The organism is Dokdonella sp. (assembly GCF_019634845.1).
In the GTDB taxonomy this organism is placed as follows: Bacteria; Pseudomonadota; Gammaproteobacteria; order Xanthomonadales; family Rhodanobacteraceae; genus Dokdonella_A.
Genome location: NZ_JAHCAQ010000004.1, coordinates 172,115 through 228,587 on the forward strand (window position 1 = coordinate 172,115; position 56,473 = coordinate 228,587).

Genomic DNA, 56,473 nt, shown 5'->3' on the forward strand with positions numbered 1-56,473 from the left:
CGACCAGCGCGCGCACGCGCAAGGGCGAAGGAGACATTGGCGGATTCCCCAGATGGATGAAATGGGCCGGAACGGCATTGCCGAGCCTACCGCCGCCGAACGCCGTGCTCAACGCCACGGCGAGGCCGCGCCGCCGCGAGCGGCGCCGTGATCTGTTAGGTTTTCGTGAATCGCGCTATGATTGCAGCCCAGTCGATGGGGTTTGTTTGGAACTCTCCCCAGCGTCACCATCTCTGAGTGCCATCGTCCACCTGAGCGTTGCCGCCGCGTCCGATGAAGCCGTACTTCGCCACGTTGATGCTGTCCCTGCTGCCGCTTGCGGCGCTGGCGCAGCAGCCCGTGGCGTCGCCGTCGGCAACGCCGCTGGTCGATCGCCTGCTCGCCACCGATCTCGGCGGCGATGCCGCTGCCCCCGTCTTGCCGATCTGGTCCGGTGTCGACGGCCAGCTGCTCGCCGTGGTGGCGCTGCCACCCGGTTGGGTGGCGCCAGGGCAGGCGGCGCTGCCCAATCGCTTCGGCGCCAGCGCCTGGAATCCGGCCGGCCTGACCTCAACGGGGGGTGGCCTGAGTCTGCAGTTCAGCAACGGTCTGCGCCTGGATGCATTGCTGAGCCAATACACGCCGGTGCTGGCACCGTGCGCTCTCGGCAACTGCCTGGCTGCGACCGAGCCAGCCGCAGGCGCGGCCGGCGGCATGCTCGGCATGGGCTGGACCTCGGTGCAGGGCACGGTCGATCTCAGCTATGGCCTGTCGTGGCTCAGGTCCACGTTGCCGCTCGGCGTCACCAATGTCGGCTTCGATCCGCTGCCGACGCTTGATGCCGGTGGCGGTCTTGGCCTGCTGCCGCGCCTGGCCGACGAGGAATCGGCGCTGTTCGCACGTGGCCGTTGGCGCTTCGATCAGGATCGCGCGCTCGACCTCACCGCCAGCTATGCGCGCCTGCATGGCTCGCGGCTGGCCGGCGCGGCATTGCCTGCCGTCGATCTGGATCAGTTGTCACTGAGCCTCGGACTCGATGTCGGCTCGCTGCGCGGCGCCATCGTCGGCCATGTCCTGCGCAGTGACGACCCGCTGCTGGCGGGCAAGCGCTGGACCACGCTCGACCTCGGCATTTCCTGGCGTACGCCGTGGGCAGGCGAGCTCAGCGTCGGCGCCCAGAACATCCTGTCTGCCCCGTCGGGATCGCCGCGCGACAGCGACGGCCAGGCCCGCACCCCCTACATCCAGTACCGTCAGGATCTGTGACAGGCAGCGGCCGCAGGCCGCGTGCGCCGACCCTCGCGATCCTTCCGGCGCCGCTCAGGGCCGGCGCCTCACATCCCTTCGCGTCATCGTGCGCCAGCCTTATGGCCGCCGTGCCAGGTCAGCGCCGGCCCCGTCGTGGACGGCTGCCGCTTCCGGCATGCGTCGGCCACATGCCATGGCCGGGTCGAACCCCGTAGCCGCCGTCGACGTTGCGCAGGCAGATCCGTTGCCTGCGCGCAAGTGCCGTCGGTGCCCGGGCCACGACGGCGCGTATAGCGTAACACGTTGATTAAAAACAACATTATCCAACCGTTCCGGCGTTGCTGCGGGATTCCAAAATCGTAAGAATCTTGTTAGTATCCCAAACTGCCGAGGAATTTGGTGGGCCATATGTGGCCGTTCCAGGATGGAAGAGCACTTGTCCCGAGCTGTGACAACTCTGACGTTGGAGAGTGAAATGAAATTAATGAGCAACGAGCTTTTCAAAGCCGTGCGTTATGCTCTGTATGCGGGCGCAACCGCCGCGATCGGCCTGTCGGCCGCGCCGGTGTTCGCGCAGGATACGGGGTCCGATCAGGACAGCCAGAAACTCGAAACGATCACCGTGACGGGTTCGCGCATCCGCAAGGCGGATGTGGAAACGGCCCAGCCGATCGTGGTCATGGATCGCGCGGCCATCGAGAAGCAGGGCTTCAACTCGGTCGCCGACATCCTGCAGAACATGCCGGAAGCCGGCACCCCGCCGATCAGCCGCTCCGAGGTTCTGGCCTCCGGCGAGAACGTCGGTGGCTACTACATTGATCTGCGCAACCTCGGTGCCAACCGCACCCTCGTGCTGATCAACGGCAAGCGCCTGGGTACCACCACCGATGGCCTGCAGGATCTGTCGCAGATCCCGATGGCGGCGATCGACCGCATCGAAGTCCTCAAGGACGGTGCCTCGGCGATCTATGGTTCGGACGCGATCGCGGGCGTGGTCAACATCATCACCCGTCGCAACTTCGATGGTGCCGAGGCCAGCGGTTTCGTCGGCCAGTACGATCAGGACGACGGCGTCAAGCAGAACTACAGCATGGTGCTCGGTGCACACAGCGATCGTGGTTCGGTGACGATGACGGCCGAGTACACCAAGGAAGAGCCGGTGTGGGCCAAGGACCGCTGGTTCAGCGCGTTCCCCGACACCACGCGTCATCCCAATGCCGGCTGGTCGATCGTGTCGCAGTACGGCAACTTCTTCATGCCGCCGGGCTACTGCTCATCGGGCCTGTGCGCGCTCAACCCGGGCGGCAATCCGGGCAATCCGGCCGACTGGCACAACACGGGTGCTGGCGGCGCGCCGAACGACCGCTCCAACCCGAACTACCAGATGATGCTCAACACCGGTGTCGAGCGCCACTCGCTGTTCACGAGCGGCAACTACGACATCACCGACCATGTCCGCTTCACGGGCGACTTCCTGTACAACAAGCGTCGCGCCACGCAGCAGGTGGCCGGCTATCCGTTCCAGCCCGCCTTCACGATTCCGGGTGACACCGCCGCGCATCCGTACATCGGTCTGTCGCCGGACAGCTACTTCAACCCGACGGGTGAGCAGATCTACTTCTACCGTCGTGGCTGGGAGATGCCGCGCACGACCGTCAGCGATCTGCAGACCTATCGAGTCTCGGGTACGCTCGAAGGTGATTTCCAGATCGGCGACCACACTTGGAACTGGGATGTTGGCGCCTACGTCAACAACAACGACCTGCTCAAGACCGGTCGCGGCGACTTCGCCCTGCTGGCGACGCGCAATGCGCTGGGTCCGTCGTTCTACGATCCGGCCACTGGTCGCGTGACCTGCGGTACGGCGAGTGCGCCGATTCCGTACGGCACCGCGCCGGGCTCGTGCGTGCCGTGGAACCCGTTCCTGACGCCAAGCCAGGGCGGCGCCTACTCGCTGTCGGATCCGGCAGTGCAGTCCTACCTGTTCCCGTTCTCGCACGACACGGGCAATACACGCACGGTCGACTACAGCGCCAACATCACGGGCAGCATCTTCACGCTGCCGGCCGGCGATCTCGCGCTGGCAGGTGGCTACGAGCATCGCAACGAGTCGGGTAGTTTCATTCCCGACGCGATGAAGCAGTCGGCGATGAGTACCGATCTGGCCAGCGGTCCGACCGGCGGCAAGTACAAGGTCGACGAGTACTACCTCGAAGTGGACGTGCCGGTTCTGCGCGACATGTTCCTCGCGCGTGAGCTGTCGTTCAACGTTGCGGGTCGCTACTCGAAGTACAGCTCGTTCGGTGACACCACCAACGGCAAGTTCAGCCTGACCTGGCGCCCGATCGACGACCTGCTCGTGCGTGCCAACTACGCGCAGGGTTTCCGCGCGCCGACCATCGGCGACCTGTACGGCGGCATCAGCGGCACGTTCGACTACTACACCGATCCGTGCGACGTCACGCTCGGTGCGGCGGCGAGCAACTCCGCGGTCATGCAGCGCTGCGTCAGCGGTTTTGGTGGTCAGCCTGGCGTGGGCGCCAACTTCCATCAGCCGGGTCAGGGTGGTACGCCTTGCGCGACCGTACCCTGCCAGACGGGCGTGCAGTTCTTCTCGGGCAGCAACCCGTTCCTGCAGCCGGAAACGGCAACGAGCAAGACGGCCGGCCTCGTCTACAGCCCGCACTGGGTCGATGGCCTTGACGTCGCCGTCGACTGGTTCCGCGTGCGCATCAACAATGCGATTGGCGGCGACTCGGTGTCCGGCATGCTGGATGACTGCTATGTGCTCGGCGTGGCATCGCGTTGCTCGAACCTGCTGTTCCAGCGCAGCCCGACCAACGGCATGGTTGTCTACGCACTCCGCGGCGGTCTGAACTCCGGTTGGGTCGAGACGGAAGGTTGGGATTTCGGCGTCAACTACCGTCTGCCCGAGTTCTCGTTTGGCCGCTTCATGGTGCGCTGGAACACGACCTACATGTCCAAGCAGGACGGCAAGGCCGACGACGCCCCGACGACTCCGGTCACGCACGCCAACGGCTACGGCTCGAACTTCCGCACGCGTTCGGTCGGCAGTGTCGACTGGAGCTGGGGTGATTTCGGCGCGACGTTCACCTCGCGCTACTTCTCCTCGATCCGCGAGAAGTGCTCGTACGACGTCAATGGCGGCCAGGGTGGCCCTGAGTGCAACATGCCCGGTCACTGGGCCAATGGCACCAAGGGCAACTGGAACCGTACCGGTGCCAACACCTTCCACGACCTCCAGGTCCGCTGGAATGCGCCGTGGAATGGCACGATCTCGGTCGGTGCGAACAACGTGTTCGACCACGAAGGTCCGGTGCTGTATTCGGATCCGAACTCGCAGTACGACTACTACGGCGGCTTCGATATCGGTCGTTTCTACTACGTCCGTTATCAGCAGAAGTTCTAAGCCGAACGAGTCTGTCTGTTTTTGTAACGGCCCCGGAAACGGGGCCGTTTTTTTTGCTTGCGCAGGTCGACAGGCGGCGCGTCGCGCCAACGATGCGCGCGCTTTCAGCCGGTCGTGCCCGCCGTGGCCAGCGACAGGGCGCAGCGCACCGCATGCGGCGCCTCCGCGAGCCGTCTATCCTGTCGCAGCGGCAGCGCGTACGCGAACAGCGGGCCGTCGTGCACGCAGGTGTGGAACTCGCCGCGCTCCCCGCACGGATCGCAGCTCGCCGGCAGGTCGGCGAGCAGGTGCGCATCGTAGGCGCGACCGCAGTAGTGTGCAGCGAGCTGACTCGTGTCGACGCGACACAGCACGGCGCGATGGCCGCCAGCGATGAACTCATGCGCGAGCGCTTGCGGCGCCGTGCCCCACAGCGGAAACACACCGCTCCAGGCCAATGGCTGCAGCACGCCTTCGCGCCAGGCCCGCACATCGGCCAGGTGGAGGTCACCGTAGGCAATATGCCGCAACGCGCGCTCGTGCGCGGCGCGCGCCGCGGCGAGACTCTCGGCCAGCGCCGCTACGTAGCAGGCATTGTCTGGCATCGATGGCAAGCGCATGACCTGCAGCGGCAGGCCGAGCGCGGCCGCCTGGGCCTCGACAATCGCCAGTGGAATGCCTTGCGCCTGCACGCAGGCGTCCGGTCCGACCACGCTCGTCAGCAGGCCGACGACGCGCCAGGCCGGATCGCTGCGCAGGCGCGCCAGGGCCAGCGCGGCATCCTTGCCGCCGCTCCACGAAACCAGCACCGGCGTGGCCATTGCACGCTCCGTTTGACCCGGTCGGCCACCTTGACGTCATGTCGCGCCCGGCGCAAGGCCAATGCCGCGACGCAGGCAGCCCGTGACGGTAGGCAGCCCGACCGCGATCCGCGATCATGCGCCCATGCTCAACCGGCTCTGGCTCGGCTTCTTCGTGGTTGCGACGCTCGCGGCGCTCGCGCGCTGGGTCGGTGCGGGCGATGCGGGCGTGTTTGCGGCGATGATCGCGGCGCTGTTCGACATGGCGCGATTGTCGGTCGAGGTCATGATCCTGCTGTTCGGCACGCTCACGCTGTGGCTCGGCTTCCTGCGCATCGCCGAGCGTGCCGGCCTGGTCGAGTGGCTGGCGCGCGCGCTCGGCCCGCTGTTTGCGCGCGTCATGCCCGAGGTGCCACGCGATCATCCCGCGATCGGTCTCATCACGCTCAACTTCGCCGCCAATGCGCTGGGCCTGGACAACGCCGCCACGCCGATCGGACTGCGCGCGATGCGTGAACTGCAGACACTCAATCCGAGTACGGACACGGCCAGCAACGCCCAGATCCTGTTTCTCGTGCTCAATGCGTCGTCGCTTACGCTGCTGCCGGTATCGATCTTCATGTACCGCGTGCAGCAGGGCGCACCTGACCCGGCGCTCGTGTTCGTGCCGATCCTGCTCGCCACCAGCGCGTCGACGCTGGCCGGCTTCCTCGCGGTCGCGCTGGTGCAGCGGATCCGCCTGCGCGATCCGCTGCTGCTGGTTGCGCTGCTGGCGGCGGCCACCCTGCTCAGCGCATTCATCACCGTCCTGCTGCGCCTGCCTGCGACCTCGCTCGCCTCGTTGTCGTCGTTGCTCGGCAACCTCACGCTGTTCGGCATCATCCTGGCTTTCCTCGCGGTCGGCGCATGGCGCAAGGTGCCGGTCTACGACAGCTTCGTCGACGGCGCCCGGCAGGGTTTCGAGGTGGCGCGCGACCTGCTGCCGTATCTGGTGGCGATGCTGTGTGCAATCGGCGTGTTGCGCGCCTCGGGCGCCCTCGAGTTCGCGCTTGACGGCGTGCGCTGGCTCGCGCAGACGCTGCATCTCGATACACGCTTCATCGACGCGTTGCCGACCGCGCTGGTCAAGCCGTTCTCGGGCAGTGCCGCGCGCGCGATGCTCATCGACACCATGCAGGCGCATGGCGTGGACAGCTTCCAGGCCTTGCTGGCGGCAACGATCCAGGGCAGCACCGAAACGACGTTCTATGTCGTCGCGGTGTACTTCGGCGCAGTCGGCATCCGCCGCGTGCGCCACGCGGTCGGCTGCGCCCTGTTCGCCGACCTGGCCGGCGTGCTCGCGGCGATTGCGGTGTGCTACTGGTTCTTCGGCTGAGCGCAACGACGCGCGGCCGGTCTGCTCAGCCGCGCGGACGACCGCGCAGGACCCGCGCCGGCAGCAGGATCACGCCGCGCACGAGTTCGAGCACACCTTCCACCGCGATGCCGAGCAGGCGGAACGGCAGCAGGATGAGCCAGACCAGCGGATACAGCAGCAGCGCCAGCAGGGCCAGCGGCCAGCACAGCACGAGCAGCAGCAGCCAGAGCAGGAAGGTCAGCATGGTCGGGTCTCCTCGGTCACGCGGCGATGGTGCGCTGCGTACAGCAGATGGGGCAGCCAATCGATGATTGCAACGGGCCGTGTTCAAGCCTGTTCGGGCACGCCGCTCGGCGCGGCGGCATGGATGTGGCGCGGCTGGCCCGCGGTGACGCGCCAGGCGACGAACCAGCCGAACACGAGCAGGGCCGTGGCCAGAAGGTACGGCGCGCCGGGCAGCACGGACGGCGCGCGGGCGCCGATGAACAACGCGAACACCTGCGTGAACAAGGCGGGTCCGAAGATGCCGGCGACGCTGCTGAGGCTGCTGACGGCGCCCTGCACACGACCCTGCTCGTGCTCATCGACCCGGTGCGTGATCAGCGCCTGCGTGGCCGGTCCGGCCAGACCCCACAGCGCCAGCAGCGGGATCGCGGCGAGGAAGGTCGCGCCGTTCGGCGCCAGTCCCATCACCGCGAAACCGCTGGCGCCGAACAGCACGCCGGCAAGCAACGTGCGGCGCTCGCCGAGCACGGGCACGAGCCGGCGCACGAGCCCGGCCTGCACGATCGCGTTGCACAGGCCGACCAGCGCGAGCGTATAACCGACCTTCTGTTCGCCCCAACCATACCGATAGTCGGCGTACAGCACGAACACGCTCTGCAACGCATAGTGGGCGAGGTTGGCCACGAACACCACGCCGGCCAGTCCCAGCACCGACTGATAGCGCTTGAGCAGCATGATCGATCCCAGCGGGTTGGCGTGCGACCAGTCGAAGCGCGCGCTGCGCCGTTCGCGCGGCAACGACTCGGGCAGGATGAACCAGCCGTAGCAGAAGTTGGTGAGCGCGAGCAGCGCCGCGGCGTAGAACGGCCAGCGCAGGTCGTGGTGGCCGAGGAAGCCGCCCAGCGCCGGGCCGATGATGAAGCCGATGCCGAAGGCCGAACCGAGCAGACCATAGCTCGCGGCGCGCTTGGCGGGTGGCGTCACGTCGGCGATGTAGGCGTTGGCCGTGGTGAAGCTGGCGGCGAACATGCCCGACACGAAGCGACCCACCAGCAGCATCGGCACACTGTTGACGAGCGCCATGAACAGGAAGTCGACGCCGATGCCGAGGTTGGACAGCAGGATCACGCTGCGCCGCCCGAAACGATCCGACAGCGCGCCCTGAATCGGTGCGCAGATGAACTGGATCGTCGCGAACAGCGTACCGAATATGCCCACCCACATCGCGGCGCGGGCAATGCCGCCGCCGCCGAGGCGTTCGATCAGATGCGGCAGCACCGGGATGATGATGCCGAACGACAGGATGTCGATCAGCACCGTCACGAAGATGAAGATCACCGCGGCGCGGCGCGGCGTGTCAGGCGTGGTGTTCAAACGGATGTCCGGCTTGCGGTTGGCCCGGGTGACGATGGCGACGAGCAGCCCGGGCAGGTGGATGTGCGGCGGCGCGCGGCGCCGCCGCGTGCGTCATTGGTGGGCGTGACTGTCGATGTCGATGAAGCGCAGGAACTCGGCGCGCGTGCGCGCGTCGTCGCGGAATGCGCCGAGCATCTGGCTGGTCACCATCGACACCCCGCGCTTGTGCACCCCGCGCGTGGTCATGCACTGGTGCGAGGCATCGATCACCACGCCGACGCCACGTGGCTTGAGCACGCGGTCGATGCAGTGGGCAATCTGCGCCGTGAGCTTTTCCTGCACCTGGAAGCGCCGCGCGTACGCGTCGACCACGCGGGCGAGCTTGGAGATGCCCACCACCTTGTCGGCGGGCAGGTAGCCCACATGGGCGCGACCGATGATCGGCGCCATGTGATGCTCGCAGAACGATTCGAAACGGATGTCGCGCAGCACCACCAGCTCGTCGTAGCCATCGACCTCTTCGAACGTGCGTTCGAGGTACTCCGCCGGATCGACCGCGTAGCCCGAAAACCAGTCGCGGTAGGCGTCGACCACGCGGCGCGGCGTGTCGAGCAGGCCCTCGCGGGAAGGATCGTCGCCGGCCCAGCGCAGCAGGGTGCGCACGGCCGCCTCGGCCTGCTCGCGGCTGATGTTCGTCTCGGGTCCGTCGTTCATCGCATGCTCCGGCCTGCACAAGCCGACAGTTTAGCCCGCGTTGGCCGGCATCGGCGCGTCGCGGTCGATGGCGTTCAGCGCGGCGTGCGGCGCGCGCGACGCGGCTTGGCGGCCGTTTCGGGCGCCAGCTGCAATGGTGCCAGCACCCACGACAAGGCCACCAGGCGCCCGCTGCGCTTGCCCTGCGAGCGATGCAACAGCGCACCCAGTCGCGCCAGCAGCGCGTTGATCTCGGCCAGTTCCGCGCGGTTGACCCAGCCGGTGACGCGGCCGGCCCACAGCTCGCGCCGGGGCCCCTCGACCACACAGTCCGGATCGGCGAGGGCGGCGCTGAAGTCGCGTTGCGCGACCCGCAACAGGCTCGCCACCGCGCGCGCCACGGCGTCGGCGTTGGCCGTCGCGCCCGGTTGGTAGCCGATGCGCAGGCGCTTGCCGCGCGGCGTGGCGGCGCGATAGCTGCGCCCGGCCGCAGCGCGCTGTTCCACCACCAGCCCGGCCGCCACGAGCTGGCGCAGGTGGTAATACAGACCGTCGGCCGGCCGGCCGAGCTGGGTGGCCAGCGCGGCGACGCTCATCGCGGCGCGGGCTGCCTCCAGCGCATCGATGATCTCCATCCGCGCCGGCGATGCCAGCAGGTCGATCCGTGCCACGTCGGCGACGACGTGGCCATTGCACCGTGCCATTGGTTGGCTTGTTTGGTTTGAAATTATCATCAATTATTCAAACAACGGCCGCCCATCGCAAGCGCCGCCTGCAACGAGGAGAACCGCCATGTGCCGCCATCTGCTGCTCGCGCTGCTGGGTCTGTTGGCGTGGTCGCCCGCACCCGCCCATGCGATCGATGTCGACGCCGTGCTGCAGGCCGACAAGGATGCCAGCGGCGGCGCGCGCTGGGACGCGGTGCGAAGTCTCGCGCTCGAAGGCGAACTCCACGCCGGTGGCCTGCACGGCAGCTTCCGCACGCTGCTGGATCTGTCCGCCGCACGCAGCGTGACCCACTATCGGCTGGGGCCGATCGAGGGGGCCGATGGCTACGATGGCGAGCATGGCTGGTCGCGTGATCCAGGCGGCGAAGTGGCCAGGCTCGATGCGTCCGCGGCCAGGCGTCGCGCGCGCAGCCAGGCCTGGGTCGACGCCCATGGCTACTGGTATCGGCAACGCATGCCGGCGAGCTTTGGCGCGCTGCGCACGCAGACCCTCGATGGCCATGCCTACGCCGTGGTCGAAGCCACGCCTGCCGCTGGCGAGCCGGTCACGCTGTACTTCGATATGGCCAGCCATCGCCTGACCCGCATCGTGCAGGCACAGGGGCAGGACATCGCCACCACGCTGCTGGCGGACTGGCGCGAGCAGGATGGCCTGGAACTGCCGCGCCACAGCGTGACCGAGCTCACCGACGCTGCCGGACGCACCGACCCGCGGCGCCGCACCGAGCTGCGCATCGAGCGCGTGGCCGTCAACGTGGCGGTCACCGATGCCGACTTCGCGGTGCCGGAGATGACCGCCACGGCGCGCATCGACAACGCCGCGGGCGTCACCCGCATCCCGTTCGAGCTCGTCAACAACCACATCTACGTCGATGGCGCGATCGACGGCAAGCCGGCCCGCTTCCTCGTCGATACCGGTGGCGTGAATCTGCTGACGCCCGCCGCGGCGCGCAAGTTCGGCCTGTCGGCACAGGGCAAGCTCGCCGCGCGCGGCGTGGGCGAGCAGGAGGTTGATCTCAGCCTCGCCCATGCGCGGCAGGTGCGCGTGGGCGAGGCGGTGCTGGAGCAGCCCGTGTTCTACGTCGTCGATCTGGGCGACCTCGATGCGGTCGAGGGCGTGGTGGCCGATGGCCTGGTCGGGTACGAGATGTTTCGCCGCTTCGGCGTGACGATCGACTATGCGGGCGGCGTACTGAGCCTGGCCGCGCCGGAACGGTTCGTGCCACCGGCCGGCGCCCATCGGCTCGCCTTCGAACAGGGCGAACGCATGCCGATCGTGAGCGGCATGCTCGACGGGCTGCCGATCCGCGCCAGCATCGACACCGGCTCGCGAGCATCGCTGACCCTGCATTCGCCGTTCGTGCGCGAGCATGGCCTCGTGGCGAAATACCACGCCGATACCGAAGCCGTGGTCGGCTGGGGTGTCGGTGGCCCCAATCGCGGCCGCCCCGCGCGACTGGGTCGCCTGCAGTTGGCCGGTCTCGACATCGACGGCATCGCCGGTGACCTCTACACCGGTGACAAGGGTTCGTTCGCCAGTCCCGACGTCGCGGCCAACCTCGGCGGCGGCGTGTTCAAGCGCTTCACGCTTGCGATCGACTACGCCACGCGCGCGCTGTACCTGGCGCCCAATGCCGCGTTCGAGCAAGCCGATCCATTCGATCGCAGTGGCCTGTGGCTGCTCGGTGAAGGCGCCAGCTTGCGCGTGGCCGATGTCGCGTCCGGCAGCGCCGCCGCCCGCGCCGGGTTCAAGCCCGGCGATCGGATCCGGGCCATCGGCGGCGAGGCGGTCACCACGCGCTCACTGGGCGACTGGCGCCGGCGCCTGCGCGAGCTGCCGGTCGGCACGCGGCTGGCAATCGCCTATGAGCGGGCCGGGCAGGCCGCCACCGCGCGGCTCGTGCTGGCCGACCGCATCGCCGCGCGCTGGCTGCCGTCGCGTTCCGCGCCCGCGGCGCGCTGAGCCGGGCCTAGTCGACGCGGCAGAATGCGGCCTTGAGATAGCGCGACTCGGGCACGTGGGCGAGCCAGGGATGGTCCGCCCCGGCGCCGCTGACCTTGAGCACCTGCACGCTGCGGCCGGCATAGAACGCCGCGCGGCGCAGCATGTCGAGGAACTGTTCCTCGCTGACGAGGCCGGTGCACGAGCAGCTCAGCAACAGTCCGCCCGGCTTGACCGCGCCGAGCGCGAGCTTGTTCATGTCGAGGTATTTCTTCAGCGCTGGGATGACCTGTTCGCGGTCGCGCGTCATCTTGGCCGGGTCGAGGATCACGACGTCGTAGGCGTCCTGCTGGCGATCGCGCAGCCAGTGGAAGATGTCGGCCTGCACGAAACGCACGCGCACCTTGTTGAGGCGCGCATTGCGCTCGGCGACGGCGAGGATGTCTTCGTCCAGGTCGACGCCGGTGACTTCGGTCGCGCCGCCGATCGTGCTGGCGTAGATGCCGAAACCACCTGAATTGCAGCACAGATCGAGCACGCGCTTGCCTGCGCACAGGCTCGCCAGGAACTGGCGATTGTCGCGCTGGTCGGCGAAGAAGCCGGTCTTGTGCTTGCTGCCGGGCGCAGCGTGGAACTGCACCCCGTGCTCGTGGATCACTTCCGGTTCGGGTGCCGGTGGCGTCGCGCAGTCGAAGCTCTCCTGCTTCTGCACGTGCTCCTCGGCGAAGCGGTACAGCCTGGCGCCCGGAAAATGCTCGAGCAGGCAGTGCTGGATCAGTTCGCGCTGGCGGAACATGCCGGCCGAGAAGTACTCGACGACGAGCAGGTCGGCGAAGCGATCGACCACGAGTCCCGACAGCCCGTCGCCTTCGGAATGGATCACGCGGTAGGCGTTGGTGACGGCATCGAGCTTGAGCACATCGCGGCGCAAGGCCACGGCCGCGGCAATGCGGCGCGCGAAGAAGGCTTCGTCGATCGCCTCGGCGGGGTCGGTGCTGAGCACGCGCAACGAGATGCGCGAGTGACCGTTGTAGAAGCCGCGCCCGGCGAACTGACCCTCGCGGTCGACGATTTCGACGATGCTGCCGGGCTTGGGCTTGACCGCCGGTTTCTCCACCATCTTCTGGAAGATCCACGGATGGTTGGAGCGGCGTTCGGTCTTGAGCTGGATGACGGGCAGGCCGTCGCTGGCTGGGGCATTCATCGGCCGATTATAGATGGCCGCCGGCGACGGTCCGTCGCGGCCGCGACCGAGACGAAATGTCACGCCGCTTGCCCTTGCGCGCCCGCGCGAGCCACGCTAGGGTAGCCGCCAGCAGAAGGGGAGTAGCTCTCCCGTCGCCCTGATCGTCAGCACGAACCGCAAGGTTCCGGTCGGGCGGGCGGCAACCGGTCCGGTTGCCGCGAGCGAGACCTTCGCCGTCGACGGCGAAGGTGTGTCCGCAACAAGCGCATCCCACGCGATCGACCCGTGAAGTCCCGCTTTCGCGAGGTTGTGCATGCATACGATGGGTACACCGGGTCTGTGGATCGCTTTCATCGCGATCGTCTGCGTGGCGCTGGTCGTTGATTTCTGGGTGCTGGGTCGGCATGGGGCGCATCGCGTGTCGCTGCGCGAAGCGGCGTGGTGGAGCCTGGCCTGGATCGCGCTGGCGTTGGCCTTCAATGCGGCACTGTGGTGGTGGACCGACGGCCATGGCGGCCGCGCCGCCGCCAACGAGGTCGGTCTCGAGTTCCTTACCGGCTACCTGCTCGAAAAGGCCTTGTCGGTCGACAACATCTTCGTGTTCCTGCTCGTGCTCAACACGTTCGCGGTGCCTGCCGAGCTGCGCCAGCGCGCGCTCATGCTCGGCGTGCTCGGCGCGATCGCGCTGCGCGCGCTGATGATCCTGGTCGGTGCGGCGCTGATCGCGCGCTTCCACTGGATCCTGTACCTGTTCGGCGTGTTCCTCGTGGTGACCGGCGCCAAGATGCTGCTGACGCCGCCCAGCGAACCCGATCTGGACCACAACCCGGTGCTGCGCTGGATGCGTGGTCATCTGCGCATCACGCGCGGCTTCCACGGCCAGCAACTGCGCGTGGTCGAGGATGGCCGCACGGCGTTCACGCCGCTGTTCCTCGTGCTCGTGCTGCTGGCCGTGGTCGACGTGGTGTTCGCGGTGGATTCCATTCCGGCCATCTTTGCGGTGACGCTCGATCCGTTCGTGGTGCTGACCTCGAACGTGTTCGCGGTACTGGGTTTGCGCGCGCTGTTCTTCCTGCTCGCGGGCATGGCCGATCGATTCCATCTGCTCGGCTATGGCCTGGCGGCCGTTCTCGTGTTCATCGGCGCCAAGATGCTGGTCGCGCCCTGGTACAAGATGCCGATCGGCCTGGCGCTGGGCGTGGTCGCCGCGCTCATCGTCGCATCGATGCTCGCCAGTCTCGTCGTGGCGCCGCGGCGCAGCGGCTGAGGCGGTCGGCGGCGTGGTGGCGTGGCATCGGGCGCGGCGCGCGCCTTGACGCCGCCGCGCGCGCCCCCATCCTTGGCCCATGGACATCCGCCCACTGCCCGATCCGACCGCGCTCAGCGTCGTGCGCGATCGCCAGCGCATTCGCTACGCGGCGCTCGGCGCGCTGGCGCTGACGTCGGGCCTGTGGCTGCTGTGGTTGGCCACCTGGCTGCTCGGTTGGCCGCTCGACGACCTCGGCATCCGGCCGCGCCAGCTCGGCGGCCTCAGCGGCATCCTCACCGCGCCGCTCGCACATGCCTCGTTCGCGCACCTGATGTCCAACACGCTGCCGATCACGCTGTTGACGACGCTGACCCTGTATTCCTATCCGCGCGCCACGCGGCTGGCCCTGCCGATGATCTGGCTGCTGTCGGGTTTGGGCGTGTGGCTGTTCGCGCGCGATTCGGTGCACGTGGGCGCCAGTGGCGTCGCCAACGGCCTGATGATGTTCCTGTTCCTTGCCGGGCTGCTGCGCCGCGATCGGCTTGCGGTGGTGATCTCGCTGGTGGTGTTCTTCATGTACGGAAGCATGCTCGCGTCGGTGATGCCGACCGAGCAGCACGTCAGTTTCGAGTATCACCTGGCGGGTGCGATTGCCGGGTCGCTGGCGGCCGTACTGTTCTTCCGCCGTGATCCACTGCCTCCGCGCAAGCACTACAGCTGGGAAGACGAGGTGGAAGAACCGGCGCCCGATGCGGAACTGGAGTTGCCGCGTGCGCAGCAGGTACCGGTGTTGTGGCAGCGCCAGGCGCCGCCGCAGGGGGCGCAGATCATCGTGTTCCGGCAGCGCCCGCCGGCGCCACCGCAACAACCCTCCTGAGCGGTTGCGGCCGGGCCGATCGGCGCCAGTCGTCTCGCCGCGCCGTGGTCGGCGATCGGCACCGCGCCGACCGCGCGCCGCATCGGTTCGGAACGCAGCGCCGCATGCAGCCGTGCAGCGCAGGCGCTAAAGTGGCGGTCTCGCTTCCCCAAGGGCAGTGCCATGTCACCGCAAGCGCGCCGCGTCGAAAGCCTGCACACCGACAAGGGGTATGTCCCGGTCTACACGACCGCCGTCGTCGAGCAGCCCTGGGCCGAATACACGCCGGTCGAGCACGCCACCTGGGCGCGGCTGTTCGAGCGCCAGCGCGAGGTGCTGCAGGGGCGCTCGTGCAGCGAGTTCGTCGCCAACCAGCAGCGTTTCGGCATGAGCGCCGATGCGATTCCGCGCTTCGACGACATCAACGAGGTGCTGGCCCGCAGCACGGGCTGGCAGATCGTCGGCGTCGAGGGGCTGCTGCCGGAACTCACGTTCTTCGAGCACTTGGCCAACCGGCGTTTTCCGGTCACTTGGTGGATCCGCAAACCCGAGCAGATCGACTACATCGCCGAGCCCGATTTGTTCCACGACCTGTATGGCCACGTGCCGCTGCTGCTCGATCCGGCGTTCGCCGACTACATGCAGGCCTATGGTCGTGGCGGCGTGAAGGCGCATGGCATCGGCGCCGATGCGCTCATGTATCTGACGCGCCTGTACTGGTACACGGTCGAGTTCGGCTTGATCCGGCAACCTGACGGCTTGCGCATCTATGGCGCGGGCATCCTCAGCTCGAAGGGCGAGTCGATCCACTGCCTGGAATCGGCCGCACCCAACCGCATCGGCTTCGACCTCATGCGCATCATGCGCACGCGCTACCGCATCGACAGCTACCAGAAGACCTACTTCGTCATCGACAGCTTCGAGCAGCTCATGCATGCAACGCAGCCTGACTTCACGCCGTACTACCGCGAGCTGGCGAGCCTGCCGACGATCGCTGCGGGTGACGTGCTTGCCGGCGACGCGGTGTTCAACCGCGGCAGCGGTGAAGGCTGGAGCGCCGACGGCGACGTGTGATGCCTTGAAGAATCGCTTCCGCGTGTGGAGGCGTGTCGTCGTGGCAGGCACGAACGGCTTGATGTGAAATGCGTGGCGCAGCTCCACCGCGACCGCTGCCATGCAATGGCAGCTCGTTGTCCGGCTTTGCCAGCTGTTCCGCAGCGCCCGCACGGTTCAGGCACGCTGGACTGCCGTCACCTCCAGCACAGCCGCGATGCGTCGACCATCCCAACGGTAGATGAGGTGTTGCACCTGCACGCACGGCGCGGCGAGGTCCGGGTAGAACAGTGCGACGCACTCGCCGCCGGCATGGCGCACGCTGTCGTAGACGAGGCCGTTCGAACCCTGCGCGCGCAGTGCGCGCGCGAGCGTCTGGCTCGCGACATAGCTGTCTCGCGCGTGCTCGGCCTTCCAGTCGCCGCGCAGGTCGTGCAGGCGCCCTTGCACGGCGCTGCGATAGCAACGCATCTCGAGATCCAGCGGTGCCTCGTTCGTCGCGCGCAGGAAACGCTCGCGATGCCAGACCGTTTCCTCGATCGCGGTCGCGACCGCATGCGCGGCGTAGAACACGCCCCAGCTGCCGTCTGAGAAGCGGCTGCCTTCCGGGTTCAGGTGCGTGAAGGCAGCCATGACCGGCGTCGTGCCGGGGCCGCTGATACGGCGCTCCTTGGGCACCATCGCGAGGCTGCCGACATCCTCGCGCAGGCGCGGGTTCGTCAATGCCTCGATCTCGTACAGCGCGTCGAGGTCGGCCGGGTCGGCGATGCGGTCGAACACGCCGACCGGCGGGAAGCGGCTCGGCACGATGCGGTAGGCGCGCGTCCAGCGGATGCGCTTCAACGGCGGCACGGCCACGTCAGCCCCAGCCGCGCTGCGCGTCGAGGTACTGGCGCACGACGTAGAGGTCGGCGACGTTGCCCGACAGCATGCGCTCGAGCGCGGAGCGGCCGCCGAAGGTTGGCGCCGCGTTCGGCGCGCGCACCCAGGCATCCGCGCGCGCCGGCTCCGGGAACAGGATCGCGAGGTCCTTGAAGATGCCGAGCACGTAGCTGATGCGTTCGAGCACGTCGCGCGACAACGCGCCGTCGCGCTCGCGCTTCCACTTGTAGAAGGTCGATTCCGGCGGGTCGCCGAGCAGGCGGCGCTGCTCGGCCACGCGCAGGCCCCAACGCTCGGCGATCGCGAAGAACGCGCGCAGGCCGGCACCTCCGAGCCTCGCCTGCGGGCCGCTGCGCGACGATGCGGCGGTTTCCATGGCGTTTCTCCATTGATGTAGTTTAGTTACATATTACTTCGTACGTGAAGTTCTCGCCAGACAGCGGCGCTTCGCGGAAACTATCGCTGCGGCCGCGCGTTCGAAGAAGGCCGCATGGATTCCAGGAGCGTCCGATGAAACTGCTGCGTGCCGGCGCCTGTCTCGCCCTCGCCCTGCCGGCCACATCCGTGCTGGCCGAGGTACGGCAGGCTGCGCCCGACGGCTTCTTCCTCGCATTCACGCAGTCGACGACGGTATCGCCCGCGCGCGCCTATGCCGCGGTGGCCGCACTGCCGCGGTGGTGGAGCGACGAACACACCTGGTCCGGCAAGGCGGCCAATCTCAGCCTCAAGGCCGAGGCCGGCGGTTGCTTCTGCGAGCGCTGGGCCGACGGCAGCGCCGAGCACGGCCGCGTGCTCATGGCCATCCCGGGCAAGTTGCTGCGACTCGAGACCGCACTCGGCCCGCTGCAGGAATTCGCGCTGACCGGCGTGCTGACGTTCTGGGTCCGCTACAACGAGGACGGCACCGCGCGCATCGACGTTGAATACCGCGTCAACGGCAGCTCGGCGAGCGCGCTCGATCAGTGGGCGCCGCAGGTCGATGACATGCTTGGCGCACAGTTCGCGCGCCTCGTGCGCTACATCGGCACGGGCGATCCCGAGGACCACGCCAAGTCAGGCGCGGCCGACGGCGATACGCCTCGCGGCGCTGCCGCGCGGGCCGCGGTCCTCGAGGAATGGAAGCAGCAGATCGAGCGCGACGCGGCCGCGCGCAAGGCGACCGCGCCCGCGTCGCCGGCTGCGGCCCACCCGGCAGCGGGCGGCAAACCCTGAGCCTGGCACCCGCGCCACGACCCGTGGCGCGGGTGGCTGCAGTCAGGCCTTGGGGGCGCCCGCTGCGGGCGCGTTCTTCACGTTCGCGATCCATGCATCGATCTGCTGCTCGAGCACCGGCAGCGGCACCGAGCCGAGCGCGAGCACGCGATCGTGGAATGCGCGCAGATCGAACTTCGCTCCCAGTGCCTGTTCGGCGCGCGCGCGCAGCTCGACGAGCTTGATCTCGCCGAGCTTGTAGCTGAGCGCCTGCGCCGGCCAGGAAATGTAGCGGTCGACTTCGGTCTCGACCTCATGCAGCGACAAGGCCGTGTGCGAGGCGAGGTAGTCGATGGCCTGCTGCCGCGTCCAGCCCTTGTGGTGGATGCCGGTGTCTATGACCAGCCGTGCGGCGCGCCACATCTCGTAGGTCTGGCGGCCGAACTCCTCGTAGGGCGTGTGGTAGATGCCCATCTCCTGGCCCAGCTTCTCGCAGTAGAGCGCCCAGCCTTCGCCATAGGCCGAGATGTAGCTGTTGCTGCGGAAGGCCGGGTAGCCGGTCTGCTCCTCGGCCAGCTCGCCCTGCAAGGCATGGCCGGGCGCGGACTCGTGCAGCGTCAGTGCCGGCAGGTTGTACAACGGCCGTGACGGCAGGTCGTAGGTATTGACCCAGTAGGTGTGCGCGCTGCCGCGCCCGGCGGTCCAGAACGGCGCGATCGCGGCAGGTACCGGCTCGATGCCGAAGCGGCCGCGCGGCAGCAGACCGAAATAGCGCGACAGCTTGGCGTCGACCTGCTTGGCGATCCAGGCCGCGCGCATCAGCAGTTCCTCGGGGGTCTTGGCATAGAACTGCGGGTCGCTGCGCAGGAAGGCGAGAAACGCCGGGAAGTCGCCCTTGAAGCCGGTCTCCCGCATCGTCGCCTGCATCTGCGCATCGATGCGCGCGACTTCGCGCAGACCGATCTGGTGGATCGCCTCCGGGTCGAGATCGAGCGTGGTGTATTCGCGGATCTGCTGCCGATACCAGGCCTTGCCGTTGGGCATCGCCTCGGCGGCGAGCGTCTTGCGCGCGTGCGGCACGTAGTCATCGCGGAAGAACTTGAGGAGCTTGGCGTAGGCCGGGATCACGCGCTCGCGGATCGCTCGCTGGGCGTCGCTGCGCAGGCGGGCCTGCAGCTCTGGTGACATCGAGGTCGGCAGGTCCCTGAGCGGCTGGTAGAACTCGCTGTCCTCGGCCGACTTGACCTCGGCGTAGCTGGCAATCGACACGTCGCGTCCGTCGAGTACCGCGCGCGGGACCGAGAAGCCACGCTTGAGGCCGGCGCGCATGTTGGCGATCTGCTCGTCGAAGTAGCGCGGCACGTCGTCGAGCTTGCCGATGTAGGCGCGCGCGGCCGCTTCGTCGCGCAATGGGCGCCGCGTCATGAAGCCAAGGTTGGACCAGAACTGCGAGTCGCTGTTGAACGGCATTTCGTAATCGCGGAAGCGGATCGCCGCTGCCAGGTTCTCGATCTGCGGCCGGTACACCGCGTAGTTGACCTGGTTGTCGGCCGACAGATCCTTGACCGCGATGGCGTCGAGCTGCGCCAGCACGTCGTTCCAGTAGGCCAGCCGGGCGGCCTGCGCCTTGGCGCCGACTTCGGGCAGGTGCGCGGCCTGGGGACTCGATGCGCTGTCCTCGTCCTCATAGCCGCCCAATTGCTGCTGGCGCCAGGTCCATTCCTTGCCGTAGATGGCCTGGAATTGGTCGTCGGCCGGGCTGGCGTGGGCCAGTGGCGTCAGTGCCAGGCACAACAGCAGGGCAAGGCAGGCATGCTTCATGGCATTTCTCCCAGGGCAAAGCACGCATGATGGCACCGCACCGGCGCCGGTCCAGTGCCGGAGGATGGGGTCGGCACGCGGCGGGCGGTGGCTTCCCCGCGCCTGCGCCGCGACAATAGGCCGATTCCTGTCGCGGAAGCCCTGCCCATGTCGTCCCCGTCCAAGGTGTCCCTGTCGCGTTTCCTGATCGAGCAGCAGCGCCAGCATGGCCATATCAATGCCGACCTGCGCCTGCTGATCGAAGTCGTCGCGCGCGCGTGCAAGCGCATCTCGATCGCCGTCGGCAAGGGCGCGCTCGGTGGCGTGCTCGGTAGTGCCGGCACCGAGAACGTGCAGGGCGAGACCCAGAAGAAGCTCGACGTGCTGTCCAACGAGATCCTGCTCGAAGCCAACGAGTGGGGCGGCCATCTGGCCGCGCTCGCCTCGGAGGAGATGGACGACCCGCATCCGATCCCCAACCGCTACCCGAAGGGCGAATACCTGCTCGTGTTCGATCCGCTCGACGGTTCGTCCAACATCGATGTCAACATCTCGGTGGGCACGATCTTTTCGGTGCTGCGCTGCCCCGACGGCGTCAAGGATCCCGGCGAGACCGCCTTCCTGCAACGCGGTACGCGCCAGGTCGCGGCCGGCTACGCCGTGTACGGGTCGAGCACGGTGCTCGTGCTCACGCTTGGCGACGGCGTGCACAGCTTCACGCTCGACCGTGAGCAGGGCAGTTTCATCCTGACCGGCTCGAACCTGCAGATCCCGGCCGACACCGGCGAGTTCGCGATCAACATGTCGAACCTGCGCCACTGGGAAGCGCCGATGAGGCGCTACATCGAGGAGCTGCTGGCCGGCAAGACCGGCCCGCGTGGGCGTGACTTCAACATGCGCTGGGTGGCCTCGATGGTGGCCGACGTGCATCGCATCCTCACCCGCGGCGGCATCTTCATCTACCCGCGCGACCTCAAGGACCCAGCCAAGCCAGGCAAGTTGCGTCTCATGTACGAAGCCAACCCGATGGCCTTCATCGTCGAACAGGCTGGCGGGGCGGCGACCACCGGGCGCGAACGCATCCTCGACCTGCAACCGACGACGCTGCACCAGCGCGTGCCGGTGTTCCTCGGCTCGCGCAACGAGGTCGAGCGCGTCACCGCGTATCACCGCGAGGCCGATGCTTGAGGGCGGGCCACGCATTCGCGCGCGGCATCTCGATCGTCGGCCACCCGCTGCTGGTGTTGCCGCTGGCGGCAATGCTCGGCGCGCTGTCGCGCGGTGCCGACGTCGCGGCTGTGCGCAACCTTGGCCTGGGGCTCGGCGCGCTGTCGCTGTCGGTGCTCGGCTACAGCCTGTGGCGGGTTCGCAGTGGCCGCTGGTCGCATCTCGATGCGAGCGCGCGCGGCGAACGGCGCGACCTCAATCGGCTGCTGCTGATCGTGTTGGCAGTGGCCGCCGCCGGTTGCGGATGGCTGCAGGGGCCGACCCTGCTCACACGTGCGCTCGCACTGTCGGCCGCCCTCGTCGGCGTGGCCATGCTGCTGGCGCATCGATTCAAGTTGTCGCTGCACGCGGCATTCACCACGCTCGCCGCATTCCTGCCAGTGTGGCTGCCGGCGATCGCCGCCCTGCTGGTGCTCGCGCTGGCGGTGGCCTGGTCACGGCTCGTGCTCGAGCGGCATCGACCGGTCGAGGTGGTGGCGGGTGTGCTGGCCGGCATCGCTGCTGGCGGCGTGCTGCAGATCGCGTAGCATCGCCGCCATCGACCTGAGGACCGCATCGTGGACGATTTCATCGAGATTTACCCCAGCGCACTGCAGGCCGAGACCTGCCGCCAGATCATCGCGGCGTTCGAAGACAGCGGCAAGGCGACACGCGGCGCCACCGCCGGCGGCGTCAACACCCAGCTCAAGGACAGTTGGGACCTGTCGATCAACAAGCACGCGGAGTGGCGCGAGGTGGTGGGATTGTTCAACGCCACCATGTTGCAGTGCCTGATGCAGTACGTGCGCAAGTACACCTATCTCGCGCTGGCACCGACAGCGCTGTACCGCAAGGCCCCCGATGGCCGCATGACCCAGCTCGGCGCCGACGACATCCGCGGCATGGATGACGCCGGCCTGCGGCGCCTGATCACCCACGTATTCCGTCCCGGCGACATCAACGTGCAGCGCTACTTCGCCAACGAAGGTGGCTACCCGTACTGGCACAGCGAGACATCGCCCAAGCTGGGTGACATGGACAACCTGCACCGCGTGCTGCTGTGGACCTGCTACCTCAACGATGATTTCGACGAGGGCGAAACCGAATTCATGTACCAGCAGCGCAAGGTGACGCCCAAGGTCGGTTCGCTGTTGATCGCGCCGGCCGGCTTCACCCACACGCATCGCGGCAATCAGCCCAAGCGCGGCAACAAGTACATCGCCACTTCGTGGATCCTGTTCCAGCCTGCCGAGCAGCTCTACGCGGCGCCGGGCGCACCGTCCTGAACGGCCGGCCGCCACCCACTTCCCCAGTCACTGCACGAGTCTACCCTGCATGCGTCCAGGCAATTCCCCGATCCCCAATCTTGCGCCGATGCCGGCACTGATCTTCTCGGCGCGCTGGCTGCAGTTGCCGCTGTATCTGGGCCTGATCCTGGCCCAGGGCGTCTACGTGTTCCTGTTCCTCAAGGAGCTGTGGCATCTGCTGCACGATGCATTCAAGCTCAGCGAACAGTCGATCATGCTGATCGTGCTCGGCCTGATCGACGTGGTGATGATTTCCAACCTGCTCATCATGGTCATCGTCGGCGGTTACGAGACCTTCGTCTCGCGCCTGCGCCTGGAGCAACATCCCGATCAGCCCGAATGGCTCAGCCACGTCAACGCCTCGGTGCTCAAGGTCAAGTTGGCGATGGCGATCATCGGCATCAGCTCGATCCACCTGCTCAAGACCTTCATCGAGGTTGGCGCGCTCGGCGGCCTGCCGTTCTGTGAGCCCGCACTGCTCGCCCAGTTGGCCAACGAGGCCGCCGTCGGCACCGGCAAGCAGTGCACCACCCTGACCACGCAAGGCGTGATGTGGCAGACGATCATCCACTGCGTATTCATTCTGTCCGCGGCCGGCATTGCCTGGACCGATCGGCTCATGTCGGGGTTGGCGGCGCGCCATCAGCAGACGGCCGAGGCGCACTGAAGCGCGGCGCCACCTGCTGCGCACACGGGCGCTGATGCGCCCGTGTGCGTGTCGCGATCGAGATCCGGGCGGCGTGGCCGCCGACCGTCGTGGATCAGAAGTTGTTCATGTCGAAGGTCTCGGCCATCGGCGATTCGCCGCCCTCGGCCAGACGCACCTTGAGCGCGAGGCCATCGCGCGAGTCGGCGTGATTGAGCGCTTCCTCGAGCTCGATCTTGCCTTCCTTGTACAGCGCATACAGCGACTGGTCGAAGGTCTGCATGCCTTCCTGCAGGCTGCGGTCCATCGCCTCCTTGACCTCGTGGACCTGGCCGCGACGCAGCAGGTCGCGGATGTGCGGCGTGTTGAGCAGCACCTCGACCGCCGGCAGGCGATGGCCGTCCTTGCCCATGACCAGGCGCTGGCTGATGACCGCACGCAGGTTGAGCGCGACGTTCATCAGGATGTTCTTGTGCGCCGACTCGGGGAAGAAGTTGAGGATGCGCTCGATGGTCTGGTCGGCGTTGTTGGAGTGCAGCGTGGCCAGACACAGATGGCCGGTCTCCGAGAACGTGATCGCGGCTTCCATCGTGGTCGCGTCGCGGATCTCGCCGATGAGGATCACGTCGGGCGCTTCGCGCATCGCATTCTTGAGCGCTTCGTGGAAGCTGTGGGTGTCGAGGCCCACTTCGCGCTGGTTGACCACCGACTTCTTGTGCCGGTACAGGTATTCGATCGGGTCCTCGATGGTGAGGATGTGACCCGACGTGTTGGAGTTGCGGTGGTCGATCATCGAGGCGAGCGTGGTCGACTTGCCCGAGCCGGTGGCGCCGACCAGCAGCACGAGCCCGCGCGGCTCCATGATGATGTTCTTGAACAGCTGCGGCAGGCGCAGTTGCTCGATGCTCGGGATTTCGCTCTTGATCGCGCGGATCACCATGCCCACTTCGCCGCGCTGCTTGAACACGTTGACGCGAAAGCGTCCCGCGTCCTTGACCGCGATCGCCATGTTGAGCTCGAGGTTCTTCTCGAACTGTGGCACTTGGCCTTCGTCCATGAGCGAATAGGCGATCTTCTTGACCATGCCGTTGGGCAGGCCCGTGTTGCCGAGCGGGTACAGCTTGCCCTCGACCTTGATGTTGACCGGCGCGCCGGTGGTCAAGAACATGTCCGAGGCGCCCTTCTCGGTCATCAATTTCAGGAAGTAGCCGATATCCATTGCGGTTCTCGCGAACGTGGTGGGGTCGGAGGCCGTCGTGGGCCAGGGTGGCGATTGCCAAACCTCGGCAAGCCTTCCCACAATAGCCATCCGTCTTTCAAGCGAGCGGCTACGTTATGACACCAGATCGCGGAAAAATCCATGCGTCATTCGTCGTTCTGGCGATGATGACGCTGTTTGCACTGGGCGCCTGCGAGCCGACCCGGCCTCCGCTCGACCAGCTCAACGCCGCCGCCCATGGTCTGGAGAACGCGCGAGCGCTCGGCGCAGGCGAGTTTGCCAGCGCCGATCTCGACGCGGCGGCGCGTGAATACGAAGCCGCGCAAGCGGCGCGGGCGCAGGGCGATTTCGACGCGGCTGCCGCGCTCGCGTTGCAATCACAGGCCGACAGCGAACTGGCGGCCGCGCGCGCGCGCCGCGCCCAGGCGCAACACGCGGTCGACAAGCTCGAGCGCGGCAATGCTGCGTTGCAAGAAGAACTGTCGCGCCAACCTGCCGACGCTGCGGAGGCCCAGCCATGAAGTCACCCGTGAACAAGCTGGCCCGACTGGGTCTCGTGGTACTGGCGGGTTTCGCCACGACCGCACTGGCGCGCAACGACGAATACCAGCGTCTGCTCGATCGCTTCAACGCCGTCGCCACCGATGCGCGGTTGGCCAATCATGCGCCGGTGGCGATGGATCGCGCCCGCGAGTCGCTGGCCGCACTCAAGGAGGCGCGGCGCAGCGAGCGTGAACTGTGGGCCTACATCGCCGAGCGGCGCATCGATGCGGCGCAGGCCGCCGCCGAGGCCGAATTGCTCGAAGGGCAACGCACCCAACTGCAGCGCGAAAACGATCGCCTGCAGGTGGCCGTGGCGCGACGCGATGCCGAGCAGGCGCGCGCCGAGCTGGAACGCGCACGCCTGCAGGCACAGATCCGCGCCGAAGAGGCCGAGCGCGCCCAGCGTGAGGCCGAGGCCGCGCGCGCCGAGGGCGAGCAGGCCCAGCAAGCCGCCGAAGCGGCGCGCGCCGAGGCCAACCAGGCCAAGCGCATGGCCGCCGCGCAGGCCAAGGCAGCTGCCCTGGCCAAGAAGGAAGCCGAGCTCGAGGCGGCCCTCAGCGACAAACCCGCCAAGGCCGCTCCGACCCAGTCGGCCCCTGCCAAGCCGCAGGCCAAGCCAGCCGCCAAGAAGAAAAGCCAGCCACCGGCCACGCGCTGAACCGCTGCATGCCCGTAGCGCGCGCTGCGATGGGTGGCCGGCCCGCCGCCCGGCGCCGTGTCATTCGGGTGTCGTCGCAGACCCGCCCCGGGCGCGGCCGGAGCCGCCGTCGCGCTGCACGCCGCATCGCGCGCTGTTTTATTATCTATTTGATTACAAACCAATTTAACGCAATAGAAACGGATCGCCGCGAGCCCGCTCATGCCGCCATCGGCGGTTGCCAAGCTCGTGGTGAGGGAGTAGGGTCTAGCTCCCAAGTGCACCGGGCTTCCGGCACCCACTTGGGCAAACAGCTTGGCCCATGAGTGCAACGATCGCGACAGAGGATTCTTCAACCTCAGCCCCACGATTCACGGGGCCCGCGTTCCGGTGTTTCTTGGCAGTGGCACCGGGCGCGAAGTCCCCACGCTTCGTGTGCGATCGCACCGCATCCCTGGGTCAGGCCGGCTCATCACGAGCCGTATCGCAAACTGGTGTCACTCGTCGCGCAACGCGGCGGCACGTCATGGTCGGCGTGCCGTCGCGTTTGCTTTTCCAATCCGAGGAGGCTGTCTGATGTTCGAACAGAGCCAGAAAGAAGAAGTCGAGGCATTGATGCAGGCAAACCCTGAATTCCGCAGCCTGTATTACCGACACCAGGAGCTGGACAGCAAGGTGCGCGACGCGGAAATCGGCGTATTGCCGGTCGACGATGTGACCCTGCACAAGATGAAAAAGGAAAAGCTGCAGGCCAAGGACAAGCTCACCACGATGTGGGGGCAGCTGACCGCGACCTCCTGATTCCACGCCCGTCCGGCACGCGCGCAGACGCGCGATGTGCCGGATGGGTACCGCGCTCCGCTATCATTCGGCGACGGCCTCCCGACGGGGGCATTTTCCGATCCGCGGCGCCCTCCGGTCGCCGCCCGTCTCGCGGAGACCGCATGACCATCCACCAGAGCATTCTCCAGCTCATCGGCAACACGCCGATGGTCAAGGCACAGCGCCTCGACACCGGCGTCTGCGAACTGTTCTTCAAGCTCGAAAGCGCCAATCCGGGCGGCTCGATCAAGGACCGCATCGGGCTGTCGATGATCGAAGGCGCCGAGCAGGCCGGCAAGCTCAAGCCTGGCGCCACCATCGTCGAAGGCACGGCCGGCAACACGGGCCTGGGCCTGGCCCTCGTCGCGCAGGCCAAGGGCTACAAGCTCATCCTTGTCGTGCCCGACAAGATGAGCCGCGAGAAGATCTTCAACCTCAAGGCGATGGGGGCCGAGGTCGTGCTGACGCGCTCGGACGTGGCCAAGGGCCATCCCGAGTACTACCAGGACCTGGCCGCCCGCATCGCGCAGGAAACGCCCGGCGCGTACTTCATCAACCAGTTCGGCAACCCCGACAATCCGCTGGCCCACGAGCAGGCCACTGGGCCCGAGATCCTCGCCCAGATGGACGGTCGCCTCGACGCCATCGTGTTCGGCTGTGGCTCCTCGGGCACGATGACGGGCCTGTCGCGTTACCTTGCGCAGGCCTCGCCGCAGACCGAGCTCGTGCTGGCCGATCCGGTCGGCTCGATCCTCACCCAGTACATCAACGAAGGCACGCTTGCGACCAAGTCGGGCAGTTGGCTTGTCGAAGGCATCGGCGAGGACTTCCTGCCGTCGATCAGTGACTTCTCGCGTGTGAAGAAGGCCTACGCGATCAGCGACCGCGAGAGTTTCCTCGCCGCGCGCGAACTGCTGGCCAAGGAAGGCGTGTTCGGTGGTTCCTCGACCGGTACGTTGCTGGCCGCCGCGCTCAAGTACTGCCGCGAACAGACCACGCCCAAGCGGGTGGTCACGCTGGTCTGCGACACCGGCAACAAATACCTGTCGAAGATGTACAACGACTACTGGATGCTCGACAACGGCTTCCTCGAGCGCCAGCCGACCGGTGACCTGCGTGACCTCATCCTGCGCCCGTATGCGCAGCGCGACACCGTGGTGGTCGGCCCCAACGAGATGCTCATCACCGCCTACAACCGCATGAAGCTGTACGACGTCTCGCAGTTGCCGGTGATGGACGGCGAGAAGATCGTCGGCATCCTCGACGAGTCGGACCTGCTGCTGCACGTGCACGCCGACGAGACGAAGTTCCGCGACACGGTGTCGACGGCGATGGTCGAGAAACTCCACGTGCTCGACGTGAAGGCGCCGATCGAGGCGTTGATGCCGGTGTTCGAAGTCGGTCACGTCGCGATCGTGATGGACGGCGCGAAGTTCGTCGGCCTCATCACGCGGATCGACCTGTTGAACTACCTGCGTCGCAGGGCGGGTTGAGCGTCCGATGCATGGGACTCAGGACACGGCTGGTTGCATTCCGAGTCACCGTGCATGACGGTCGCAAGTGCGCTCGCGTGCTCGTACCACCTCAACCAGGGAGCCATTCGATCCATGCGGAGTATGCAAGGTAATCCGGATTCCGTTACGGCCGAGGACATCCGTCACGCCTACCGGCTCCTGCTCGGCAGGGAGCCGGATCCGGCAGGCTACGCCAATCACACGAAGGCGGCTATTGGGCGACTGCGCCCGACGGACTTCGCACGTTCGATCATGGCGTCCGACGAGTATCGTTCGAAGCATGCTCATTCGGAAATGCTGCCTGTCGACCTGGGCGACTATTCGCTGTATGTGAGCGCGCACGACAACGATGTCAGCGCTGAAATCAGTCAACGACGCGCTTACGAGCCGTATGTGGAGAAGATGCTGCGCAGCGTGACGAGGAAGGGTGATACTTTCGTCGACATCGGCGCCAATATCGGATATTTCACTGCTTTGGCAGCGCATCTGGTAGGGGCCGACGGTCGAGTGATCGCGTGGGAGCCGCTCGACAAGAATGTGCAACTCATCTATGCAACGGTTTGGGAAAACGGATTCGGCAACGTGACGGTGTATCCGTTCGCTGCCTCATCTGAGGTGCGTCTGGTGCCGATGATCTCCAGCCCGCTGTCGTCGAATGCCGGCATCCGGCGTGGTGAAATCGGCAGTCAACGAACCCGCGTCATCGCGCAATCGCAGCGCCTCGACGACCAGCTCGCGCACCTCGATCGACTCGACGTTATCAAGTTCGATATCGAAGGTCACGAAATCCATGCGTGGCGTGGCGCCGAGCGCTTGCTGTCTAGGCACCGGCCTCACGTCCTGACGGAATTCCACCCGCGCTGCATCCGCTCGAACACTGATATCGAACCCGTCGACTACCTGCGCGTGTTGTTCGACTACGCGCCTCGCGTCGAAGTCCTGCACCGCAACCGCAACAACGTCGTCTGCGCCACGCCCGACGAAATCATGCGTGAGTGGCAGTGCGCCGACGAGGAATTTGCAATGGACGGCGGTATGCACATCGACTTGTACATCAACCCCGGCAGCAGAACATGACCAATAGGACATCGAACCACGGTCTCGGTACGAGAGCCATCCACGCCGGCCAGCATCCCGATCCGGCCACCGGCGCAATCATGACGCCAATCTACGCGACCTCGACCTACGTCCAGAAGAGCCCCGGTGTGCACCAGGGCTACGAGTACTCGCGCACGCAGAATCCAACGCGCATGGCCTACGAGCGCTGCGTCGCCGACCTCGAAGGGGGCCGTCAGGGTTATGCGTTCGCGTCCGGCTTGGCCGCCGCGGGCACCGTGCTCGAACTGCTCGACTCGGGCAGCCACGTGATCGCGATGGACGATCTCTACGGCGGTACGTATCGCTTGTTCGAGCGCGTGCGCCGACGCAGTGCGGGGCTCGACTTCAGCTTTGTCGACCTCAACGACGCGGCAGCGCTCAAGGCCGCGCTCAAGCCCACTACGCGCATGATCTGGGCCGAGACGCCGACCAATCCGATGCTCAAGCTGGTCGATCTGGCCAAGGTTGGCGCATTCGCGAAGAAGCATGGCCTCATGTTCGTGGTCGACAACACGTTCTCGTCGCCGATGCTGCAGCGGCCGATCGAACATGGCGCCGACATCGTCGTGCATTCAGCCACCAAGTACATCAATGGCCATTCGGACATGGTCGGCGGGATCGCGGTCGTTGGCAGCAGTGCGCGGCTGGCCGAAGAAATGGCCTTCCTGCACAACTCGGTCGGCTCGGTCGCGGGCCCATTCGATGCCTTCCTCGCCATGCGCGGACTCAAGACGCTGCACCTGCGCATGCGCGCCCATTGCGCCCATGCGCTGGAACTTGCGCAGTGGCTGGAGAAGCATCCGGCCATCGAGCGCGTGATCTATCCGGGCCTGAAGTCGCACCCGCAGCATGCGCTGGCCAAGCGCCAGATGGACGGCTTCGGTGGCATCGTCACCATCGAAGTGAAGGGCGGTCTGCGCAAGGCGCGGCGCACGCTCGAGCGCTGCCGGCTGTTCTCGCTGGCCGAATCGCTCGGTGGCGTGGAAAGCCTCATCGAGCATCCGGCGATCATGACCCACGCCTCGATTCCGCCGGCGCAACGCAAGCGCCTTGGCATCAGCGATGGACTGATCCGGCTGTCGGTCGGTGTCGAGGACATTGCGGATCTGCGCAGCGAACTCGCCGGCGCGTTGACATGAGCGGAGGACATCGAGCATGAACATGAAGGCCACCGAAGCGGACATCCGACACGCATACCGCCTGCTGCTCGGTCGCGAACCTGACCCGTCAGGGCTCGCGTGTTACACCCGGCTGCTCGTCGAGCAGCGGCTATCGGCACTCGATATTGCCGCGATCATCGAGTCGTCCGATGAATACAAGGCGCGTCGTACCGCGGAGCCTGCATTGATCGAGATCGACTTCCATGGGCTGCGACTGTTCCCATGGCGGGGCGATTCGTTGATCGGAGACCACGTGCGGGCCAGCGGAGAGTACGAGCCGCACGTGCTGCCGGCGTTCGTCGAGAGGATTCCCAGTGGTGGAACCGTGCTCGACGTCGGGGCGAACATCGGCACGTTCACGCTGTCGGCGGCGAGGAAAGTTGGCCCGTCGGGTTCGGTTCACGCGATCGAACCGATCGCGCGCAATGTGCAGTCGCTGTGCGCTGGCGTCTGGCACAACGGCTTCCGCAACGTGAGCGTGTTGCCGGTGGCCGCCTCATCGACGGTCGGCGTGGTGCCGATGCTCAGGAACGCAAACTCATCCAACGGCATCGTCGACGTGCATGTGGTAGCCGCCATGGCCGATGCTTTCGTGCCGTGCCAGCCGCTGCACGTCCTGCTGAGTCACCTTGAACGGCTGGATGTCGTCAAGATCGACATCGAGGGGCATGAGCCGGTCGCGTGGCCGAGCCTGTCGGAGCTCGTTCGCAAGCACCGGCCGGCGATTTTCACCGAATTCAATCCAGTGGCGATCCGCAACCATTCGCGTGTCGAACCCGAGATCTACCTGTCGGCGCTGTTTGATGTCACCCGCCAGATCGAAACGATCGAGTTCGATGGCGTCCGCCGACGCTGCTCAAGCGTCGCCGAGGTGATGGATCGATGGAAGGCGTGCAATGTGCGCGCGGGGACCGATGGCACGTGCCATCTCGATCTCTATTGTGAGACCGGGCCGGCCTGAGCGGCGCGCCACCAGGTCGATGGACAGCGCTGCGCGAGCAGCCGCTCTTGGCGACATGGTCGATGCAACGCGCCATAATCGCGCCGTTCAAGCCGGATGCCAGAGGGGGGCGGGGATGAACAGAATCGGGTGGTTTGCGGCGCTATCGCTTGCTATTTCGTCGACTCCCGTGCTGGCGGCGTCGTTCGCCTGCATGCCCAACAACAATCCGCCGTGCATGGCGCCATTCCCGATCGAGTTCTCGGGCAGCGGCATTCCCTCGGACATCGGATTCGTCCTGTTTTCCAGTCCCGCCGTCGCTCGACTGGGCCTGATCGCCGACAACGTCAAGGACATCGTGGTCGGCACCACCACCGGATACGTCGTTGCGTATCACGGCGATGGCACGTTCCTGTGGGCCCGCAAGACCGGTGCGGTTGGAATCAGCGGCAAACCGGCGATTGCCGACATTGACGGTGATGGCATCCCGGAGATCGTCGTCGGCACCACCGATCTGGCCCACAGTGGCGGCGGCGTACATGTCCTGCGCCGCGACGGGACCATCAAGTGCTCGTTCACGGCACTCGATGAACCGGCGCCCGGAGCTCCCAACGGGATATTCAGCTCGCCGGCTCTCGGGCGACTCGATGCGACGCGTCCGAACGAGAGGCAGATCGTGTTCGGCGGTTGGGACCACAAGATCCGTGCGCTGCGCGCCGATTGCTCACTGTGGTGGAGCAAGGGGGCGGCCGAGGACGTCATCGATACGGTCTGGTCGTCGCCCGCGCTGTACGACCTCGATCGCGACGGGCAGGTCGACGTCATCATCGGGCAGGACAGCGGGCAGGGCACGTTGCCGAACGGTCGCCAGGTCGGCGGGCAGGTCCGTGCATTCAGGGGCCACGGCGTGGGCGAACTGCCCGGTTTTCCGATCAAGCTCGACGACGTCGTCTATTCGTCGCCCGCCATCGGCGACATCGCCGGCAATGGCGGCATGTCGATCGTGACGGGGTTCGGACGCTGCTGGGACATGCCGAGCTGTGCGCCGGATGGCGTCGCGCATCAGGTATCGACGTTTGTGTACGGCTGGAAGGCGAATGGGTCGAGCATGTCGGGTTGGCCGTATGCGGTGAGCAACCAGTCGGCGCGGCAGATTTCTCCGGCCCTCGCCGACCTCGATGGCGACGGCAAGCTGGAGACGATCACATCGAACCTGATCAAGACCAGCGGCACGGACCAGGACGGAGTCGTGCATGTGATACGCAGCAATGGCACGCCGTATCCGGGCTGGCCAAAGACGGCCGTGACTGCCGCCACGTGCACCACCAACAACAACTGGCTCGATTCGCACGCCTCCCCGATCGTCGTTGACCTGAATGGCGACGGCGCGCCCGAGATCATCGAGCCATCCGCCAATTACCTGCTGGTGTGGGACCGCAACGGCAATCAGATTTCGCGTGTGGCCCCGGCTGTTTGCAGCGGAGCGAATCCCACCCAGTACCAGATGCAGGGCCAGTCGGCCTTCTTCTCGACGCCAACTGCGGCGGATCTGCATGGTGACGGGAAGATCGTGCTCGTGGTCGCAGGCGCATCGTCGAACGGCATCGGCGCGCTGTACGCGTGGAAATTCCCGAACAGCGTGGCGACGCCGGCGAACATGCCATGGCCGCAATTCCGCCATGATGCGATGAATACGGGTGTGTACCTCGGCGATGTGATCTTCCGCAACGGATTCGAGGCGACACCCTAGCGGCGGTGCGGGCGGCGTCGTCGGCGGCGCCGCTCAGGTTTGCAGCTCAGCCAGGTCGCGGAAGCATGCCAGCGCCTGCGGGTTCGCCAGCGCATCGGTGTTCTTGACTGGCTTGCCGTGGATCGTGTCGCGCACGGCGATCTCGGTGATCTTGCCCGAGATCGTGCGTGGGATGTCGGCGACCTGCAGGATCTTCGCCGGAACGTGGCGCGGAGTGGTGTTGACGCGGATTTGGTGGCGGATGCGCTCGCGCAGCGCATCGTCGAGCGCGAGTCCCTCGCGCAGGCGCACGAACAGGATCACGCGCTCGTCCTCGCCCCAGTGCTGGCCGACCGCCACCGATTCGAGCACTTCGGGGATCTGCTCGACCTGGCGGTAGATCTCGGCGGTGCCGATGCGCACGCCGCCGGGGTTCAGCGTCGCGTCGGAGCGGCCGTAGATGACGATGCCGTCGTGCTCGGTCAGCAGCGCCCGATCACCGTGGCACCACACGTTGGGGACCTTGGCGAAGTACGCATTGTGGTACTTGCTGCCGTCGGGATCGTTCCAGAACATCACCGGCATCGACGGGAACGGCGCGCCGCACGACAGCTCGCCGGCCTGATTGCGCACCGGATTGCCGTCGTCGTCGAGGATTTCGACCTTCATGCCGAGGCCGCGACATTGCAGCTCGCCGCGGTATACGGGCAGCACCGGGCAGCCGAGGGCGAAGCAGGAAATGATGTCGGTGCCGCCCGAAATCGAGGCCAGCAGCACGCGATCCTTGATGTCGCGATAGACGTATTCGTAGCTTTCCGGCGCCAATGGCGAGCCGGTCGAGAGGATGGTCTTGAGCGACAGCAGCTTGTGGGTTTCACGCGGCTTGATGCCGGCCTTCTCGATTGCGCTGAGCCACTTGGCACTGGTGCCGAACACGCTGATGCCGACTTCGTCGGCCAGGTTCCACAGCGCATTGCCGTCGGGATGCGAGGGCGAGCCGTCGTACACGACGAGCGTGGCGCCGACGGCGAGGCCGGAGACGAACCAGTTCCACATCATCCAGCCGCAGGTGGTGTAGTAGAACAGCTTGTCGTCGCGCTTGAGGTCGGTGTGCAGCACGAGTTCCTTGAGGTGCTGGATCAGCGTGCCGCCGACGCCGTGGACGATGCACTTGGGCACGCCGGTAGTGCCCGAGGAATACATCACGTAGAGCGGATGGTCGAACGGCACCGGCACGAACTCGAGCGCGCGCTCCTGTGTGCCGGCGAAATCGGGCAGCGCCACCGCGCCGCGCAGACCGTCGAGCTTGAGCGGCTGTCCGCTGTAGGGCACCACCACGAGGCGCTCGATGCCTGGCAGCTCGTCGAGCACGCCGCGGATCTTTTCCAGGCAATCGAAGCGCTTGCCGCCGTAGCCGTACTGGTCGGCCGTGAACAGCACCTTGGGCGCGATCTGGCCGAAGCGGTCGACCACGCCGCGGATGCCGAAATCGGGCGAACACGACGACCAGGTCGCGCCGAGCGAGGTCGTCGCCAGCATGGCGATGATCGTCTCCGGGATGTTGGGCATGAAGCCGGCCACGCGATCGCCCACGCCGACACCCTGCTGCCGGAGGGCATGGGCCAGACGACCCACCTCGGCATGCAGTTGCGCGTAGCTCAACTCGCGCTGATCGCCCCACTCGTTGCGGAACACGATCGCGATGCGCTCGTCCTTGAAGCGGAGCAGGTTCTGCGCAAAGTTCAGCGTGACGTTGGGGAACCAGCGTGCGCCCGGCATGCGGTCGCGGTCGGCAAGCACCGGCTGCAGGTCGCCGTGGGCGCGGATGCCGCAGAACTCCCACACCAGCGACCAGAATCGATCCGGGTCGCGTACCGAGAACTCGTACAGCGGCGCGTAGCGGCGGATGTCCTCGTTGCCGGTGCTCTCGCGCACGAAACGCATGAAGCGGCTGATGTTCGCGCCATCGATGCGGTCGGCGCTGGGTTCCCAGATCGGTGCTTGGTTCATGAGTGGGTCGGTGGCGGCGGGAGGGCGGCACGCAGGCGTACCGTGGCTCGATTATCCCGCAGCGCGGCACGTCCGCCAAACCGGGCCGGCGGCAACGAAAAACGCCGGCACGGGGCCGGCGTCGTTCGCAGCATCAGGCGTATCGCCCGCTCAGCCGATGAGGAAGTCCTTTTCCTTCTTGCCGGCGGCCAGCGCCGCGGCGAACCAGCGCGGCCGCTTGCCGCGACCGCTCCAGGTTTCGCCGGTGGTGGGATTGCGGAACTTCGGCTTGACCTTGCTGCGCGCCTTGCCGCCACGGCCGGCGCGGGCACCGAACACGTCATCCAGCGCGACGCCTTCGGCCTTGACCAGCGCCTGGATCTTGTCGCGCAGCTTGGACACGCGCTCCTTCGCCAGTTCGTGCTGACGCGCCTTGGCGCGTGCAATGAGGTCGGTGAGCTGGTTGTGGTTCAGTGACTTCAAATCGATGGCCATTCTGCTGTCTCCGCAATTTTGATTGCCTGTCCGGCGGGATGATTCGGTACTGCATCGCGTCGGCAGTTGCGCCATGCAGGCATCATTTCAATCATCCGATGAAAATGCGTCGGCATGGCTGCGGCATACCAAAATAATGGCGCCGTTCCATACAACGTCCGAGTCCTGGCCGGCGATTATACCGGCAGCCGGTGAAAATGACAGTGAAAAACCAGCGACCGGCAATTCCGATGCCAGCCGCTCGTATTTCAGGCCAATCGTTCCAGCAGCGCTTCGCGTGACAATGCGAGGTTTTCGCTGTCGCCGCGCCGGCGATATTCGAACGTGCCTGCGGCCAAGCCGCGTTCGCTGACGACGATGCGATGCGGAATGCCGATCAGCTCGATGTCGGCAAACATCGGACCGGGGCGTAGGCCGCGATCGTCGAGCAACACGTCGATGCCGCGAGCCTGCAGTTCGCCATACAACTGCTCGGCTTGTTCGCGCACCTGGGCGTTCTGCGCGGCGTTGATCGGGCAGATCACCGCGCGCCACGGCGCCATCGGTTCCGGCCAGATGATGCCCGCGGCGTCGTGATTCTGCTCGATCGCGGCGGCCACGATGCGGCTGACGCCGATGCCGTAGCAGCCCATTTGCAGCACCTGCGACTTGCCTGCGTCGTCGAGCACGCTGGCGCCCAGTGCCGCCGCATACTTGTCACCGAGCTGGAATACGTGACCGACCTCGATGCCGCGCGCGATCTGCAGCGTGCCGTGGCCGTCGGGCGAGGGGTCGCCCTCGACCACGTTGCGGATATCGGCAACCCGGCTGATGCGTGCGTCACGCTCCCAGTTGGCGCCACGATAGTGACTGCCGTCGGCATTGCCGCCGCAGACGAAGTCGGCCAGGACCGCGGCGTCGCGGTCGACGATCACGGGAATCGTGTCGGGCAATCCGGCCGGGCCGATGAAGCCGGGTGTGGTGCCGGTGGCAGCGATGATCTGCGCCTCGTCGGCCAGTGCGAGCGCGCCGGGCAGTTCGGCCAGCTTGGCGGCCTTGGTCTCGTTGATCTCGTGATCGCCGCGTACGCACAGTGCCACCAGGCCGTCGTTGCCGCGCACGACGAGGGTCTTCACGCACTGCTGCGGCGCTACCGCGAGGAATGCGCTGACTTCGTCGATCGTCTTCTGCGTGGGCGTGGCGACGCGTTCGAGCGACTGGCGCGGCGCCGGCCGGGACGTGTCGGGGGCGCGCGCCTGCGCCATCTCCACATTGGCCGCATAGTCCGACCCGGTCGAAAACGCGATCGCATCCTCGCCCGAATCGGCCAGCACCTGGAACTCGTGACTGGCATTGCCGCCAATCGCGCCGGTGTCGGCCTGCACGGCGCGGAACCGCAACCCCAGCCGCGTGAAGATGCGGGTGTAGGTGTCGTACATGTTGCGGTATTCGCTTGCCAGGCAATCGGCGGTCAGGTGGAACGAATAGGCATCCTTCATGAGGAATTCGCGCGCGCGCATCACGCCGAAACGCGGCCGGATCTCATCACGGAACTTGGTCTGGATCTGATAGAAATTGATCGGCAACTGTCTGTAGCTGCGCAGTTCGTGACGTGCGTAATCGGTAATCACTTCCTCGTGGGTCGGGCCGTAGCAGTAATCGGCCTCCTTGCGGTCGCGAATCTTGAGCAGCTGGCCGCCGAATTTCTCCCAGCGCCCGGTTTCCTCCCACAACTCGCGGGGCTGCACCGACGGCATCAGCAGTTCGAGTGCGCCGGCGCGATTCATTTCCTCGCGCACCACGTGTTCGACGCGCGACAGCACGCGCAGGCCCAGCGGCGACCAGGTGTAGATGCCGGCCGCGAGCTTGCGGATCATGCCGGTACGCAGCATCAGCCGATGACTGGCGATTTCGGCGTCGGCCGGCACTTCCTTGACGGTGGACAGGTGAAAGCGGGACAGGCGCATGGACGGTCACCACAGCAATGGAACCGCCGATTTTAGCAGTCTGCCCCGCCGCGCGTGCGCACGCTCAGGCAGCAGCGCTGCGCGGTGGACGAGGTGGGTCGTGATGCAGCGCTGCGCCGTGCGCAACGACGCGCGCGCACACGCCGCGGCGCCTGCATCGGGCGCGCGTCGAGCGTTGCGGACGGCGAGCGGCTGGAGCGCCTACTGCGAGGTGCAGAACAGCTTGATCTGCTGGTTGGCCTTGTCGATCTGGCCCTGGCGATGCTTGGCCGCATCGAGATCGACCGGGTAACCCTCGGCATCGACGGCAGGCTTCTGCGCCTCGAGCGTGGCGAGGTTCTGCCTGGCCATGGCGCAGTTGCGCTTGATGTCCTCTTCCGAGTAACCGGCCGCCGCCGCCATCGCCGGACCGGCCGCCTTCTTGGCATCGGCCTCTTCGTCCTCGGCCGGGGTGCTGGTGGTCACGCCGCCGCGCACATGCAGCTTCTCGGCCTTGACCGACTTGGGCGGTGGCGAGTCGGAGAAGTGCTTGACACCGTTGGCGTCGGTCCAGGAATACATCTCGCCGGCGGCAACGGGGGCGGCGACGAGCAGGAGCAGGGCAATCCAGATGGCTTTCATGGTCGGTTCTTTGGGTCGGCCGGATGTTCAGGGCGTCATCGGTGCGCACTGCATAGCATTGTTGCGCCCACGAGACAAGAAGAGCCGCCCGATTTTGTCGATCAGGGTACACTCCGGGCCTGGTTTCCCGGGGGCTGGAATCGAACATGGAAGCGCCAACGGCCGGTGCGCGCAAGCCGCCACGCGGCATCTACCTGCTGCCCAACCTGTTCACCACGGCGGCGATGTTCGCGGGCTTCTACGCGATCGTGGCCAGCATCGGCGGGCGTTATGTCGACGCCGCCATCGCGGTATTCGTGGCCGCGATCCTCGATGGCCTCGACGGGCGCGTGGCGCGCCTGACCGGCACGCAGAGCGAGTTCGGCGTGCAATACGATTCGTTGTCGGATCTGGTCAGTTTCGGCATCGCGCCTTCGCTCGTGCTCTACAACTGGTCGCTGGTGCACCTGCAGGCCTACGGTCCGGGTTGGGGCAAGGTCGGCTGGTCCGCGGCGTTCATCTACGCGGCCTGCGCGGCGTTGCGCCTGGCCCGCTTCAACACCCAGGTCGGGGTGGCCGACAAACGCTATTTCCAGGGTCTGGCCAGTCCAGCGGCGGCGGGCCTGTGCATGTCCTTCGTGTGGGCGATCGAAAATGGCAACCTGTACGGCCTGTCGGTCAACGAAATGGACTTTGCCACGCCGATCGTCGCCGTGGTCGCCGGCCTGCTGATGGTCAGTCGCGTCCGCTACTACAGCTTCAAGGCCTGGCCGCTGTCCGACCGCGTGCCGTTCATCGCCATCCCGGTGGCGATGCTGGTCCTGGTCGCGCTGACCATCGACACCGCGCGCGTGCTGTTGGCGATCACTGGCCTGTACCTGCTGTCGGGACCCGCGCTGACGCTGTGGGGGCTGCGCCGCAAGCGCAGCGAGCGCGCCCAGCGTGGCGCCGGCAAAGGCGCCTCATGACCGCGGCGCAGCCGGCAGTCGTCGCCGGCGCCGCGGCCACGCCGCGGCTGCGCGACACCGGCGCGCTCGTGTTCCTGGCCGAGCTGTCACGCGCACTGGCCGTTTCGCTCGACCTGCACCAGACCCTCACCCAGGCAATCACGCGCGTGCGCGACTTCCTCGAAGTCGAAGGCATCGCGCTGTTCCTGCTCGACGCGGCCAGCCAGGTGCTCGAGTGTCGCGTCAGCGCCGGCCCGATCGACGTCACCGGCATGCGACTCGCGGTCGGCCAGGGCGTCGTTGGCCAGACGCTGGCGCAGGACTGCACCCAGATCGTGGCTCAGGCACAGGACGATCCGCGCCTGTGGCGCGGTTCGGACGAGGCCAGCGGCTTCATCACCCGCAGCCTCGTCTGCGCGCCGCTGCGCACGGCGGCGGGGCCGATCGGCGTGATCGAAATCGTCAACCGCCGCGACGGCGTGCCGTTCAGTGCCGCCGATGCCGAACTGCTCGAACTGGTCGCGGCTCCGGCCGCACTGGCGATCAACAACGCGCGCCTGGCCGGCGAGCTGCTCGAGCAGCAGCGGCTCAAGCGCGAACTCGACCTGGCGCGCCACCTGCAGAAATCGCTGCTGCCGCGGCGCCGCCGCGACGGTTTTCCGGTGCTGGGCGTGAATCGTCCCGCGCACGAGATGTCGGGCGACTTCTACGACTATTTCGAACTGCCCGGCGGCGACATCGGCTTCGTGATCGGCGACATCGCCGGCAAGGGACTCGATGCGGCACTGCTGATGATGCGGGCGGCAAGCCTGCTGCGCTGGATCGGCAAGGAGCATCCGGCGCCGGCGCTGTGGCTGGCGCGCGCCAACGAAGAGCTGTGCGAATCGGCGCGCGAAGGACGCTTCGTCTGCGCGGTGGTCGGCTACTGCGACCGCGCCGCCACCCGCGTGCGCTTTGCCAACGCGGGGTTCCCGCCCGTGCTCGTGCTGCACGGCGGCCAGTACCGCCAGTATCTCGCCGACGGCCCGCCACTCGGGATCGTGCGTGAGGTCGGCTTCGACGAACACGAGGTCGCGCTCGATGGCGGCGCGCTGTACGCATTTTCCGATGGCGCCACCGATGTGCGCGGCAGCGACGGCCGGCCGATCGGCCTGGCCGGCCTGCGCGCGCTGATCGAGCGTCACGCCCAGGCCACGCCCAAGGCGCGCCTGCGCAGCCTGCTCGGCGAGCTGCGCCGCCTGCATCTGGTCGACGACACCACCTTCCTGCTGATCGAGGCGGCGCAGGCCGAACGGCCCGAGCTGCTGTTCACGCGCAGCCTGCCGGCGCGCGCCGAGTCGATGCGCGGTCTGCGCGCCGAGCTGCGCGCGGTGTTCGACCAGCAGGCGATCGAACCGCGGTTGCGCGACGAACTCGTGCTGGCGGTGGACGAAGCCTGCACCAACGTGATCCGCCATGGTTATGGCCCGGACTGCGAGGGTCCGCTGACGGTGCGCGCCACGCGCTGCGCGGCCACGCTGACGCTCGAGATCGTCGACGAGGCGCCGGCGGTGGACCCGGCCTCGCTCCGGCCGGGCACGCTGGGGGAATGCCGCTGCGGCGGCCTCGGTATCGCCTTGATCGACCGGATCATGGACGATTGGCGCATCGAGCCGGCCGCCGACGGGCGCGGCAACCGGCTCGTCCTGCACAAGCACATCGACAGCTGGGCCGGCGAGGAGGCGGCGGACGCATGAGTGCGATGGCCAATGCGGTAACGCGCGAACGCAGCGACGGCGCCATCCTCGTGCGCCTGCGCGGCGAGGTGGACCTGTCGTGGTCACAGCAGGTGCGCCGCGCCGTGCTCGACGCCTTCGATGCGGGCCTCGCGGTCGGCATCGACCTTGCCGACGTGGCCTACATCGACTCGTCCGGCATCGCGGCCCTGGTCGAGGGCCTGCAGCAGGGCCGCGCGCGCGGGCAGCGCTTCGCGCTGGTGGCGCCCAGCGCCGCCGTGCGCGCGGTGCTCGAGTTGGCACGGCTCGACCGCGTGTTCGACATCGTCGACACGCCGGCTGCGCTCGGTGGCACGGGGTGAACGCGCTGCAACGTCCGCTGCACGAGGTCGGCCGGACCGCGCTCGGCGCGATTGCCGGCGTCGGTTACGCGGCGATCGTGCTCGTCGAATCGCTCTACTTCCTCGTTGCCGGACGCCGCGTCGGCCAGCGCGTGCGGCTTGGCGCGATCGCGCAGCAGATGCGCGAGATCGGCGTCGACGCGTTGCCGATCGTGGCCCTGCTCGGGTTCACGGTCGGCCTCATGCTCGGCATCCAGTTCGTCGCCTCGCTGGCCGAGTTCGGCGCGCAATCGCAGGTGGTGGTGGCGGTGGCCAAGTCGGTCACCCGCGAGTTCGGCGCGCTCATCACGGCGATCCTCGTTGCCGGACGCTCGGGCTCGGCGCTGGCCGCGCGCATCGGCTCGATGAGCGTGTCGCAGGAAGTCGATGCACTGGCGGTGATGGGCATCGAACCGGTCCGCTATCTGGTGGCGCCCGCGCTGGTGGCCATGCTCGTCATGCTGCCGACGCTCACGATCTTCGCCAATGCGATCGCGATCTTCGGCGCGGCGCTGTACAGCGCGCCGGCGCTCAACGTCACCCCGCTCGCGTACCTGTCGCAGACCCTGGCGCTGCTGTCGCCGGGCGATGTCTGGCAGGGCCTGTCCAAGAGTGTGGTGTTCGCGGTGCTGATCACACTGATCGGCGTCAGCACCGGGTTTTCCGTCACCGGTGGCGCCGAGGGCGTCGGTCGCGCCACCACGCGCGCCGTGGTGCTGTCGATCTGCTGGATCATCGTGGTGGACATGGTGTTTTCGTACTTCATCAACCGCTGACATGGACACGCCTGCACCGCTCATCGAAGTCGCCGGTCTCGATGCCTGGTACGGTCGCCGGCAGGTGCTGTTCGGCGTCGATTTCACGGTCAGGCCCGGCGAGATCCGCGTCATCATGGGCGGCTCGGGCTCGGGCAAGTCGACGCTGTTGCGCCACCTGCTCGGGCTGCAACGGCCGGTCGCCGGCAGCGTGCGCCTGTTCGGCGTCGATCTGGGCCGGGCCGACGAACGGGAGTTGCTGGCGGTGCGCAAGCGCATCGGCGTGTCGTTCCAGGGCGGCGCCCTGCTGACCTCGCTCAGCGTCGGCGACAACGTGGCGCTGCCGCTGCGCGAGCACACCGATCTCGACGAAGCGACGATCCGCATCATGAGTCGCATCAAGCTCGAGGTGGTCAACCTCGGTGGCTTCCAGGACCTCATGCCGAGTCAGCTGTCGGGCGGCATGGTCAAGCGCGCCGCGCTCGCGCGCGCGCTGGTCATGGACCCACGCCTGCTGTTTTTCGATGAGCCCTCGGCTGGACTCGATCCGGTCGTATCGGCCGAACTCGATGAGCTCATCCTGCGCCTGCGCGACGCGCTGCGCATGACGATCGTGGTGGTCACCCACGAGCTGGAAAGCGCGTTCAAGATCGCCGACACGATCACCGTGCTCGATCAGGGGCGCGTGCTCATGACCGATACCGTCGCGGCCGTGCGCGGCGCCGACAACGAACGCATCCAGGACCTGCTCAACCGCCGCCCGCGCGAGGTGGCGATCGACGCCGAGGCCTATCTGCGGCGTCTCACCGAGGAGCGCGCATGAGTCTTGCTAAAGTGTCGGCCGATGCGACGCGCGCAGGCGCAGGGGAGGCCGCGTGAAACGCGACACCGTCAATTACACGCTGGTCGGCGCGGTGGTGCTGGCAGGTGCCGCGCTGCTGCTCGTGGCGCTGGCGCTGATCACCGGGCGCTCGCTGGCCAGCAACGACTATCTCGTGCGCTATCGCAACGTGACCGGCCTGCGCCATGGCGCGCCCGTGTTCTACGAGGGCTACCGCGTCGGCCAGGTCGGCGCGGTCACGCCCGAGCGCAGCGCCCAGGGCACGCGCTACAAGGTCGAGCTCAAGATCCGCCGCGACTGGTCGATCCCGGCCGACAGTGTCGCGCAGCTGCAATCGAGCGGGCTGTTGGCCGACGTCTCGATCGGCATCCGTGAAGGCGGCAGTCCGGTTCCGCTCAAGGCGGGCGGCGAGATGCAGGGCGAAGAAGGCGGCAACGTGTTCATGGCGATGAACGACCTCGCCACCGAGATCAACGCGCTCACGCGCAGCCAGATCGAGCCGCTCATCAGGTCGCTGTCGCAGCGCGTGGATTCGATCGGCGGCACGCTCGATTCGCGCGCGCCCGCCATCCTCGACCAGGCCCAACGCCTGCTCGAACGCCTCAACGACACCTCGCTCGCGCTCGGCGACGTGCTCAAGCCCGAGAATCGCAAGGCGGTGGCGACGATCCTCGCTCAGGCGCGCGACCTCACCGGCGAGCTGCGCCAGACGCGGGTCACGCTCGACCAGGCGCTGGCCGACCTGGCTGGCATCGCCCACGACAACCGCGCCGACATCCGCGACTCGGTCGAGGATCTCACGGCCATGCTGCAGGCGCTGTCCAGCCGCATGGACGTGATCAGCCATCACCTGGATTCCACCAGCCGCAACATGGACGCGTTCAGCCGCGAGATCCGCATGCACCCCAACCGCCTGATCGTGGCCCCCAAGGCCGATCGGCCCGACGGAGAACCGCAATGAAGGCGCGTCTGGCCGCGTTCGTCGCCGTCGTCGCGCTCGGTGCCTGCTCGGCACCGACCGTGCCCGATTTCACCTGGTACCGGCTGCCGCGGCCACAGCCGCCACCGGCGCTGACGCAGCCCTGGGCCGGCTCGGTCGTGGTCGAGGACTTTGCCGCCGATGGCCTGTATGCCGACCAGGCTCTCGTGTACGCACTCGACGCCGATGCACAGCAGCTGCGCCAGTACCACTACCAGATGTGGGCCGATCCACCGACCCGCATGCTACAGCGGCGACTGGCCGTGACGCTGCGTGGCGCCGGTCTGGCACGCACGGTCAGTGATGAACTGCCGGCCAGTCGTGATGCGATGCGCATCCGCGGCAACCTGCTGCGGATGGATCGCGTGCCCACCAGCGCAGGCGGCTGGGAGGTCGTCGTGGTGCTCAAGCTGCGCGCGGTCGCGCCGGGCGACCGCGTGCTGGTCGACGACATCTACCGCGACGGCGAGCCTGCCGGCGGCAGCGAGCTCAAGGCCAGCGTCGACGCCTACGGCGCTGCGATCGATCGCATCTACGCACGCTTCCTCGCCGATCTGCAGCAGCACCATGGAGACGGCGATGCTCGATGAAGCCGCCCTGCGGCGGCTGGCCGAGATGGGCATCGACGTCTACCGGCCGCGCGCACAGTCAGCGCCTGCTGGTGCCGGGTCCGCCGCGCCGGATAGCGGCGCGGCAACGGTATACCTGCTCGCCGAACAGGCCGACCACCCGCTGCTGCAGGCACTGTCGTGCACGTTCACCCTGGCGGGAGTCGGTGCCGTGGTGGCGCGTGCGCAGGCCGGCACCGACCTCGCTGGCGCGCGCGCGCTGGTGGCTTTCGGCGCGGCCCAGGCGCGTGCGGTCGGTGGCCTGCTCAGCGCCCGGCAGCAGGCCGCGATCGGTTGGGTGGCCACCGGCGAGCTGGCGCAGTTGCGCGGCGATGCGCTGGCCAAGCGCGCACTGTGGGGCGAACTCAAACGCCTGCTGCGTCAACTGCGCGACTGAATCGGGCGCGCAGCGCCGAGCTCCGACGGGTGGCTGCTTCGCGCCGCCGGGCGGCCATGCGCGCGCTGGCCAAGTCGGCGTTTCGTGGCAAGATCGGCGCCGGGCCGCGCCGATCGCGGCATTGCCAGCCAGGACCCACGCACGCTGTGGTTGCGATCCTCAAACCCGGGCCTGCCGAATTCCGTCGCATGCGCGCCGAGGATCTCGATGCGGTGGCCGCGCTCGAAGTCGCAGCCTACGAGTTTCCATGGACGCGCGCGATCTTCGCCGACTGCCTGCGCGCCGGCTATGACTGCATCGTGCTTGGCGATGGCCACACGATCGTCGGCTATGGCGTGCTGTCGGCGGCGGCCGGTGAGGCGCACATCCTCAATGTGTGCGTGGCGCCGATGCTGCATGGCAACGGCAATGGCCGCCGCATCGTCCGGCGCCTCATCGACATCGCGCGCTGGCAGCGCGTCGAGCGGGTCTACCTCGAAGTGCGGCCGTCCAACCCGCGCGCGATCGGTTTGTACGAGTCGATCGGCTTCAACGAGTTCGGCCGTCGGCCCAACTACTATCCGGCGAAGAAGGGCCGTGAGGACGCGATCGTGATGGCGATGGAGCTGCTGCATGAGCCATGAGCTGACACCAGGCGCCGCCGCGTTGTAAGGTGATCCGCGACTGCACGGCTTTTCGCGCAGCATCGTTTCAGGGGGCAATGATGAGACGCTGGGGATATGCGCCGGGTCTGGCGCTGCTTGGCTGCGCCGCATTGGCGCAGGCGGATGTGTGCCGCGTCACGCCGACGGGCGCTGGCGTCGGTACGTGGAACGACACCTCGACCCTGCAGGCAGCACTCGGCAATGCCCAGTGCACGGAAATCTGGCTCGCCGCCGGCGTCTACCGGCCTTCCGCCAGCGACCGCGCCGTCAGCTTCGTGATCAAGCCGGGAGTTGCCGTGTATGGCGGTTTTGCCGGCACCGAGACCGTGCGCGCGCAGCGCGCGCCGGCGCTCCATCGCGCGGTGCTGTCGGGCGACATCGACGCGGACGACATCGACGTCGACGGCAATGCCATCGCCGAGTCGACGGCCGACATCCAGGGCAGCAACAGCTACCAGGTGGTGGTGATGGATGGCACCACCGGTACGCCGTTGCTGGCCGATACCACGCTCGATGGCGTCACGATCACGGCCGGCAACGCCGACGGCAACCCGCCGCTCAACTCCGGCGGCGGTGTGTATTGCAATGGCGTGGGCGCAGGCAGCGTCTGCAGCCCGACCGTGCGCAACGTCGTGTTCAGCGGCAACGCGGGCAAGTTCGGCGCCGGCATGTCCAACCATGCCAAGGTCGGGATCGCCAGCCCGACCGTCCGCGATGTCACGTTCACCGGCAATGCGGCCAGCTTCGAAGGCGGTGCGATGATCAACTACGCGACGTCGGGAGGCACCAGCAGTCCAAGCCTGGTCAATGTCAGTTTCAGCGCCAACCAGGCGCTCTTCAAGGGCGGTGCGATGCGCAACGACGCGGCGACCAGCGACAGTGTCTGCAGCCCGCTGATGACCAATCTCACCTTCGCCGGCAACAGCGCCACCAACGGTGGCGCCATCGTCAACCAGGGTGTGGCGACCGTGCAGATGCGCAATGTGATCCTGTGGGGCAACAGTGCGACCCAGGCCGGCAACCAGATCCACAACACCGGGTCCGCCGCGGCGACCATCGACCACAGCCTCGTGCAGGGCTCAGGCGGCAGCGGCAACTGGGATGCGGCGCTGGGCATCGATGGGGGCGGCAATCTCGATGCGGATCCGCTGCTGGGCCCCTTGGGCGATCACGGCGGCCTCACCCCGACACGATTGCCGGGCATGCCCGGGGCCGCGATCGATGCCGGCACCTGTGCGGGCGCACCATCGCACGATCAGCGCGGCGTGGCTCGTCCGCAAGGCGCTGCGTGCGACATCGGCGCGGTCGAACTCGTGCTCGACCGCATCTTCGCCGATGGCTTCGATGCCGCACCGATTCCCTGAGCGGGCCGGCGGCCGATCGCCGGCACGTTGTGCAGGTCTGGCGTTCAGGCCGCCGCGAGCCTTTGCGCCTGCTCGCGCAGGCCGGCGATCGTGGCGCCGAACTCGGCGATGCGCTGGCGTTCCTGTTCCACGACGTGGTCGGGCGTGCGCTCGCCAAAGTTGGCGAGTTTGGCGCTGGCCTTCGCCAGCTCGCCCTCGAGGCGCTGGATTTCACGCGCCAGGCGCGCTTTCTCGGCATCGAGGTCGATCAGGCCGGCCAGCGGAATGAGGAGCTTGAGCTCGCCGACGATCGCGGCCGCGGCGGCGGGTTCGGCGGCGCCGGCGGCAAGCCAACGCGGCGACTGCGCCTTGGCCAGAAAGCCGATCTGCGCCGCCAGCCGGTCCGCGCGCGCGCGATCCTCGGCGCTGCCGTGGGCGTACAGCAGCGGTATCTCCTTGCCCGGCGCGATGTTCATCTCGCTGCGGATGCGGCGGATCTGCGTCAGCACGGCGCGCAACCATTCGATGTCGGCGCTCGCGGCCGCGTCGTCGCAGGCGAAATCCGCTGCGCGCGGATAGGGCCGCTGCAGCACGCTGGCTGGCGTCAAACCCAATCGCGGCGCGACCGTCTGGTAGATCTCCTCGGTGATGTACGGGGTGATCGGGTGCAGCGCGCGCAACGCGGCTTCCAGCACCCGCAGCAGCGTGTGGCGCGTGGAGGCGGCCGCCTGCGCGTCGCTGCCTTGCAGCGCGGGCTTGGCGAGTTCGACGAACCAATCGCAGTATTCGTTCCAGACGAATTCGTACAGCGCCTGCGCCACGAGGTCGAAGCGATAGACGCGCATCTGCGCTTCGACCTCGGCGAGCGTCGCGCGCAGGCGGGCCAGGATCCACTGCTCCGCCGCCGTGCACGGCGCGTGCCGATCGGCGGAGTGGATCGTGCCTGCGGCGGCGCCGGTGTCGGTGTTCATGAGCACGAAGCGCGCCGCATTCCATAACTTGTTGCAGAACGCCTTGTAGCCTTCGGCGCGCTTGAGGTCGAAGTTGATCGTGCGGCCGTAGGTCGCCAGTGCGGCGAAGGTGAAGCGCAGCGCGTCGGTGCCGACCGCGGCGATGCCGTTCGGGTAATCCTTGCGGATGCGCTTTTCGACCTTCTCGCGCACCTGCGGGATCAGCAGCGAGGCCGTCGACTTGCGCGCGAGATCCTCCAGCGAGATGCCGTCGATGAGGTCGAGCGGGTCGATCGTGTTGCCCTTCGACTTGGACATCTTCTGGCCTTCGGCGTCGCGCACGATGGCGTTGATGTAGACCTCGCGGAACGGCACCTTGCCGGTGAAGTACTGCGTCGCCATGACCATGCGCGCGACCCAGAAGAAAATGATGTCGAAGCCGGTGACGAGCACGGCGCTGGGCAGGAAGGCCTGGTCGGTCGTCCAGTTGGCGACGACGTGGCCGGCCTCGCGCGTGTCGCCCGGGTTGGGCCAGCCCAGTGTCGAGAACGGCCACAGTGCCGACGAGAACCAGGTGTCGAGCACGTCCTCGTCCTGCCTCAGTGCGCCGACCGGCGGCGTGCCCGCGTGCGCGATCGCATCGGCGGCATCCTCGCCGACGAAGATGTTGCCGGCCTCGTCGTACCAGGCCGGGATCTGGTGGCCCCACCACAACTGGCGGCTGACGCACCAGTCCTGGATGTTTTCCAGCCACTGGTTGTAGGTCGTGGACCAGTTCTCGGGCACGAACCTGATGGCGCCATCGCGCACCGCCGCGAGCGCGGGTTCGGTGATCGCCTTGCGCCCGCCCGGGCCCGGCTTGCCATCGACGCGCGTGTCGCTGGTGAGGTCGAGGAACCACTGGTCGGTCAGCATCGGCTCGATGATCGCCTCGCTGCGCTGGCTGACCGGCACCTGCAGCTTGTGCTTTTTCGTTTCGACGAGCAGACCTTGCGCTTCGAGATCGGCGAGCACGGCCTTGCGCGCGGCGAAGCGGTCCATGCCGCGATACTTTTCCGGGGCTTCGTCATTGATCTTGGCGTCGAGCGTGAGCACCGTGATCGGCGCCAGGCCATGGCGCAGGCCGATCTGCCAGTCGTTGAAGTCGTGCGCCGGCGTGATCTTGACGCAACCGGTGCCGAATTCGCGCTCGACGTAGGCGTCGGCGATCACCGGGATCTGGCGCCCGGTCAGCGGCAACGTCAAGGTCTTGCCGACCAGATGTGCATAGCGTTCGTCCTCGGGATGCACTGCCACCGCCACGTCGCCGAGCATCGTCTCGGGGCGTGTGGTGGCGACCACGAGGCTCGTGCTGCCGTCGCTGGCCGGATAGCGGATCGACCACAACGAGCCGTCCTTCTCCTGGTTGTCGACCTCGAGGTCGGACACCGCAGTCATCAATACCGGGTCCCAGTTGACGAGCCTGCGCCCGCGGTAGAGCAGGCCATCGCGGTACCACTGCACGAACACGCGCCGGACCGCGGCCGAGAGCCCTTCGTCCATCGTGAAGCGCTCGCGCGACCAATCGATCGACGCGCCCAGCCGCCGCATCTGGCGCGTGATGGTCGAGCCCGATTCCTGCTTCCATTCCCACACGCGCTCGACGAAGGCCGTGCGGCCGAGGTCATGGCGCGACTGGCCATTGGCCGCGAGCTGGTTCTCGACGATCTTCTGGGTCGCGATGCCGGCATGGTCGGTGCCGCCCTGCCACAACGTGCGGCAGCCGCGCATGCGGTGGTAGCGGATCAGCAGGTCCATGATCGTCTGCTGGAACGCATGGCCCATGTGCAAGGTGCCGGTCACGTTGGGCGGCGGCAGCAGGATGCAGTAGGGCTCACCATCGCCGTGTGGCGCAAAGTCGCCGGCGGCCTCCCAGGCGGCATACCACTTGGATTCGATCGCGGTCGGTTCGAAACTCTTGTCCATGGGGGTTGGCCGCGTGCGGCCTCGGCAGGAACGGGAAACCGCGTATTCTAGCGGCGCGCGCCACAGCGCCCCAACCCTGCCCGTTGCCGGAGACCTGCCCATGCCCGCGGCCGTCCACCTCATCGATCACCCGCTGGTCCAGCACAAGCTGACCCTGCTGCGCCGCAAGGAGACGAGCACGGCCGAGTTCCGCCGCCTGCTCGGCGAGCTGTCGATGCTGATGGCCTATGACGTGACGCGCCATCTGCCGCTGCGCGAGGTCGACATCCAGACTCCGGTGGCACCGTTGCGCGGACGCCTCATCGAGGGCAAGAAGCTCGTTTTCGTGCCCGTGCTGCGCGCGGGCCTGGGCCTGCTCGACGGCATGCTCGCGGTGATGCCCAATGCACGCGTCGGCCACATCGGCCTGTATCGGGACGAGGTCACGCTCAAGCCCGTGCAGTACTACCTGCGACTGCCCGAGGCCATGCCCGAGCGCGATGCGATCGTCGTCGATCCGATGCTCGCGACCGGCAATTCGGCGGTGGCGGCGCTCGACCTGGTCAAGGCGGCCGGGCCGCGCTCGCTGCGCTTCGTCTGTCTCGTGAGCTGTCCCGAGGGCCTGGCCAACCTGCAGGCGCACCATCCCGAGGTGCCGATCCACACGGCTGCGATCGACGCGCGTCTGGACCAGCGCAGCTACATCGTGCCGGGCCTGGGCGATGCGGGTGATCGCTACTTTGGCACCAAGGCCTGAACCCACCTGCCGGGAGCACGCGATGGCAACCCCGTCGACCAAGCTGGCCGTACTGATCGATGCCGACAACGCGCAGCCGGGCGTGGTCGAAGGTCTGCTGGCCGAGGTGGCCAAATACGGCACCGCGACCGTCAAGCGCATTTACGGCGACTGGACCGGCCCGCAGCTCAAGGGCTGGAAGGACGTGCTGCTCAGCTACGCGATCCAGCCGATCCAGCAGTTCCGCTACACCACCGGCAAGAACGCGACCGATTCGGCGCTCATCATCGACGCGATGGACCTGCTCTATGCTGCCCGGCTCGGCGGCTTCTGCATCGTGTCCAGCGACAGCGATTTCACGCGTCTGGCCGCGCGCGTGCGCGAGGCCGGCCTCGTCGTCTACGGCTTTGGTGAACGCAAGACCCCGTCCGCGTTCGTCGCCGCCTGCGACAAGTTCATCTACACCGAAATCCTGCGCGCCAAGGATGACGTCGAAGCGCCGGCGCCGCAGCCGCGCAGTGCGGCCCAGCTCAAGCAGGACACGCGCCTGGTCAACCTGTTGCGCGGCGCGGTCGAGGCCGCCTCCGACGACTCGGGCTGGGCCAACCTCGGCCTCGTCGGCAGCGTGATGGCCAAGCAGGCGCCCGAATTCGATTCGCGCAACTACGGCTACGCCAAGCTCAGCGAGCTGATCGCCGCCAGCGCGCTGTTCGAGGTCGAGAAGCGCAAGATGGGCGAGGGCACGGCCGCGTTCGTGCGCGATCGCCGCGTGGCGCCGAGCAGCGCGGCAGCGGGCAAGGCGCCGCGCCAGTCGGGCGCTGCCTGACTGCCGGGGCGGTGCGTGCTCACATGTCGTGCTTGGCCAGCTCGAATCCCGCGGCCTTGTAGGTCTTCCAGCGCGTGCGCGAGCCGTCGCGCGCGGCGGCGTCGGCCGGCACGACTTCGAGCACGCGTTCGAACAGGCCCGGCGCGCAGTCCTCGCGCAGGTTGATCACCAGCGGGCGGTCGGGCGTGGCGACGCCGGGCGGCACGATCAGCACGGGCGTGAGCGCGTCGTCCTCGTCGCCGGCGATCTGGTGCGGCACGAACGCGTCGGCGTCGAAGTCCCACAGTCGCGCGTCGAGCGCTTCGGCCTCGTCCTGCGAGCCGACGAGGATCAGGGTCGGCTGCTGGCGCGCCACGGCGCGCCTGGCCAGCTCGCACACGAGCAGCATGGGCTCGTCGCGGAAGCGCGGTTTGTCGATCAGGTAGAAGTCGGCGCGCGGCATCAGGTCGGTGGCGCAATGCCGGTCAGGCTGGCGGTCATGGCGGCACCGAATGCGGTCAGCACCATGCAGCCGAGAATGAGGCCGAAGAAGGCCAGGATCGCCGGCAGCCGGCGTGGCTGCGGCCGCGTCTTGTAGAGGTAGTAGGGCACGAAGATCGCGGCCAGCAGCACGATCGCCAGATCGAGCCACAGCGGACGGCGGATTTCGAGCTCGCGCGCATCGAGGATGAGCCAGCGGAAGCCGATCACGAGCAGGGCGACGTTGCCGAGCAGCATGACGAACAGGCGCTCGGCTTCGGGCCGCGGCGGCAGGCCGAACAGCACGTCGACCATGCCGATGACGAACGATACGCCGCCCAGCGCGATCAGCGTGGCCCGCTTGTGGCGGGAAAGATCGGGGCCTGCCACGTCAGCCACAGCGGTCGAGCAGGTACTGCACCAGCAGCGGCACGGGCCGGCCGGTGGCCGAACCCTTGCGACCGTCGATCCAGGCCGTGCCGGCGATGTCCAGGTGCGCCCAGCGGCGCCCGTTGGTGAATCGCGACAGGAAACAGCCGGCGGTGATGGCGCCGCCGTACTTGCCGCCGATGTTGGCAAGGTCGGCGAATCCGGTCTCGAGCTGACTCTGGTAGTCGTCCCACAACGGCAGGCGCCAGGCTCGGTCGTGGGTGCGCTCGCCGGCAGCGAGCAATTGCGCGGCCAGCTCGTCGTCGCGTGTCATGAGGCCCGAGGCATGTTTGCCGAGCGCCACCACGCAGGCACCGGTCAGCGTGGCCGCGTCGATGATGACCTGCGGATCGAACTTCTGCACGTAGGTCAGCGCATCGCACAGGATCAGGCGGCCCTCGGCGTCGGTGTTGAGCACCTCGATGGTGAGGCCCGACATGCTGGTGAGGATGTCGCTGGGACGGTAGGAGTTGCCACCGGGCATGTTCTCGACCGCCGGCACCACGCACACCAGGTTGAGCGGCAGCTTGAGCTCGACCGCGGCGAGGAAGGCGCCGAGCACGCCGGCAGCGCCGCACATGTCGAACTTCATCTCCTCCATGCCCGCGCCGGGCTTGAGCGAGATGCCGCCGCTGTCGAAGGTGATGCCCTTGCCGACCAGCGCATAGGGCCGTGCATCGCCGCCGCCGCGCCATTGCAGCACGATGAGCTTGGGCGCGTTCGCCGAGCCCTGCGCCACGCCCAGCAGTGCGCCCATGCCGAGCTTGGCCATGTCCTCGCGCTCGAGCACCTCGACGTCGACGCCGGCATGCTGCTGGGCGATGCGCTGCGCCTGCGCCGCGACATGCGCGGGGTTGCAGATGTTGGGTGGCAGGTTGCCGAGCTCGCGCGCGAAGCGCACGCCTTCGGCGATCGCGCGGGCCTGCGTCAGCGCCGTGCGCGCGGTCGCATCGTCGGCGGCGGCCAGCGACAGCGTGGCCAGCTGGGCCGGCTCGGCCTCGCTCTTGGGCTTGAAGGTCGCGCGGTAGCGGTAGGCCTGCGCGTCGGTGGCCAGCGCGAGCGCGCGCAGCTTCCAAGCCAGGTCGTGGCCGGGGATCTCGGCCTCGGTCAATGTGGTGTGGGCACTGGCGATCGGCATTGCCTTGAGCGCGCGACCGGCTTCGCCGGCGGCGCGCTGGAACGTGGCCACGTCGCACTTGGCGGCATCGCCGAGTCCGACCAGCAGCACGCGCGGGCTGGCGATGCCGGCCAGGCCGAACAGCACGGTGCTCGTGCCGGCCTTGCCGGTGGCGTCGCCACTGGCGGTCACGCGACTGATGGCGCCGCCGCTGGCCGCATCGAGCCGGGCGGCGGCCGGCGTGAGCTTGCCGCCCTGGTACAGGCCAACCACCACGCAGGGGCTGGCGATCGTGTCCGGATGTTCGGGGCTGAGCGCAAATTGCAGGGTCATCGTGGGATTCCGGCCAGGTTGGGGGCTCATGGCGCCGACACGGTTACACTGGCGACCCGCCCGGACGACCGGTGCCGCCAACCGGCGGCACCGCGGCGCCGCGGGCTGCGCGCTGCCGGCCACAGCTGGCCAGCGCAACGCCGTCTCCGAGTCTGCGCATGAAGCCCGCTAGTCTAGAACCTATCCATCGATCGCGCATGAGTGGCGTGGCCCGGCCAGAGGCGCAGGCTTGAGACGGCGCCTGTTCCAGCTCGGCATCATCGACCGCTACCTGCTGCGCGAGCTGGCCGGCAGCTTCGCCGCGGTCACGCTGATCCTCCTGCTCGTGCTCGTCGGCGGTGCCGCCACCGAGCTGCTGGGCAAGATCGCGCGCGGCCGCATCCCGGCCGAATTGCTGCTGAGCCTGCTCGGTCTGCAGGCGGTGGGCACGCTGACGATCCTGGTGCCGCTGGCGGTGCTGCTGGGCGTACTGCTCGGCTACGGTCGACTGTGGCGCGACAGCGAAATGGCCGTGCTGCAGGCCTCGGGCCTCGATGCGCGCGGCCTGCTGCGGCCGCTGCTGTGGTTTGCGCTGCCGACCATGCTGCTGCTGGCCATCGTCGCGTTCTGGGTGGCGCCGGCCGCCGATCGCAAGGCGCAGCAGCTCATCACGCGCGCCAGCCGTTCGCTGATCGTGGCCGGCCTCGAACCGGGCCGCTTCGTCGAGCTGCCCGGTCGCGATGGCGTCATCTACGTCGGCGAAATGTCGGGCGACGGAACGACGTTCAAGCGCATGTTCATCGAAAGCGAACGCGAGGACGCGAGCCTGGGCAAGACGCGCATCGACGTCGTCAGCGCGGCCTCGGGCTTCCTTTATCACGACGCCGATGGCGTGGGGCGCTACATCGCGCTCGAAGATGGTTTCCGCGTCGAGGGCAAGCTCGGCGAGGACGACTACCGCCTCATGCGTTTCAAGCGCAACGACATCAAGCTGCCCGACGTGGTCACCGACGATGATGGCAGCGCGCGCAAGCGCGCCGCGCGCAGTTCGGTGCTGTGGCGCACGCCCGACGATCCGGTCATGCGCGCCGAGTTGCACTGGCGGCTGGCGGCGCCGCTGTCGGTGCTGGTGCTGGGATTGCTGGCGCTGCCGCTGGCTCGCGCCAGTCCGCGCGAGCCGCGTTACGCACGCCTGTTGCTCGCGCTGCTGGCCTGGCTCACCTACTACAACCTGCTGCTGCTCGGGCGCAGCTGGATCGCCACCGGCAAGCTCGCGGCCGGTTTCGGCCTGTGGTGGGTATATGTGCCGGCGCTGGCGATCGCGTTCGCGTTGTGGTGGAGCAGCCAGCGCCTGCGCGCGCCGCGCCAACCGGGCGTCTCGCCATGAGTGGCGCCGCCCTGGCTTGGCTGCGGCGGCCGCTGCTCAAGCGCGTCGATCGGCTCGTCGCGCGCAGCGTGCTCGGCATGGTCGCGCTGGCCTGGGCCGTGATCGTGAGCCTCGATGCGTTCCGCATCTTCATCGGCGAGATGGGCGATGTCGGCCAGGGTCACTACACGCTCGGCCGCGCCGCGTTGTACGTGCTGCTGACCGTGCCGCGCCGCTGCTACGAAATGTTCGGCTACGCCGCCCTGATCGGCGGCCTGCTCGGTCTGGGCGCGCTGGCCAACACCGGCGAACTGACCGCACTGCGTGCCGCCGGCTTGTCCCGGCTGCGCATCTGCGCCTCGGTGCTGTTTGGCATCGGCCTGCTCACGCTCGGCGTGGTCGTGCTCGGCGAGACACTCGGTCCGTACGGTGAGCGCAAGGCGCAGCAGGTGCAACTGGCCGCGCGTTCGAACGACGTGGCACTGGCCAAGGGCGTGTTGTGGGCGCGTGATGGCGAGAGCGTGATCGGCGCGCGCAGCGCCCGCGAGCACGGCGGCAGCGGCCGCGTCGAGCTCGATGGCGTGCGCGTGTTCGAGTTCGACGCCGATGGCCGCCTGAGTGCGCTGTCGGTCGCCGCACACGCAAGCCACGACCACGACGGCTGGACGCTGAGTCAGGTGCGCCGCACCCGCTTTGGCGAGCACAGCGCGAGCAGCACGACGCTGCCCAGCGAGGCCTGGCACTCGCGGCTCGACCCGGCGCTGCTCGCGAGCGGCATCGTTCGGCCGCGCTACATGGGCCTGCGCGAACTCGACCGCAACATCGACGCACTGTCGCGCAACCAGCAGGACGCATCGGCGTTCCGCGCGGCGTGGTGGGCGCGCGTGTTCTATCCGCTGGGTGTGCTCGTGCTGGCATTCTGCGCGCTGCCATTCGCGTTCGGCGCATTGCGCAGCGGCGGCCTGTCCAAACGCCTGTTCCTCGGCATCATCATGGCGCTGGGCTTCTATCTTCTGCAGCGCGCCGTGATCAACATCGCCTCGGTTTACGGCGTGCATCCGGCATTGGCCAACCTGCTGCCGCCGCTGATCCTCGTCGCGCTGGCGGTCGGCTATTTCCGCCGGCGCGCGTAAGCGCCCACGGCTGGGCCGTCGGCTCGGGCGGGATTGCCCCGCGCGACGGTTTCGTGATCGAAGTCGCGGCGGACGTGATGGTGGGGTATTGGGGATAGTCGGATCAACCGCCGCCAACCTGCCTCCCGCGTGCGTTTGGATCCTGCGCCGCTGAAAAAGCCCAGTTGCGGCGGACCCATGTCGCATCATGTGCGTCGCAGCGAGACCATTCGGGTCACTGCGGACGCAGTAAGCGGGTGTCGATTGCAACCAGCGCTTGCGCGCCATCCACCGGTTGACCAGCGCAAACAGCGGCGTCACCTGCGCGGCGTTTTTTTGCCCGCCCCTGGTTGCGCCTTCACGTGGCCGATCGGGCGCTTGAGCGCGCGGAAGCGATGCTCCACCGCCGCGCGGATCGAGGCCTTGGCGTGCGCCAGCTGCTCGGTGATCTGGCGCAGCTGCGGATCGTCGAAGGCCTTCACTGCGCTGCGTTTGGCCGCGATCCAGAACGCCCGGCCACGCCTGGGCGCGCGCTTCTCCGCGCCGATGCAGCCGGCATCGGCGAAGCCCTGTTGCTCCTTGCCGTGCAGCAGGTTCGCCACTTCGACCACGTCGGCCACGTTCGCCGCCGTGCTCACCACGGTGCGCAGACCAGTCCCGCGATCGACGCGGGCGATCCAGCCCCGCCCTGGGCGCTCGAGCCCGAGCCCGAGCGGCGGGCGCGTCAAGCTCGGTGCCTTCGGCAACACTGCGCAGGCGAGCCGCAGACCGGGTGAGCCCCACTTCGGCGACGGCCTCGATTCGCCGG

At 67.5% G+C, this 56,473-nt stretch carries 53 protein-coding genes and 1 pseudogene (1 of these 54 only partly in view); 34 read left to right on the forward strand and 20 right to left on the reverse strand.

The features are described from left to right. Positions 1-37, reverse strand: partial view of a S8 family serine peptidase gene (locus tag KF903_RS04490; RefSeq protein ID WP_291211555.1) — the beginning only. Its footprint begins 3,512 nt before the window's first position; only the first 37 of its 3,549 coding nucleotides appear in the window; its start codon is at positions 35-37; its stop codon lies off the left edge, out of view. A 236-nt stretch (positions 38-273) separates the two neighbouring features. Here KF903_RS04490 and KF903_RS04495 point away from each other — a divergent pair, with 236 nt between their 5' ends. Further along, positions 274-1,245 carry a hypothetical protein gene (locus KF903_RS04495; protein WP_291211557.1) on the forward strand — a complete coding sequence of 324 codons (972 nt, stop codon included), beginning with the start codon at positions 274-276 and terminating at the stop codon, positions 1,243-1,245. A 457-nt stretch (positions 1,246-1,702) separates the two neighbouring features. Next, positions 1,703-4,657 carry a TonB-dependent receptor gene (locus KF903_RS04500; RefSeq protein ID WP_291211560.1) on the forward strand — a complete coding sequence of 985 codons (2,955 nt, stop codon included), beginning with the start codon at positions 1,703-1,705 and terminating at the stop codon, positions 4,655-4,657. A gap of 104 nt (positions 4,658-4,761) precedes the next feature. On the opposite strand, the gene KF903_RS04505 is transcribed toward KF903_RS04500, so the two are convergent. Next, complete coding sequence (locus KF903_RS04505) at positions 4,762-5,457, reverse strand: ATP-binding protein (RefSeq protein WP_291211563.1); 696 nt, start codon at positions 5,455-5,457, stop codon at positions 4,762-4,764. A gap of 124 nt (positions 5,458-5,581) precedes the next feature. Between KF903_RS04505 and KF903_RS04510 the strand changes: the two genes are divergently transcribed. Next, positions 5,582-6,811: a spore maturation protein gene (locus KF903_RS04510; protein ID WP_291211566.1), complete on the forward strand. Its 1,230-nt coding sequence runs from the start codon at positions 5,582-5,584 to the stop codon at positions 6,809-6,811. Between the two features lie 25 nt (positions 6,812-6,836). On the opposite strand, the gene KF903_RS04515 is transcribed toward KF903_RS04510, so the two are convergent. The 4 genes from KF903_RS04515 to KF903_RS04530 all read right to left on the reverse strand — a co-directional run bounded on the left by KF903_RS04515 (position 6,837) and on the right by KF903_RS04530 (position 9,771). Next, on the reverse strand, positions 6,837-7,037 hold the full coding sequence (locus tag KF903_RS04515) for a hypothetical protein (RefSeq protein ID WP_291211568.1): 201 nt from the start codon (positions 7,035-7,037) through the stop codon (positions 6,837-6,839). Between the two features lie 83 nt (positions 7,038-7,120). After that, positions 7,121-8,392 (reverse strand): TCR/Tet family MFS transporter, encoded by a 1,272-nt coding sequence (locus tag KF903_RS04520; RefSeq protein ID WP_291211571.1) that lies wholly within the window; start codon positions 8,390-8,392, stop codon positions 7,121-7,123. 93 nt (positions 8,393-8,485) lie between these two features. Further along, the gene (gene folE, locus KF903_RS04525; RefSeq protein WP_291211574.1) at positions 8,486-9,088 is read right to left on the reverse strand and encodes a GTP cyclohydrolase I FolE; all 603 of its coding nucleotides are present in this window, start codon (positions 9,086-9,088) and stop codon (positions 8,486-8,488) included. Positions 9,089-9,162: 74 nt separating this feature from the next. Beyond that, positions 9,163-9,771, reverse strand: coding sequence for a helix-turn-helix domain-containing protein (locus KF903_RS04530; protein WP_291211577.1), 609 nt, complete (start codon positions 9,769-9,771; stop codon positions 9,163-9,165). 88 nt (positions 9,772-9,859) lie between these two features. Here KF903_RS04530 and KF903_RS04535 point away from each other — a divergent pair, with 88 nt between their 5' ends. Then, positions 9,860-11,758: an aspartyl protease family protein gene (locus KF903_RS04535; RefSeq protein WP_291211579.1), complete on the forward strand. Its 1,899-nt coding sequence runs from the start codon at positions 9,860-9,862 to the stop codon at positions 11,756-11,758. A gap of 7 nt (positions 11,759-11,765) precedes the next feature. On the opposite strand, the gene KF903_RS04540 is transcribed toward KF903_RS04535, so the two are convergent. Continuing rightward, positions 11,766-12,941, reverse strand: coding sequence for a class I SAM-dependent rRNA methyltransferase (locus KF903_RS04540; RefSeq protein WP_291211582.1), 1,176 nt, complete (start codon positions 12,939-12,941; stop codon positions 11,766-11,768). Between the two features lie 295 nt (positions 12,942-13,236). Between KF903_RS04540 and KF903_RS04545 the strand changes: the two genes are divergently transcribed. The 3 genes from KF903_RS04545 (at position 13,237) to phhA (ending at position 16,102) form a co-directional block, all read left to right on the forward strand. Next, complete coding sequence (locus tag KF903_RS04545; protein WP_291211585.1) at positions 13,237-14,190, forward strand: TerC/Alx family metal homeostasis membrane protein; 954 nt, start codon at positions 13,237-13,239, stop codon at positions 14,188-14,190. 79 nt (positions 14,191-14,269) lie between these two features. After that, a complete protein-coding gene (locus tag KF903_RS04550) occupies positions 14,270-15,049 on the forward strand; it encodes a rhomboid family intramembrane serine protease (RefSeq protein ID WP_291211588.1) in 780 nt (259 codons plus the stop codon). Positions 15,050-15,211: 162 nt separating this feature from the next. Continuing rightward, positions 15,212-16,102, forward strand: a complete 891-nt coding sequence (gene phhA, locus KF903_RS04555) for a phenylalanine 4-monooxygenase (RefSeq protein ID WP_291211591.1) — start codon at positions 15,212-15,214, stop codon at positions 16,100-16,102. Between the two features lie 156 nt (positions 16,103-16,258). Here phhA and KF903_RS04560 read toward each other — a convergent pair whose 3' ends face one another. Then, positions 16,259-16,933 carry an RES family NAD+ phosphorylase gene (locus KF903_RS04560; RefSeq protein ID WP_345777731.1) on the reverse strand — a complete coding sequence of 225 codons (675 nt, stop codon included), beginning with the start codon at positions 16,931-16,933 and terminating at the stop codon, positions 16,259-16,261. Positions 16,934-16,940: 7 nt separating this feature from the next. After that, positions 16,941-17,339, reverse strand: coding sequence for an antitoxin Xre-like helix-turn-helix domain-containing protein (locus KF903_RS04565; protein ID WP_291211597.1), 399 nt, complete (start codon positions 17,337-17,339; stop codon positions 16,941-16,943). 134 nt (positions 17,340-17,473) lie between these two features. Between KF903_RS04565 and KF903_RS04570 the strand changes: the two genes are divergently transcribed. Then, the gene (locus tag KF903_RS04570; protein ID WP_291211600.1) at positions 17,474-18,175 is read left to right on the forward strand and encodes a hypothetical protein; all 702 of its coding nucleotides are present in this window, start codon (positions 17,474-17,476) and stop codon (positions 18,173-18,175) included. 42 nt (positions 18,176-18,217) lie between these two features. Here the strand turns inward: KF903_RS04570 and KF903_RS04575 are convergent, their stop codons facing one another. After that, positions 18,218-19,975, reverse strand: coding sequence for a DUF885 family protein (locus KF903_RS04575; protein WP_291211602.1), 1,758 nt, complete (start codon positions 19,973-19,975; stop codon positions 18,218-18,220). Positions 19,976-20,122: 147 nt separating this feature from the next. On the opposite strand from KF903_RS04575, the gene KF903_RS04580 reads away from it, so the two are divergent. The 4 genes from KF903_RS04580 to KF903_RS04595 are packed head-to-tail and all read left to right on the forward strand — an operon-like array spanning position 20,123 to position 23,134. Beyond that, entirely contained in the window at positions 20,123-21,142 is a 1,020-nt protein-coding gene (locus KF903_RS04580; protein WP_291211605.1) for a class 1 fructose-bisphosphatase, read from the forward strand. Further along, positions 21,139-21,708 carry a hypothetical protein gene (locus tag KF903_RS04585; RefSeq protein WP_291211608.1) on the forward strand — a complete coding sequence of 190 codons (570 nt, stop codon included), beginning with the start codon at positions 21,139-21,141 and terminating at the stop codon, positions 21,706-21,708. The genes KF903_RS04580 and KF903_RS04585 overlap by 4 nt, the downstream gene beginning before the upstream one ends. Before the next feature lie 30 nt (positions 21,709-21,738). Then, entirely contained in the window at positions 21,739-22,446 is a 708-nt protein-coding gene (locus KF903_RS04590) for a 2OG-Fe(II) oxygenase (RefSeq protein WP_291211610.1), read from the forward strand. A gap of 49 nt (positions 22,447-22,495) precedes the next feature. Next, complete coding sequence (locus tag KF903_RS04595; RefSeq protein ID WP_291211613.1) at positions 22,496-23,134, forward strand: TIGR00645 family protein; 639 nt, start codon at positions 22,496-22,498, stop codon at positions 23,132-23,134. 94 nt (positions 23,135-23,228) lie between these two features. On the opposite strand, the gene KF903_RS04600 is transcribed toward KF903_RS04595, so the two are convergent. Beyond that, positions 23,229-24,332 carry a PilT/PilU family type 4a pilus ATPase gene (locus KF903_RS04600; RefSeq protein ID WP_291211616.1) on the reverse strand — a complete coding sequence of 368 codons (1,104 nt, stop codon included), beginning with the start codon at positions 24,330-24,332 and terminating at the stop codon, positions 23,229-23,231. Between the two features lie 164 nt (positions 24,333-24,496). Here KF903_RS04600 and KF903_RS04605 point away from each other — a divergent pair, with 164 nt between their 5' ends. The 8 genes from KF903_RS04605 (at position 24,497) to KF903_RS04640 (ending at position 32,796) form a co-directional block, all read left to right on the forward strand. Continuing rightward, positions 24,497-24,853, forward strand: a complete 357-nt coding sequence (locus KF903_RS04605; RefSeq protein ID WP_291211618.1) for a DUF4398 domain-containing protein — start codon at positions 24,497-24,499, stop codon at positions 24,851-24,853. Beyond that, positions 24,850-25,533, forward strand: a complete 684-nt coding sequence (locus KF903_RS04610; protein WP_291211620.1) for a hypothetical protein — start codon at positions 24,850-24,852, stop codon at positions 25,531-25,533. Before KF903_RS04605 ends, KF903_RS04610 begins: the two co-directional genes overlap by 4 nt. A 555-nt stretch (positions 25,534-26,088) precedes the next feature. After that, positions 26,089-26,313: a YdcH family protein gene (locus KF903_RS04615; RefSeq protein ID WP_291211623.1), complete on the forward strand. Its 225-nt coding sequence runs from the start codon at positions 26,089-26,091 to the stop codon at positions 26,311-26,313. Between the two features lie 143 nt (positions 26,314-26,456). Continuing rightward, the gene (locus KF903_RS04620; protein WP_291211625.1) at positions 26,457-27,827 is read left to right on the forward strand and encodes a pyridoxal-phosphate dependent enzyme; all 1,371 of its coding nucleotides are present in this window, start codon (positions 26,457-26,459) and stop codon (positions 27,825-27,827) included. A gap of 54 nt (positions 27,828-27,881) precedes the next feature. Beyond that, the gene (locus KF903_RS04625; protein WP_291211628.1) at positions 27,882-28,925 is read left to right on the forward strand and encodes an FkbM family methyltransferase; all 1,044 of its coding nucleotides are present in this window, start codon (positions 27,882-27,884) and stop codon (positions 28,923-28,925) included. Further along, positions 28,922-30,085 (forward strand): PLP-dependent aspartate aminotransferase family protein, encoded by a 1,164-nt coding sequence (locus KF903_RS04630; protein ID WP_291211630.1) that lies wholly within the window; start codon positions 28,922-28,924, stop codon positions 30,083-30,085. The genes KF903_RS04625 and KF903_RS04630 overlap by 4 nt, the downstream gene beginning before the upstream one ends. Before the next feature lie 16 nt (positions 30,086-30,101). Next, positions 30,102-31,067 (forward strand): FkbM family methyltransferase, encoded by a 966-nt coding sequence (locus KF903_RS04635; protein WP_291211633.1) that lies wholly within the window; start codon positions 30,102-30,104, stop codon positions 31,065-31,067. Positions 31,068-31,086: 19 nt separating this feature from the next. Continuing rightward, complete coding sequence (locus KF903_RS04640) at positions 31,087-32,796, forward strand: VCBS repeat-containing protein (RefSeq protein ID WP_291211636.1); 1,710 nt, start codon at positions 31,087-31,089, stop codon at positions 32,794-32,796. A 33-nt stretch (positions 32,797-32,829) separates the two neighbouring features. Here KF903_RS04640 and KF903_RS04645 read toward each other — a convergent pair whose 3' ends face one another. The 4 genes from KF903_RS04645 to KF903_RS04660 all read right to left on the reverse strand — a co-directional run bounded on the left by KF903_RS04645 (position 32,830) and on the right by KF903_RS04660 (position 37,826). Then, positions 32,830-34,785, reverse strand: a complete 1,956-nt coding sequence (locus KF903_RS04645) for an acetoacetate--CoA ligase (RefSeq protein WP_291211638.1) — start codon at positions 34,783-34,785, stop codon at positions 32,830-32,832. Positions 34,786-34,935: 150 nt separating this feature from the next. Beyond that, positions 34,936-35,259: an H-NS histone family protein gene (locus KF903_RS04650; RefSeq protein WP_291211640.1), complete on the reverse strand. Its 324-nt coding sequence runs from the start codon at positions 35,257-35,259 to the stop codon at positions 34,936-34,938. A 248-nt stretch (positions 35,260-35,507) separates the two neighbouring features. Continuing rightward, positions 35,508-37,205, reverse strand: coding sequence for a proline--tRNA ligase (locus KF903_RS04655; RefSeq protein ID WP_291211642.1), 1,698 nt, complete (start codon positions 37,203-37,205; stop codon positions 35,508-35,510). A gap of 201 nt (positions 37,206-37,406) precedes the next feature. Then, complete coding sequence (locus tag KF903_RS04660) at positions 37,407-37,826, reverse strand: DUF4124 domain-containing protein (protein ID WP_291211645.1); 420 nt, start codon at positions 37,824-37,826, stop codon at positions 37,407-37,409. 146 nt (positions 37,827-37,972) lie between these two features. Here KF903_RS04660 and pssA point away from each other — a divergent pair, with 146 nt between their 5' ends. From pssA to KF903_RS04710, 10 genes are all read left to right on the forward strand, one after another. Further along, positions 37,973-38,773 carry a CDP-diacylglycerol--serine O-phosphatidyltransferase gene (pssA, locus tag KF903_RS04665; protein WP_291211647.1) on the forward strand — a complete coding sequence of 267 codons (801 nt, stop codon included), beginning with the start codon at positions 37,973-37,975 and terminating at the stop codon, positions 38,771-38,773. Next, on the forward strand, positions 38,770-40,488 hold the full coding sequence (locus tag KF903_RS04670) for a SpoIIE family protein phosphatase (RefSeq protein WP_291211650.1): 1,719 nt from the start codon (positions 38,770-38,772) through the stop codon (positions 40,486-40,488). Before pssA ends, KF903_RS04670 begins: the two co-directional genes overlap by 4 nt. Next, complete coding sequence (locus KF903_RS04675) at positions 40,485-40,829, forward strand: STAS domain-containing protein (protein ID WP_291211653.1); 345 nt, start codon at positions 40,485-40,487, stop codon at positions 40,827-40,829. The genes KF903_RS04670 and KF903_RS04675 overlap by 4 nt, the downstream gene beginning before the upstream one ends. Beyond that, complete coding sequence (locus KF903_RS04680; RefSeq protein ID WP_291211655.1) at positions 40,826-41,623, forward strand: ABC transporter permease; 798 nt, start codon at positions 40,826-40,828, stop codon at positions 41,621-41,623. Before KF903_RS04675 ends, KF903_RS04680 begins: the two co-directional genes overlap by 4 nt. Before the next feature lies 1 nt (position 41,624). Then, positions 41,625-42,425, forward strand: a complete 801-nt coding sequence (locus tag KF903_RS04685; protein ID WP_291211658.1) for an ATP-binding cassette domain-containing protein — start codon at positions 41,625-41,627, stop codon at positions 42,423-42,425. A 52-nt stretch (positions 42,426-42,477) separates the two neighbouring features. Next, positions 42,478-43,404, forward strand: coding sequence for an MlaD family protein (locus KF903_RS04690; RefSeq protein WP_291211661.1), 927 nt, complete (start codon positions 42,478-42,480; stop codon positions 43,402-43,404). Beyond that, complete coding sequence (locus KF903_RS04695) at positions 43,401-44,012, forward strand: ABC-type transport auxiliary lipoprotein family protein (protein WP_291211664.1); 612 nt, start codon at positions 43,401-43,403, stop codon at positions 44,010-44,012. Before KF903_RS04690 ends, KF903_RS04695 begins: the two co-directional genes overlap by 4 nt. Continuing rightward, positions 44,002-44,427, forward strand: a complete 426-nt coding sequence (locus KF903_RS04700; protein ID WP_291211667.1) for a hypothetical protein — start codon at positions 44,002-44,004, stop codon at positions 44,425-44,427. Before KF903_RS04695 ends, KF903_RS04700 begins: the two co-directional genes overlap by 11 nt. Positions 44,428-44,615: 188 nt before the next feature. Then, positions 44,616-45,050, forward strand: a complete 435-nt coding sequence (gene rimI / locus KF903_RS04705) for a ribosomal protein S18-alanine N-acetyltransferase (RefSeq protein ID WP_291211669.1) — start codon at positions 44,616-44,618, stop codon at positions 45,048-45,050. Between the two features lie 80 nt (positions 45,051-45,130). Next, positions 45,131-46,435, forward strand: coding sequence for a choice-of-anchor Q domain-containing protein (locus KF903_RS04710; protein ID WP_291211672.1), 1,305 nt, complete (start codon positions 45,131-45,133; stop codon positions 46,433-46,435). A gap of 44 nt (positions 46,436-46,479) precedes the next feature. Here KF903_RS04710 and KF903_RS04715 read toward each other — a convergent pair whose 3' ends face one another. Further along, the gene (locus KF903_RS04715; RefSeq protein ID WP_291211674.1) at positions 46,480-49,329 is read right to left on the reverse strand and encodes a valine--tRNA ligase; all 2,850 of its coding nucleotides are present in this window, start codon (positions 49,327-49,329) and stop codon (positions 46,480-46,482) included. A gap of 100 nt (positions 49,330-49,429) precedes the next feature. Between KF903_RS04715 and upp the strand changes: the two genes are divergently transcribed. Beyond that, the gene (gene upp, locus KF903_RS04720) at positions 49,430-50,065 is read left to right on the forward strand and encodes a uracil phosphoribosyltransferase (RefSeq protein ID WP_291211677.1); all 636 of its coding nucleotides are present in this window, start codon (positions 49,430-49,432) and stop codon (positions 50,063-50,065) included. A 22-nt stretch (positions 50,066-50,087) separates the two neighbouring features. Further along, positions 50,088-50,870: an NYN domain-containing protein gene (locus KF903_RS04725; protein WP_291211680.1), complete on the forward strand. Its 783-nt coding sequence runs from the start codon at positions 50,088-50,090 to the stop codon at positions 50,868-50,870. Positions 50,871-50,889: 19 nt separating this feature from the next. On the opposite strand, the gene KF903_RS04730 is transcribed toward KF903_RS04725, so the two are convergent. From KF903_RS04730 to KF903_RS04740, 3 genes are read right to left on the reverse strand one after another with little or no spacing between them, the layout of a single operon-like run. Then, the gene (locus KF903_RS04730) at positions 50,890-51,312 is read right to left on the reverse strand and encodes a DNA polymerase III subunit chi (RefSeq protein ID WP_291211682.1); all 423 of its coding nucleotides are present in this window, start codon (positions 51,310-51,312) and stop codon (positions 50,890-50,892) included. After that, positions 51,312-51,719, reverse strand: a complete 408-nt coding sequence (locus KF903_RS04735) for a hypothetical protein (protein ID WP_291211685.1) — start codon at positions 51,717-51,719, stop codon at positions 51,312-51,314. Before KF903_RS04735 ends, KF903_RS04730 begins: the two co-directional genes overlap by 1 nt. 1 nt (position 51,720) lies before the next feature. After that, on the reverse strand, positions 51,721-53,208 hold the full coding sequence (locus KF903_RS04740; RefSeq protein WP_291211688.1) for a leucyl aminopeptidase: 1,488 nt from the start codon (positions 53,206-53,208) through the stop codon (positions 51,721-51,723). Between the two features lie 229 nt (positions 53,209-53,437). On the opposite strand from KF903_RS04740, the gene lptF reads away from it, so the two are divergent. Together lptF and lptG are read left to right on the forward strand one after the other, a co-directional pair. Next, a complete protein-coding gene (gene lptF, locus KF903_RS04745; protein ID WP_291211690.1) occupies positions 53,438-54,574 on the forward strand; it encodes an LPS export ABC transporter permease LptF in 1,137 nt (378 codons plus the stop codon). After that, positions 54,571-55,686, forward strand: a complete 1,116-nt coding sequence (gene lptG / locus KF903_RS04750) for an LPS export ABC transporter permease LptG (protein WP_291211691.1) — start codon at positions 54,571-54,573, stop codon at positions 55,684-55,686. Before lptF ends, lptG begins: the two co-directional genes overlap by 4 nt. 255 nt (positions 55,687-55,941) lie before the next feature. Here lptG and KF903_RS04755 read toward each other — a convergent pair. Then, positions 55,942-56,333, reverse strand: a pseudogene (locus tag KF903_RS04755) (transposase); the annotation flags it as partial. Between the last annotated feature and the right edge of the window lie 140 nt (positions 56,334-56,473).

Excerpts from the sequence above, each read along its gene's own strand:
- KF903_RS04495 (WP_291211557.1), top strand. The coding sequence starts at position 274 with ATGAAGCCGTACTTCGCCACGTTGATGCTGTCCCTGCTGCCGCTTGCG.
- KF903_RS04500 (WP_291211560.1), top strand. The coding sequence starts at position 1,703 with ATGAAATTAATGAGCAACGAGCTTTTCAAAGCCGTGCGTTATGCTCTG.
- KF903_RS04505 (WP_291211563.1), bottom strand. The coding sequence starts at position 5,457 with ATGGCCACGCCGGTGCTGGTTTCGTGGAGCGGCGGCAAGGATGCCGCG.
- KF903_RS04510 (WP_291211566.1), top strand. The coding sequence starts at position 5,582 with ATGCTCAACCGGCTCTGGCTCGGCTTCTTCGTGGTTGCGACGCTCGCG.
- KF903_RS04515 (WP_291211568.1), bottom strand. The coding sequence starts at position 7,037 with ATGCTGACCTTCCTGCTCTGGCTGCTGCTGCTCGTGCTGTGCTGGCCG.
- folE (WP_291211574.1), bottom strand. The coding sequence starts at position 9,088 with ATGAACGACGGACCCGAGACGAACATCAGCCGCGAGCAGGCCGAGGCG.
- KF903_RS04530 (WP_291211577.1), bottom strand. The coding sequence starts at position 9,771 with ATGGCACGGTGCAATGGCCACGTCGTCGCCGACGTGGCACGGATCGAC.
- KF903_RS04535 (WP_291211579.1), top strand. The coding sequence starts at position 9,860 with ATGTGCCGCCATCTGCTGCTCGCGCTGCTGGGTCTGTTGGCGTGGTCG.
- KF903_RS04540 (WP_291211582.1), bottom strand. The coding sequence starts at position 12,941 with ATGAATGCCCCAGCCAGCGACGGCCTGCCCGTCATCCAGCTCAAGACC.
- KF903_RS04545 (WP_291211585.1), top strand. The coding sequence starts at position 13,237 with ATGCATACGATGGGTACACCGGGTCTGTGGATCGCTTTCATCGCGATC.
- KF903_RS04550 (WP_291211588.1), top strand. The coding sequence starts at position 14,270 with ATGGACATCCGCCCACTGCCCGATCCGACCGCGCTCAGCGTCGTGCGC.
- phhA (WP_291211591.1), top strand. The coding sequence starts at position 15,212 with ATGTCACCGCAAGCGCGCCGCGTCGAAAGCCTGCACACCGACAAGGGG.
- KF903_RS04565 (WP_291211597.1), bottom strand. The coding sequence starts at position 17,339 with ATGGAAACCGCCGCATCGTCGCGCAGCGGCCCGCAGGCGAGGCTCGGA.
- KF903_RS04570 (WP_291211600.1), top strand. The coding sequence starts at position 17,474 with ATGAAACTGCTGCGTGCCGGCGCCTGTCTCGCCCTCGCCCTGCCGGCC.
- KF903_RS04575 (WP_291211602.1), bottom strand. The coding sequence starts at position 19,975 with ATGAAGCATGCCTGCCTTGCCCTGCTGTTGTGCCTGGCACTGACGCCA.
- KF903_RS04580 (WP_291211605.1), top strand. The coding sequence starts at position 20,123 with ATGTCGTCCCCGTCCAAGGTGTCCCTGTCGCGTTTCCTGATCGAGCAG.
- KF903_RS04595 (WP_291211613.1), top strand. The coding sequence starts at position 22,496 with ATGCGTCCAGGCAATTCCCCGATCCCCAATCTTGCGCCGATGCCGGCA.
- KF903_RS04600 (WP_291211616.1), bottom strand. The coding sequence starts at position 24,332 with ATGGATATCGGCTACTTCCTGAAATTGATGACCGAGAAGGGCGCCTCG.
- KF903_RS04605 (WP_291211618.1), top strand. The coding sequence starts at position 24,497 with ATGATGACGCTGTTTGCACTGGGCGCCTGCGAGCCGACCCGGCCTCCG.
- KF903_RS04610 (WP_291211620.1), top strand. The coding sequence starts at position 24,850 with ATGAAGTCACCCGTGAACAAGCTGGCCCGACTGGGTCTCGTGGTACTG.
- KF903_RS04615 (WP_291211623.1), top strand. The coding sequence starts at position 26,089 with ATGTTCGAACAGAGCCAGAAAGAAGAAGTCGAGGCATTGATGCAGGCA.
- KF903_RS04620 (WP_291211625.1), top strand. The coding sequence starts at position 26,457 with ATGACCATCCACCAGAGCATTCTCCAGCTCATCGGCAACACGCCGATG.
- KF903_RS04625 (WP_291211628.1), top strand. The coding sequence starts at position 27,882 with ATGACGGTCGCAAGTGCGCTCGCGTGCTCGTACCACCTCAACCAGGGA.
- KF903_RS04630 (WP_291211630.1), top strand. The coding sequence starts at position 28,922 with ATGACCAATAGGACATCGAACCACGGTCTCGGTACGAGAGCCATCCAC.
- KF903_RS04635 (WP_291211633.1), top strand. The coding sequence starts at position 30,102 with ATGAACATGAAGGCCACCGAAGCGGACATCCGACACGCATACCGCCTG.
- KF903_RS04640 (WP_291211636.1), top strand. The coding sequence starts at position 31,087 with ATGGACAGCGCTGCGCGAGCAGCCGCTCTTGGCGACATGGTCGATGCA.
- KF903_RS04645 (WP_291211638.1), bottom strand. The coding sequence starts at position 34,785 with ATGAACCAAGCACCGATCTGGGAACCCAGCGCCGACCGCATCGATGGC.
- KF903_RS04650 (WP_291211640.1), bottom strand. The coding sequence starts at position 35,259 with ATGGCCATCGATTTGAAGTCACTGAACCACAACCAGCTCACCGACCTC.
- KF903_RS04655 (WP_291211642.1), bottom strand. The coding sequence starts at position 37,205 with ATGCGCCTGTCCCGCTTTCACCTGTCCACCGTCAAGGAAGTGCCGGCC.
- KF903_RS04660 (WP_291211645.1), bottom strand. The coding sequence starts at position 37,826 with ATGAAAGCCATCTGGATTGCCCTGCTCCTGCTCGTCGCCGCCCCCGTT.
- pssA (WP_291211647.1), top strand. The coding sequence starts at position 37,973 with ATGGAAGCGCCAACGGCCGGTGCGCGCAAGCCGCCACGCGGCATCTAC.
- KF903_RS04670 (WP_291211650.1), top strand. The coding sequence starts at position 38,770 with ATGACCGCGGCGCAGCCGGCAGTCGTCGCCGGCGCCGCGGCCACGCCG.
- KF903_RS04675 (WP_291211653.1), top strand. The coding sequence starts at position 40,485 with ATGAGTGCGATGGCCAATGCGGTAACGCGCGAACGCAGCGACGGCGCC.
- KF903_RS04685 (WP_291211658.1), top strand. The coding sequence starts at position 41,625 with ATGGACACGCCTGCACCGCTCATCGAAGTCGCCGGTCTCGATGCCTGG.
- KF903_RS04695 (WP_291211664.1), top strand. The coding sequence starts at position 43,401 with ATGAAGGCGCGTCTGGCCGCGTTCGTCGCCGTCGTCGCGCTCGGTGCC.
- KF903_RS04700 (WP_291211667.1), top strand. The coding sequence starts at position 44,002 with ATGCTCGATGAAGCCGCCCTGCGGCGGCTGGCCGAGATGGGCATCGAC.
- rimI (WP_291211669.1), top strand. The coding sequence starts at position 44,616 with ATGCGCGCCGAGGATCTCGATGCGGTGGCCGCGCTCGAAGTCGCAGCC.
- KF903_RS04710 (WP_291211672.1), top strand. The coding sequence starts at position 45,131 with ATGAGACGCTGGGGATATGCGCCGGGTCTGGCGCTGCTTGGCTGCGCC.
- KF903_RS04715 (WP_291211674.1), bottom strand. The coding sequence starts at position 49,329 with ATGGACAAGAGTTTCGAACCGACCGCGATCGAATCCAAGTGGTATGCC.
- upp (WP_291211677.1), top strand. The coding sequence starts at position 49,430 with ATGCCCGCGGCCGTCCACCTCATCGATCACCCGCTGGTCCAGCACAAG.
- KF903_RS04725 (WP_291211680.1), top strand. The coding sequence starts at position 50,088 with ATGGCAACCCCGTCGACCAAGCTGGCCGTACTGATCGATGCCGACAAC.
- KF903_RS04730 (WP_291211682.1), bottom strand. The coding sequence starts at position 51,312 with ATGCCGCGCGCCGACTTCTACCTGATCGACAAACCGCGCTTCCGCGAC.
- KF903_RS04740 (WP_291211688.1), bottom strand. The coding sequence starts at position 53,208 with ATGACCCTGCAATTTGCGCTCAGCCCCGAACATCCGGACACGATCGCC.
- lptG (WP_291211691.1), top strand. The coding sequence starts at position 54,571 with ATGAGTGGCGCCGCCCTGGCTTGGCTGCGGCGGCCGCTGCTCAAGCGC.